The sequence below is a fragment of the Pseudofrankia sp. EUN1h genome (assembly GCF_001854645.1).
GTDB classification, from domain to species: domain Bacteria; phylum Actinomycetota; class Actinomycetes; order Frankiales; family Frankiaceae; genus Pseudofrankia; species Pseudofrankia saprophytica.
On sequence record NZ_MBLN01000056.1, the window covers coordinates 57541 to 115211 of the forward strand.

Genomic DNA, 57671 nt, shown 5'->3' on the forward strand with positions numbered 1-57671 from the left:
GCGGGTGGAGCGGTAGGTCACCGCTGTAGGACCACTCGTCCCGGGCCCCGTCAGCCGCGTAGGTAGCTCAGGACGGCGAGCACCCGGCGGTGGCCGTCCTCGCTGGGCAGGTCGAGCTTGGTGAAGATGTTGCCGATGTGCTTGGCGACCGCGGCCTCGCTGACCAGGAGGATGCGGGCGATCGACGGGTTGGAGTGGCCTTCGGCCATCCGGGCGAGGACMTCGCGCTCTCGCGGCGTCAGCCGGTCGAGCGGGTTGGTGGCGCGCTGCCGGTTCAGGAGATGGCGGACCACCTCGGGGTCGATGACGGTCTCGCCGGCGGCGACCCGTGCGACCGCGTCGGCGAAGTCGGCGACGGCGCCGACCCGGTCCTTGAGGAGGTAGCCGACGCCGGCCCGGCCGGTCGGTCCGAGCAGCTCCGCGGCGTAGGCGGTGGCGGCGTACTGGGAGAGCACCAGCACGGCCGCGCCGGGGTCGCGGGCGCGCAGGGCCACCGCGGCGCGCAGCCCCTCGTCGGTGAGCGTGGGAGGCATGCGCACGTCGGTGATGACCAGGTCGGGCCGGTGCTCACCAGCGACTCGCAGCAGCGCCTCGCCGTCGCCGACGGCATCCACCACCGTGTGGCCGAGGCCGTCCAGCAGGCTGACGAGGCCGGCGCGCATGAGTGTCGCGTCCTCGGCGAGCACTATCCGAAGTGACATGGCAGCTCGATCCGCACCGTGGTGGGTCCTCCGCCCGGGCTGGTGATCTCCAGCGTGCCATCCATGACGGCGACCCGGTCGGCCAGGCCGCGCAGGCCACTGCCCCGCGCCGGGTCGGCTCCGCCCCGCCCGTCGTCGGTGACCGCCAGCAGCAGGCGCTCACCGCCGGCGGCCGCGCCGACCTGGATGCGCGTCGCCTCGGCGTGCCGGACCACGTTCGTCAGCGCCTCCGAGATGACGAAGTAGGCCGTCGACTCGACCGGCGCCGGCGGGCGCCCCGGCAGCGCGACGTCGACCTCGACCGGGATCGGGCAGCGCTCCGCGAGCTCCCGCACCGCCTCGGCCAGCCCGAAGTCGGTGAGCACCCGCGGGTGGATGCCGCGGATCTGTTCGCGGATCGCGGCGAGCGCCTGCCGGGCCTGGTCCTGAGCCTCGCTGACCAGGTCTCCGGCCCGCCCGGCGGTGCCGGCGAGCTCCACCTCGGCCAGGCCCAGGTTCATGGTCAGCAGCGTCAGATGCTGCTGCGCACCGTCGTGCAGGTCACGCTCGATGCGGCGCCGTTCGGCCTCGAAGGCGTTCACCAGCCGGCTGCGCGACTCAACGAGGTCGTCCACCTGCCGGCTGCGTTCCCTGCCGGAGGGCGCCAGCAGCAGCTGCGCGAGTTCCTGCTGCGCGCCGGCGAGGACGCCGAGGCCGTAGAGCGCAAGCACCGTCAACGGCAGGCCGCCCACCACGGCGACCAGCAATGACTGCCCGACGGTCTCGACCGACCACGCCCCGACCTGGACCATGACCACGTCCGCGCCGGCCGTCGCGACGACCATCGGCAGGGCCAGCAGCAGGGCGCAGCCGAACAGCGCGAGCATCTCCCCCGCACCGGCGACGAGAAGCACGGACAGCAGGCAGGCGGCGTAGCCGAGCTCCCGCCACGTCGCGGCCTCGCCGAGCCGGCGCCGCACCCAGGCGAGTGTGCCCCCGGTGACGGGTGCGTGCGGGCTGCCGGGCGGCACCACGCCCATGAGGCGCAGCCGCTGGCGTTCGAGCGACCCGATCGGCAGCCCGGCCAGCGGGATCAGCGGGAAGACCAGCAACGACGGGAGCACCGCCGCCCAGGCCGCCAGGCTGACCGCCACGGTGCTGCCGACGTAGGCCAGGCTCCGCCACGGCCACCGGGACAGCAGGAAACGGTGCGGGCTGCCCGCCATCGCCCGCCACACGGAGGCGGCCACGTTCATGAACCTATACCGCAGTTCACGTCGCGGTTCGGCAAAGCGCCGTCCACCAGATACCGGTTCACCGTGGTGTCGACGCAGGAATTGCCGGCGGCGATGTATTCGGTATGCGCGAAGCCGCCGCGCAACGTCAGCAGGCGCGAGCCCTTCAGCGCCCTGTGCATCGCGAGCTGTCCGGGATACGGCGCGACCGGGTCGCCGTCCGCGCCGACCATCAGCGCCGGCACGTCGTTGTCGATGGTCGTCGGCTTTTCCGCCGGCGCCACCGGCCAGAAGGCGCAGGGCGTGATGTTGTGGGTCAGCGGCCCGAACAGCGGCTCGTCGCCGCGGTGCGCTTCGATGGCGCGCAGATACGTACCGGGGTCACGGTCCACGGCCCGGTCGGCGCACAGCACGGCGGTCCCGGCCCGGTCGGCGGCGTATCCGGCGCCGGTGAGCAGCCCGGCAAGGAACGTGTCCAGCGCGGGGGTAGGCGTCGCCGGCTCGTCGCGGGCGGCGGCGGCGAGGATCTTCACCTGCCCGGCGAGCTCTCCGTAGCTGTCGTCGCTGTCATCGTAAAGATGGACGAACAGGAAGTACGGCACGACATGCTCGTCCAGCGCGTAGCTGCCGACTCGCAGGGGATGGCGCTGGCTCGCCTGGTTGACGCGGTCGACGGTGGCCAACACCGCGCCGGTGGTGCTGCCAAGGCCGTACTCGCCGTCGTGGCCGGCCGCCCAGGCCGCCCAGTGCGCGAGCGCGGCCTGCGCCGCCGGCGCGTCACGGGAGATGAGGTCGGGGCCATAGACGTCGGGATCGGGAGCGCTGTCGAGCACCACCCGGTCGGCGTGCGCGCCGAACATCTGCAGGTAGACGGCGCCGAGATAGGAGCCATAGGAGTAGCCGAGATAGGAGATCTTCTGCTCACCCAGGTCGCGCCGGATCAGGTCCATGTCGCGGGCGGTGTTCCTGGTCGAAGCGTGCGGAAGCAGGTCGAGGTTTCCCTGCGTGCAGCCGGCGGCAAGGTCCTTCGCCAGGGCCACGCTTTCGCCGTAGGAGCCGCGGTCCGGGCCGGCGGACCGCAGGAACGTGTCGGTCTTCCACCGGCACGCGATCGGGCTGCTGCGACCTACGAACCGCGGGTCCATCCCGACGAGGTCGTAGCGCGCGGCGACATCCGGCATCTGCGCGCCGACGAGCGTCAGCTCCATGGCGCTGCCGCCCGGCCCGCCCGGGTCGAGCATCAGGACGCCGCGCCGGTGGGCCGGGTCGGTCGCCCTGACCCGGGCGAGCGCGACGCTGATCGTCCGGCCGTGCGGGCGGGCGTAGTCGACGGGGACGGTCACCTCGCCGCACCGGGCGCCCGCGGCGTCCAAGGCCTTGCCCAGGTCGTCGTCCGGTCCCGTGTGGCAGCCATGCCAATGGATGGCCTGAGGTCGGACGCTTTCCGGCGGCGAGCCGGTCGTCGCCGACACCGCCACAGCCGTCAGCACACCCGCCAGCGCGGTCGCGCCGATTCCATGAATTCCCATGTGTCGACCGTAGAAATCACCGGCTCGGCGCGCGATGGCGCAAGCGTGAGTTCCGTCGGTAGGGCGCACCGGACCGGCGGGGTATGCCTGGCTATACCGTCCAAGGGTACCTGTTCAGTCCAGCGGCCAGCCGAGCTACGAGGAGCTCGCGCGTCTGGTCGCGGACCAGGCCGCCGCGATCGCGGAGCGGGACGCGGTGATCGCGGCGCCGAGACGATTGACGGCGGCGGGCTCTGGCCCGGGTTCACCGGCGCCACTTCGGCACGCTTGCCCGCGGCGACACCGCCACCATTCCGACGACACCGCAAACCATAAGCCGAGCAATCGATGTGGTGATCGCCGGGCTGAGCGCACAATATTGTGAAGCGCGGTTACAGCGACACGGTCACGATTTCGTTCCTTGTTTGTCCGATTTGCTGGTCCAGCACCATCCCGATCAACAGCGCCAACGGGTCGTTCGTCAGCAGCTCGTCGGCCTCGTCGATCTGGCTCAGGTGAAGTCCCACGCCAGTCACGGTAGCCGACCGCCTCACAACCGCCGCACGACTGTCGATCAGGCCGCCGTGTAGTCGGTGTGATCCCGACAGCCTGCGTAGTCGTCGGCGTCCAGGTAGTGGCACCAGGGAAGCTGCGAGTCCGGGAAGCGGAGGCGACTGGTGCCCTTCCAGCTCGCGCCCTCCACGTGACGACCAAGATCCTTAACGGTCTCCAACGCCGGTACGAGGTCTGTGTCGCGGCTGAACAGGACGCCGACGTCGTAGGCGCCCTCGCAAGCCAGACGCACGAGGTCCACGGCGAGGGCGACGTCGATGCCCTTCTCCTGCGCGGGCTCGGCAGGCCATGCCTTCGGGTAGCGGAGCTGTCGGCGGACGACCGCGACGCGCGACGCGCGGATCGCGGGACCAGCGGTCAGCCTGCCGGTCGCTGGCCCCCGCGGCCGCCGGCTGATGATCAGGGCTCGGGCGCCCGCGGTAGACGCGGACGGCCGCAAGCTCACCCTCGAGTCGTCGCTCCCGGACGATCCGCTGCGCCACCCGCATGGGATCGACATGTCCATGTCGGCCAGGAGTGCCCGATGGCAAGAACGTGCTGCGAGCCGAGAGATGGACGTTTTGGTAGTCGATGAAGACGGTGACTCGTGGGGTCATGACGTAGCCGATCTAGAAAAAAAGCCCCGCCAGTGCCGGGCGATGGGGCGGGCGCTATGCGCACCGGACGCAGGTCCGCGCCGCCGGCCGGGCCTCCAGGCGGCCCGCCCCGACCGGCTGACCGCATACGGTGCACGTCCCGTAGGTACCGGCGGCCAAGCGAGCGAACGCCACGTCGATCTCCTCCGCCTCGCCCGCCGCCTGGCGCAGTGTCGCCCTCAGCTGCTCACGCTCGAACGGCATCGACGCCCCCTCGATGTCGTGCTCGTCGTCCGCGCCAACGTCGGCGGAGTCCTCGAGGAACCGGGCGAACTCGAGCCGGAGCGCCTTCAGCCGTTCCGCCACGCGAGCCCGCTCAACCACGAGCCGCTCGAACGCGGCAGATCCGGAGGTGGACGGCCCAGGCGTGGAGAGCCCGGACGACATGGCCCTATCGAACCACGTGTGCGCGAGCCGCGGGAGCGCCCGACGACCGCCGAGGGTCGGGCCAACCTGACGCTGTACCGCAAGTGGAGGCGACATCGCCGAGCATCGACAGCTCACCGCCGAGTCCGCGCCGCTCGACGGTCCTCCGCGCCACGCGCGCAGCGTCGCCGCCCTGGACCGGCGACGGGTCCAGCCGGGCGATGCCCACCTGCCGCTCGTAAGGGAAGTGTGGATAAGGAGCGGTGCGGCCGCTGGCCGCGTCCAGCCGTGCCCGCTGGGCCACGGTCAGGCCCGCCCGCCGCGCTCTCGCTCGCGGCGGCCGGCTGTGGGCCGCGGCGTCCAGGGACAGCCGCGGAACACGGCGTCGCATTTCTGCCAGCACTCGTTGGAATGACTGCTTTATGTTTGGAGAAAGACCTCGGACACGACAACGGAGACAAGGTTGCCAAGCATTGCGCTCATCACCGGAGGAAACCGCGGCCTGGGATTTTCGGCGGCCAAGGCCCTGGCTCGGTCCGGTGCCGTCGTCATTATCGGCGCACGCGGCGAAGCCGCCGCACGCAAAGCCATTGAGATACTGGAAGATGAGGGGCTCACCGCGGACTGGGTTGAGCTCGATGTTACCAGCCCAGAGAGTGTGCGAGCCGCCGCGAAGATCATCCGGGAACGTTACCGCCGACTCGACGTGCTGGTAAACAACGCGGGCATCCTACCCGAGGCGACGGATATCGTGGAGCACGAGTTCGCCGACACGAACATCTTCCGCCAAACGTTCGAGACCAATACGTTTGGGCCGGTCACCGTGACGGAGGTTTTTCTGCCGCTGCTACGCGAGAGCGTCGCTGGTCGGATCGTCAACGTCTCGTCGACCATGGGCTCGCTCACCGACCAGAACAACCCTCTTTCGCCGTACTACTCGATGCTCCTGCCGGCGTACCGAAGCTCGAAGGCCGCCCTGAACAGCATCGCCGTCGAGCTGGCGAAAAGCCTGAAGGGCACCCCGATCAAGGTCACGTCAGTGTGTCCCGGCTTCGTTCAGACGGATTTGACACCGATCAACAGACAGCAGGCGCCATTGACCGCCGACGAAGCGGCGCAGATCGTGGTCACGGCCGCGATGCTGCCCGCCGACGCGGAATCAGGAACCTTCATCGACGCCAACGGCCCGGTGACCTGGTAACCACGCCGGAGACCATGCCAGTCGCGGAGAGGCAGCGCCACCGCTCTGCCTTTCCGCGATGCGCCGCTTCAGCACCATCCCGATCAACAACGCCGTCACAGCGGCGCTCGCCATCACCGTAGCCGGACACGCCACGACCATCCCTACACCGGTCAGGTTCCGATGTGACAGGTGGCCGGACCCGCACGGCGTACCTAGCCTCGACCTTGCCGCCGGCGAGCCTGGCGACGGCGACGCCGATGGCCGTGCTCCGCGAGAGAGTCTGGGTCCGGGTGCCGGTTAGGGCGCCCCCTGGCCGTCGACCTGTGCCGAGGCTCGGTGCGCCGCGACCCAGGTCCTAGAGCAGCCGCAGCGCGCGACTGTGAAGTCGCCGAGGYCGTTCCTGGGCTAAGCTGGGGGCAGGGCGTGATCCACGCCTGACCTCGGAGGGTCGTCCCAGCGCGACCACGGTGAGAGGCAAAGGGGCTCAGGCCTCGGATCGTCGTCATAGGTCCGCTCGTCTCGAACGTCGACGGCCGCTGGGTGCTCGACGTCGGGACGCGGGAGAGCCGATGACGGCGAACAAGGCGTTCAAGCAGCGCGTGCGCGAACGAGCGCGCAGGACGGGCGAGTCCTACACGGCCGCGCTTCGGCACTTCCGCCAGCCCTCCGAGGGAACCACCATGCCGAACACCAATCCCTTCCGAATCTCGGTCGCCCAGCTCGACGCGCCGACGGATCCGCGTGATGCCGAAGCGTTTCAACGGGTGGGCCACGACGTACGTCGTCTGATGACCGAGGCCCGCGATCAAGGCGCTCGCCTCATTCATTTCTGCGAGGGAGCACTCTGCTCGCCAAATAAGCGGATCCTGTCCAGCGATCCGACCACCATGGCCGACGCCGACTGGAGCCGCTTCGACTGGGCGGCCCAGCGCGGCCAGCTTGAGGCGATCAGGAAACACGCCGCGGCATTGCGGCTGTGGACAGTCGTCGGAGCCGTGCACCGACTCACCGAGCCACATCGTCCACACAACAGCCTTTACGTGATCGACGACCACGGCCATATCATCACCCGCTACGACGAACGGATGCTGTCCAACACCAAGGTCAGCTATTTGTACACACCCGGCATCAGTCCGATCACCTTCGACGTCGACGAGGTGCGGTTCGGGTGCGCGCTCGGCATGGAAAGCGTGTATCCGGAGCTGTTCGCCGAGTACGAGCGAGCCGACGTTCACTGCGTGTTGCTTTCCACCATGGACAATGGCACCACCTTCGGCCTGCAGACACAGGCGCATGCCAGCACCAACAGCTACTGGATCAGCTATGCCACGGTCGCCGTCGACGCGGCCGCCGCGCCGTCCGGAATCGCTGGGCCTGACGGTCACTGGGCGACCCGATGCGGACCGCACGCCACCTCGGCCATCGCCACCGTCGATATCGACCGCGAACATGAAAGCCTCGCGCGCCCCTGGCGCCGAACGGCCCGCGCCGGCAGGTACGCAACCGCGGTCGTCGACGACGATCCTCGAGCACAACGAAGCTCGCTCTAACACGAAGGTCTCGACGGGCGTGCCCGAAGCGTTTCGCCCATCCCGGGTAGACGCTTCGGGCGGGCGGCGCCGCCGCGGTGCGTGCCCTGACGCACCGGCGGCATCCTCCGCGCAGCCAGACGAAAGGCGAGGTCGCAGAAGCCCGTCGGCGAGTCCGGCCGTACTCCGGGCGCCGCCACGTTTCATTGTCGCCGATGCACGGATCGGGAGACGAGGCCCCAGCCGTTCCTTGTTTGTCCGACTTGCCGGTCGAGAACCATGCCGATCAGCAGCGCGAGCGGGTCATTGGTCAGCAGTTCGTCCGCCGCGTCGTTCTGGCTCAGGTGAAGTCCCACGTGAGTACGGTAGCCGGCCCTTGCGCGGCGGTCGCCTCGCCGCTGGCCAGATCACGGTGTTGTCGGTCAGCCACGTCCGTGAAAGGGCCACAGCAGGCCGCGACGGTGTCCGTCATCCGCCTTTCCCGCCGAGGACGGCCGCGGGCTGACGTGTGGCTGCTACATTTGCGCATGGCCGCTACTGGCGCGGGTGGATGACCACCGGGGAACGGCCGGAAGACCGTCGACGCCGACCGCCTGGGCCCGCGACGCGCAGATGACTCCGCGCGACGTGAGGACGGCCGATGGACCTGCGGTATGGCATGAACCCCCACCAGCAGCCGGCGACGGCCAACCCGGTCGACGACGCCAGCCCGCCGGTGCGGGTCCTGCACGGCCAGCCTTCCTACATCAACATGCTGGACGCGTTGGAGGCCTGGCAACTCGTCAGGGAGGCGGCCGATGCCCTGGGCCGGCCCGCGGCCGCCTCCTTCAAACATCTCTCACCCGCCGGTGCCGCACTCGCCGGGCCGCTCGACGAGACGATGACCGAGACCTACGGGCTCGGCGCGTCGCCGGTGGGGATGTTGACGAGCGCCTACGTGCGGGCCCGCGACACTGACCCGAAAAGCTCCTACGGCGACTTCGCCGCGGTTTCCGCCCCGGTCGACGCGGAGCTGGCCGTACTGCTGCGCCGACTGGTCTGCGACGGAATCGTCGCGCCCGGTTATGAGCCCGGGACCGTGGCGACCCTGTCCGCGAAGAAGAACGGCACGTTCCTGGTCCTGGAAGCCGACCCTGCCCACCGGCCGCCCGCCCGAGAGATCCGTGAGGTGCACGGGATGCGCTTCACCCAGACCTGGGACGACGCCGTGCCCAACCGGCAGACGCTGGCTGATGTCCGCGTCGGCACGGTGCCCGACCACGCCCTCGACGACCTGCTCCTTGGCCTGATCGTGGCCCGTCACACGCAGTCGAACTCGGTCGCCTACGTCCGAGGCGGGATGACGCTTGGCGTCGGCGCGGGCCAACAATCCCGGGTGGACTGCGTCCGCCTCGCCGGAGCGAAATCCGACACCTGGTGGCTACGCCGCCACCCCCGCGTCCGAGCGCTGCACATCGGCCAGAACCCGAAGATCCAAGATAGCATCAACGACGAGATTCAGTACCTCGACACTGGCGCCGCCGGTTCCGGCCTCCCACCCAGGCCTGGAGGGGCCCCGCCGTTGACCGCCCTGGAGCGCGCCCAGTGGCTGAGCCGGCTCGACGAGGTCAGCCTAGCTTCCGATGGCGCTCTGCCCTTCCCGGAAAACATCGTTCACGCCCGCCGTCACGGGGTGCGCTACGTGGCCGAACCCGGCGGATCAATCCGCTCCGCGGAGGTCATCGCCGCCTGTCACGATCAGGAGGTCGCCCTCGTCCACACCGGACTGCGCCTGTTCCGACACTGACGTTCTTTCGGTTTCCTCCAGCACCGAGTTCATGTCCCGACGGGACCGGTGCGAGCGCCCCACAGTTCCGCGATCCGTCCGTCGGCGACACGGATGACTTCGATGAGTTCTCCAGTGTTGTCGGTCAGCCGGGAGCGGATCATGGCGCGGTCGTCCTCGGCGACCAGGTCAACGACCTCCGTGCGCAGATCCGGTGCGGCTGTGCGCATGGCGAGCCACCGTTCCTTGACCATGCCGGGTCCACGGGACTGGAGCGGGTGACTGTAGAAGTCAGCGGTGAAGATCTCGTCGACCGCCGGTAGGTCGAGCGCGTTGAACGCCGCGTGCATGCGATGCGCCAGGCCCCGACTTGTCTGGGCCTTCGTCGGCCCGGCGGGTGCGCGGCCGGTGTCGTCCACGAGCGCCCGCGCCAGCGGCTCCAGCCGGCCGAAGGCTCKGGCCAGGCCGATGTGGTCGGCATAGTCGCGGGATTCGACGATCTGCCCGTCACGGACACGGACCACGAACACGCACGGCAGGGCGAACTCGCCGCGGTCGGCCATCCCGGTGTAGGTGAACTCCACGACGACCACCTCCGGATCCGCCGTCCGATGCACGGCCATCTCCGTCGGTGCGAACGACCGAACACCGGCTACTCGCCCGGCTGACCCGRCGAAGTGCTGGCGCAGCTCGGCACGAGTACGCAGCGGTTGATCACCCAACGGCGCAAACGGGTGCCGGACGTCGGTCCGCTCCCCGTACAGGCCGGCGAGCGCGTCGAGCTGACGCTCCCGCTCGTCCGGTGCGAGATCACCAGAAACCAGCCGGCTCACGCCGGCGGTGACCATGCGAACGATGTCGGCCGGGGCAGGTGTCGGTACCATCGAGCCTCCAAACGAAGTCGCGACTCCGCCAACAGTAGCGGAGTCTGGACTTCGTTTACAAGGGCGGCAGGGCCGGACCGGAGGTAGGTGAGAGCCGTGCGGAAGAACGCCGTCGCCAACCGCGAGCGCATCCTGGCCGCCGCCGAAGCGGTGTTCGGCGAGCACGGCGCGGCCGGCTCCACCGAGGACGTCGCACGCCGCGCCGAGGTCGGCATCGCGACCGTGTTCCGCCATTTCCCCACGAAGGCCGCGCTGGTGGAGGCGGCCCTGGTCCGCCACTTCGATCTGCTCAACGAGCGGGCATCCACCCTGGCTGCCCAATCCGACCCCGGACAGGCCTTCCGAGACCTGCTGCGAACCATGGTCGAGGGCGGGTCGACGAAGTTGACGCTCGCGTCCCAGATGCCGGATGGACAGTTCCCACCGAGCGTCCGCCAAGGGGCGGACAAGCTGCGCGCGACCGTCGAGGACCTCTTGGACCGCGCGGCGCGGTCAGGGGCGATCCGCCGGGACGTCGGGGCCGACGAGGTCTATCTCCTGGTCCGTGGACTCGCCCAGGCATCCGCCACCACGCCGACCGCACCGCAAACCGTAAGCCGAGCCATCGAGGTGGTGATTGCTGGATTGAGCGCGTGAGGGGCCGTCMATCGTCAACGCCGCGCCGGCAACAGGCGCGGGAACTGGCTGCACCGCACCGTGGACTGGCCGGCCAACCACGCGACACCTCACGCCGTCGACCGGTCAGCTCGGTGATTGGTCGGTCAGAAGCCGGCACATGACCACGCCAGTGCGCAGCTACGACTTGACCGTCAGGTTTTTCCGCCCGACTCTGCACACCGGAGGCGGTGTCCATGCCCCGCGCAGAACGGTTGCGTCGGGTCCGTAGAGCCGCATCGTGACGCCCAGCGGGCCAGGTTGAGCCGGCAACCAGTTCGATTCCCGGTCGGATCCCGGACTGACATGCTGAAGTCCGCCTCTGTCATGGCGTTCACCGATTACCCACCCGCCGATCCTTGTTTACCGAATCCACTGGTCCAGCACCATCCCGACCAGGAGCGCCAGCGGGTCGTTCGTCAGCAGCTCATCCGCCGCGTCGATCCGGCTCAGATGCGGTCCCACGTCGCCACGCTAGCGCCACGTCGCATGCCCCGAAGATCAGATCTCACCGGAGGGCGGCGTCGAGGGCACGCCGGTGACCGGGATCCGGCTCGGGTGTCCTTCATGACGGCTGGCCACAGGCGCCGTGCTCGAGCGGGAGGAAGCCGTAGTCGGCGATCGCGTGTCGAGCCGCCGGGCTCGTGCACAGCCAGCTGTCCGGGTCCGCGAACAATCTGCCAAGCGCGGGTGGAAGAACGCCGGCCTGGTCGCGCAGCGCGACCACGTATTCGATGATCCGGAACGATTCGGGTATGCCCGGGACGCCGCGAACCTGGCCGAGGTTGATTTCGACCCGTCCGGCCGTCGGATTGAACAGCGTCGCCGGGATGCCGTTGATGGCGCCGAGGACCAGGTTGCCGTGCTCGTCACTGTGGCCGTACTCGGCCTGGCCGATGTATTTACCGACGGAGTACAGGACCAGTGCGTTGCGGTTGCCGACCAACACCGGGTCCGTGCCCTGGTCCTGCTGCACCGTTCGCACGCACGAGCCAATGGCGCTCGCCCCGCTCAACTGCCGCAGCAGGGCCGCCAGAGCCGGTCCGATCGCCGGCAGGAAGACCTGAATCGATTCGCTGCTGGCACCGCCGACCTGATCCCACCGGGTGGCGCGACATTCGATGATCGCATTCAGCTGGGCGACGGTGAGTCGAGCCGGAACGTTCGACGTCCTGTTGTGTGCGTAGGTGAGCGCGTCGCGGGCGATGGGCAGGAACACCGAGTTCTCCGGCGCGCCGGCGGTTCGGGGTGCCAACGAGCGCGCGAAGTCGATGCACGGCCGGCCGTCCGGAAGGACCTGGCGGGTCGCGAGCGCCGTAATTCCAGGCAACGAACCGTTGGGCCTTGCGATCGGTTCGCAGCCGGCTTTGGGGACGATCGTTGACGATCCTGTCGCCCGCCAGCTTCCCAGCGGCGCGGCTCGACCGTGGGCGAGGTTGTACGCGGCGGCGAGACGTTCGAACAGCGTCTCCGTGGTGTCGCTGCCGACACCGATGATCGCCTGACTGTCGGCGACGACCCGGGCCGACGGGTCCGGCGGAGGGTCGGACGCGGACGCGGCGCTGCTGGGCCGCACGGTCGCTACCAGGGTGACGAGGATCGTGGCGAGGACTGCGGCGGACGGGAGTAGACGTCGCATGCGCCTAGGTTTCCAAAGTAAATGTACGCTGTCAACATATGTGGTCGGTACGATCCGCCAGTGAGCGCCAAGGGCCAGTCACGCAACCCTCGCGGCGAGGGAGAGCGACTGCGTGAGGCGCTCCTCGCCGCCGCCGCCGGGTTGCTGACGGAGGACCCGGATCTTCAGCACCTGTCGGTACGCGCGGTCACCTCCCGCGCCGGGGTCACGCACACGGCGATGTACCTGCACTTCGCGGACAAGCAGGCGCTGATCGAGGCAGTGAAGGTGCGGTGCTTCGACGATCTGGCCGAGGTGCTGGCCGACGCGGTCCGGGAGGCTCCGGACGACCCCGCCGCCAGGCTGCGGAAGGTGGGCGAGGCTTACCTGCGCTTTGCCACGGCTCGGCCTGGTCACTACGCGGTGATGTTCCACGCCGGCCATCCGGCCCAGGTCACCCCTGCGCCCGAGCACGTTCGCGCCGCCGGGCTGCGGGCGTTCGACTCACTCGTCGCCCTGACCGCGGACGTGACCGGCGGGCGGGACGCTCGCGACGCCGCGGCCGCTCTCTGGCTCTCTCTGCACGGCTGGGCGAGCATCCGGCAAAGCATGCCCTGGTTCCCGCTGCCCGACGAGCTCAGCTATGTCGCAAGCCAGGTCCACGCGCTCGCGCGAGGCACGCAGGTCCCCGGAGCGTAGCCGGGACCCAGCGGCGACCACCCGTGTTACCTCGAAGCGGATTGCCAGAACCCGGAGAACGGCCGGGGTTCGCGCGCCGCGGCAACGGCGCGCGAACCCCGGCGCTGGGTCAGCTCCCGCTGTTGGTGGTTGTGAAGCTAATGCTCGACTGCACGCCCTCCTGGACGTAGTTGCCCCCGTCGCCGGCGGGAAAGAACGTGGCGGTCAGGAAGTACTGGTCGATGACAAGGCCGTTGGTGACGAACGTCAGTACCGGCAGGTTCGCGCTCGGGTTGAGGGCCGCGGCCGATGGGCACGGACTACCGCCCTGCGTATCGCAGGTCCAGACGACGGTTCCGGTCGGCGCGGGGGCGGCCGGGTTGGCGGCGTTGGCGAAGGACGCCGTAAAGGTCATGGTGCCGGGTGCGGAGATGTCGACGTTGTTGGGCGGGGGGTTGTTCGGGTCAGGGGTGATGACGATGGCGACCGGTGCCGGCTGGGACGTCGCGGTGGCCGAGGCGGTGTTGTTGGCCGACGCCGGGTCAGCCGTGGCCGAGGAGACCGTGGCGGTCACGGTCTGGGCGCCCAACGCGATATCCCCGGCGAGGGCGGAGACGGTGAGGGTGGCGTGGGCGCCCGGCGCCAGATCACCGATCGTCCAGACACCGGTCGACAAGGAGAACGTCCCCACCGACGGGCTCGCCGTCGGCGACACGAGCCCGGCCGGTATCGCGACCGTCGCGGTCACGCCCTGCGCCGTCGTCGAGGCACTCGTGTTCGTCACCGTCGTCGTGAAGCTCACGGTGCCGTAGTAGAACGGCGCATTGCCGCTCACCGCCTGCGCGACCGCGAGGTCGGCCCCAGCCGGAGCCACGCTCACGGTCAGTGTCGCCGTCGTGGCGATGCCCTTGTTTTTCACGGTGACGGTGTGCGCGCCCGGGGTGGTCGCCGTGCACGTCGCGCCGGTGYAGCTTCCGTTGGGGCTGATGCTGTACCTGGTGCCGGCCGGGTCGAGGGCGACCGGGTTTCCGAAGGCGTCGGATCCCTGCGCGGTGTATGCCTGGGTCGCGCCGGGAGCGATCGTCGAGTTGGCCGGGCTGATCGTCAGGCTGGCCAGCGGTGCGGCGTCGACGGTGAAGGTGTTCGCGTCCGCGAACGGAATCGCCGCCGCGCCGGCCGGGGTGAAGGTGGCCGGGAAGGCGAAGGTGCCCGGCGTGGTCGGCACGGTGACATTGCCGTAGGACAAGGTGGCGACCTGCCCGTCCGCGCAGTCCGTCGCGACGGTGATCACGTTCGATCCGTCGGGCTGGGCGGCGGTCCCGGCCACCTGGAACTGGGCGCAYGGCGAGGTGGCGCTGAGATAGYCCGGCGCCGACGGCGTGCCGGTCTGCGGCGCGGAGAAGCCGGCCGGCACGGTGATGGTGATCGTGGCGGGAGCCGTGGGCTTCTGGGCCCGGTAGGTCCAGCCGAGACCGACGCCCTGAGTTYCGGCGTCGGCCTTCTTGGTGAGGAGTTTCAGGCTCCCGGGATTGACCGTCGCGGCCTGGGCGGCGTCCGCCGCGACAAATGACGTCGCCAGCGTGATGGCGGCCACAGCGGCCCCCAGTCCCGCCCGGCCGGGTCTCCCCGGCCAGGGAAACGCAGTACGTACACCCATCATCTACCCCCCGTGTTGGTCCGAAATAAAATCTGGATTTGAGACCGTACCCGAAATTCAGCGGATCCGGGCGCCTGCGGCACGAATTCAGTGTGCGAAACCCGTTAGCACACCAACGCTAGGCGCGGAATGTTCGGCGGTAGACGTTCAGCGAGACCGCTATCGCGTCACGCAGGTGTTGGCGTAGTTAGGCGGCCGTTCCCAGCCCCGAACGCTCGGCGAGGCGGCCGATCGGTGGCTCGGTGGCTCGGTGGCTCGGTGGCTCGGTGGCTCGGTGGCTCGGTGGGTCGGTGGGTCGGTGGGTTCCAGCCTCGGATTCCTCGGGAGCTCCCGCTGGTCCCTCGGCTGGGACGTGTCCGGCGCGGTCGCTCCGGACGCTCCGCCCTGGCGGCATCCCCGTGTCACTTATGCTCCCGAACAGGCGGCCATGCCAGAGGACGCCGCGAAACTCGGCGTCCAGCACCGACTGATGTTGGTCCAGGCCGACCAAGACGGGATGCTCGCGGTAGCCGACCTGGCAGGGACCAGTCAGCGGCGACCCGACGGAGAGGAACTAGGTGTGGTCAGCCTGCCACCCGCATTGAGGGACCTGATCGAGTCCGGCCMCATGGCTCACCTGAGCACGATCAACCCCGACGGAAGCCCGCAGGTGACAGTCATCTGGATCGGCCTGGACGGCGACGATCTGCTCAGCGGCCACATGTCGTGGCACACGAAGCTACGCAACATCGAGCAGGATCCGCGGGTCGTGTTGTCCTTCGACGCGCCACGGACCCCCGGCGTCCTCATGAACCAGTACGCCGTGTTGCATGCGCGGGCCACCATTCAGCCGAGCGACGACGCCTGGAACTTGCTCAACCGCCTGACGAAGGTCTACCTCGCCCCCGACGCCGAGTTCCCGGCGCCAAAGGGACCCGGTTTCATCGTGCGCTACTCCGTCCAGCGCATCGGCGGCGTCGGCCCCTGGGCATCGGCCTCGCGGTAGGCCAGCGGGCGATCACCTCGGTGGTGGCGGCGGGCCGTCCGGGCACGGATGGCGGGGTTCACCAACGCCACCGCAGACGCGGAGCCACGGCGGCTGATCCGTCAGGTGGGCCTACGGTCCGCCACTTGCGCAGAAACCCGTTGAGCCGGCGGTGACGAACCAACCAGGATGGGCCCGCGAGGTGATGCAGGGTGCCAGTGCTGACCCACGACCAGGTCCAGCGGTTCATAGCCGACGGCTTCGTCCACCTGCCTGGGGCGTTCCCGCGGCCGGTGGCGGACGAGGGCCGTGAAACCCTCTGGCGGATGACCGGTCTCGATCGCACCGACCCGGCGACCTGGACCCGACCTGTCGTGCGTATCCAGGGTTCCGCGGCGGAACCGTTCCGGCAGGCCGTCAGCACCGCCCGGCTGCGCGGCGCGTGGGACCAGCTTGTCGGTCCCGGACGGTGGCTGCCCCGCGACGGACTGGGCACCTTCCCGATCCGATTCCCCCACTCAGACGACCCCGGCGACGCGGGGTGGCACATGGATGGCAGCTACCTGCCCGACGGCGAGTCCTCGTTCTGGCTGAACCTGCGGTMACGCGATCGGGCGTTGCTGATGCTGTTCCTGTTTTCCGATGTCGGTCCTGACGACGCGCCCACCCGGATCAAGGTTGGTTCGCACCTCGACGTGCCGCCGTTCCTGGAGCCGGCCGGGGACGCCGGCCGCAACGTCTTTGAGCTGTGTGAAGAGCTGGGCGCCGCCGGGAAGCTCGACCCATCGGACCGGCCGCTGGCCCTGGCCACCGGCGAGGCCGGCGACGTCTACCTGTGCCACCCGTTCCTCATCCACGCGGCCCAGCCCCACCGCGGCACGGTTCCACGTTTCCTCGCCCAACCGCCGCTGCCCCCGGCCGGGCTCCTCGAGCTTGACCGCCCCGACGGGGCCCACTCCGCGGTCGAGATCGCGGTCCGCCGAGCGCTGGGGCGATCCGACCCGTGACGACGACCACGGACCTCATGACCGAACGCCTGGTACTGCGTCTCTGGAGCGCCGAGGAGAGGACGGCCGTGCTCGCGGTCGCCGCCGCTGACGACGACGATGACCATGACGATGACGACGGTGTCCCCGCGGGCCGGCCAGCGCACTGGGCCGACGACTTCCCGGATGAGGGCGACCGGATCATTGCCGACGGGCTCGGGCGGTACCCCGACTGGATGGGCCCCTTCGGTCACCGTCAGGTCATCGAACAGGACAGCGGCCTGGTCATCGGCGGAATCGGGCTCTTCTGGCCGCCGACCGACGGCCGGGTCGAGATCGGCTACGGCATCGTGCCGTCCCGCCAAGGCCGTGGTTACGCCACCGAGGCGGTCATCGCGCTGACGGAATTCGCCTTCACACTTCCCAGCGTGCGGACCGTGTTCGCCAACGTAGAACGGCCAAACCCCGCCTCGATCCGCGTCCTGGTCAAGTCCGGCTTCCGTCACCACCACACCGAGGGCGACACGGTCCGCTTCCACCGCGGCCGCCCGTAAAGCCGCCGGGCTCGACACGCCCGTCAGTCGGCCGTCCTCGCCGAACCGGCCGACAGACGGATGGGAGAGCGCCGCTCAGTCCGAGAGCAGTTCCCGGCGGGCGGCGAGCTCGTCGAACAGTGCGGCGTCCTTGTCCGGCAGTGCGGCGTCCGCGTCCGGCGCGGCGGAGCCGAGCCCAAGGCACATGTTGGCTTCTTCGGTGATGACGAGGTACTCACGGACAGCCCAGACGCGGCCGGCGTCGTGCCGAGCACAGTCGATCCGGGCACCTGAACGGCGGGCGACCGCGGTCTCCTCGATCCGGAAGTCCACGAAGCCGGCGCCGGTCAACGACTCCCGGATCGACTCCGCGGGCTCCAGCGCGGAGCGCCGCCGGAAGACTGGGTTGCGGAAGACAATCACGGTATGCCGGCGGTCGCCCGGCTCCGCGAAGCGCGCCGGCTCCCATGGGCTGTTCTTCAGGTTCGGCGGCCGTTCCTCCCAGCTTTCGGGAATCGACAGGAAATAGCCGAACTCGGGCTTGACGACCTGACGCCACCCGATCTCGGGGCTCGCTGGTCCCTCGGGAATGACTGACTCGGACATCACCGCCGTCGACAGCCCGAGACCCACACCCGTGGACTCGTCCGTGTCACCCGCCTAGGCGCTGACCACGAATGGCCGTCCCGCGTGGTCTGGACCGTGGCATGCGGGCGTGCCCATGGGCACTCCCATCCGACACGCTTCCGTTGTCCTCTGGGGATCTGTGTCATTTGGGCGTGCCTATGGAGGGGTTCATCTGCCACGATTCGCAGTTGCCGGAGCTGTCCGGCGGGAGGGCACCGCTGTGCGGGCCGCGTCGGGGGTAGCCCGGGACACCGGCGGCCGGATGCAGCGCCGCCAGGGCCGACTCAGCCGCACACGCCCGACTACTGTCGGCTACCACGCTCGGTGCGGCGCTCGCGTGGTGCCTGGGGATCGCGGTGCTGGTGTGGATGTCTGCCGAAGCCTGGCACCAGGTGGGCAGGCTCGGCGTTGCTGCTTCCGGGTGCCGCTGCGGCGTCGTTCGCTCAGGTGACCGCCGAGCACGTGTCGCCGTCGTCGCAGATTCGGCCCTATCACGGCATCGGCGACACGTTGGCGACGATCAAGGCTGGTCCACGGCCGGGGCGAACGACTGCGGACACGGCACGAGCCGCCCCGCGAAGACTTGCGGGCCTTCGTGCGGACCAGCCGGCAAAGGTCATGGGGCCGTGTAGTCGGTGTCGTCGCGACAGGCCTCGTAGTCCTCGGCGCTAAGATAGTGACACCAGGGCAGCTGCGAGTCCGGAAAGCGCAGTCGGCTGGAGCCCTTCCAGGTTGCCACTTCAACATGCGTCTTGCCGGCCTCAAGGTCGCGAACGGCCTCCAACGCGGGAATCAAGTCGCTGTCTCGGCTGAAGAGGATCCCTACGTCGTAGTCGTCGGTGCATGCCAACCGCACGAAATCCACGGCCAGCGCGACGTCGATTCCTTTCTCCTGCGCAGGGTCTACCGGCCATCCCTTCGGGTACCGAAGCTGTCGGCGAATGACGGTCACCCGCGGATCACGACCCCAGTGACTCGCCTGACGGTCACCGGCTCGTGCTGCGCCGGGCTGGTGATCGGGGCTTGGACGGCCTCGGTACACCCGGATGGCCGTAAGATCGCCCTTGAACTTCCGTCTGGCGGCTATTCGCTCAGCGAGCCGTACCGGATCGACATGACCGTGCCAAGGCACTACGTCCGCAGCCAGGAAGACTTTTCGCGCGGAAGAATGCACGTTCTGGTAGTCGATGAAGATCGCAATACGTGGGGTCATGACGCCTCGATAGAGAACGGCGTCGGAACGGAGCCAGCCCGGAACCTGCCGGTTCGAGTTGATCAGATTGGGTTCTTAGAACCGTAGCCGATGGGAAACAATGCGTCAAACCCGAATATACGGAAGTCTCTCCAAAGAAAAAAGCCCCGCCAGTCCCGTAGGACGGCGGKGAGGAAGTGATTTTCACGATAGGCCCCCTCGGGGTACCTGTCAAACAGGGGTGCCACGTGCTTGGTCTCGAGAGGTGGGCTCCCGGGGCGGGGCAGCCGGTGACCGCGTGCGGCCGCCATCAAGATATGGCGAGGATGCCGGGCCAGGGCCAGGGACGAGGACGCGTGCGGTGAGGTAGGCGGAGGCGGCCGCGATGAGGGCGGCGTCCAGGTAGTGGCAGGCCATGGCACCGAGGTAACTGGGGCCACCCCAGGCGTTGGCGGTGAAGTTCGGGTCGAGACCCCCGAGGACCTGGATGCCGGCGCGGAACAGGCTGTAGGCCAGCGGAATCGCCACGACCCCAGCCGTGACCAGCCGGGCGAGGCCACCCGGCGAGCGCCGTGCGCCCCGCAGCGTCCGCCGGATCCGCCGGCCGGCCGGCTTGCCGAGCGGAGCCAGCAGGAGTAGCTCGACGGGCTGGTCCCGAACATCCGACGGCGCCCCGCCGGCCACACGGACCCGGTGCCGGTATCGACGGTGCTGACGACGTCGTAGCCGGATCCGCGCCATCGCCAGCAGTGCGATGGCCACGAGGAACAGCGCGAGATGCGGCCACCACGCGGCGGTGCCGGGCTGCTGGACATCCCGGACCGGCGATCGCCGCAGGTAGATCATGCCACCCGCGGCGACCCCGGCCGCGAACAGAAGCGCGAACACCAAGGTCAGCGGTGGCGAAAGCTCGGCGGCGACCCTGCTCAGGCGGCGAACAGGCTGGGGAAAGACGATCTTACGTCGAGGCATGTGACCAACCTCGTCCGACGGTCACCGGATGTCGTCAGACCTGCGGCCCCGACTTCGGTGGCACCGTGGCGGGACCCGCCGCCGGGGCTCCCCCTCGGGTAGGAGCGCGGCCATCCTCCCAAGGATGGACGGCAGGGCCCGGTCGGACGACCACACTTGAGGACATGCCGACGTCAGCGGCCAGCGCGCAACCACCAGCCCTCGCGACGCCACCATCGCTACAGGCGCTACAGGCGCTACAGGCGCCGACGAGGACGACGCCGCCGTGGTTCGACCGCGTCTGGCTCGGGCTCGGGCGTCGTTGGCCGTCCGCGGGCACCCGGCCAAGATGGGCCCTCGTCGCCGACCTCGCCGTCGCCGCCGGTTCGTTCGCTGCGTTCACCCTGCCGGAACTGGTGACCGCCTGGGTATCGGCCGATGGCCGCGGCGCCGGATACGGATCGCCGGCGGCGGTTGCCCTATGCGGAGCACTGGCCGTCGTACCGCTCATGGCACGACGGCGCTGGCCGATCGCGGCCTTGGCGGGCGTCGCCGCGGTGCTGTGCGCCACGTCGCTCGTCGGGGTCCGTTTCACGCCGTTCGTCAGCAATGCCGGGCCCGCGCTCGCCATCGCCGTCGTGGCCGTCGCGAGCCGTCGTTCCCGCCGGACGTCCCTGGCCGGTTGCGCCGCGGCCGCCGTCGCGACCAGCGTCGCCGGGCTTGTGGGACTGTGGCTGCATCCGGAGCAGGACCAGGACGCGGTGCAGCTCGCGCTCGTCGCGGTTGGCTGGCTGGTCGGTGACGCGCTGCGTACCCGCCGCGAGTACCGCCAGGGGCTCGACCTCGCGCTCCTGCGGCAGCGGGCGGAGCAGGAGCAGCGGGTGCGGGCGGAGGAGCGGCTCCGCCTGTCCCGCGACGTGCACGACATCGTCTCGCACACCCTTAGCATGATCACGATTCGAGCCGGCGTGGCGCGGCTCCTACTGCCCGAAGGGCCGGACCAGACCGCGCGGGCGACCGAGGCACGGGAGGCGCTCGCGGTGATCGAGACGGCCAGTCGGTCGGCGCTCGACGAACTGCGGCGAATCCTGCGACAGACCCGGACCGCCAGGTCGGACGAGACGGTGGCCGCGCCGACGCTGGCGGACCTGGGGACGCTCGTCGAGACGGCCCGTGGCCAGGGCCTGCACGTGACCTTCCATGTCCTCGATCCGGAGCGTACGGCGGGCACGGCGGACGCGAAAGGCGCGGAAGGCGCCGGCGCGAAAGGCGCGGGCGTGAAAGGCGCGGGCGTGAAAGGCGCGGGCGTGAAAGGCGCGGGCGTGAAAGGCGCGGGCGTGAAAGGCGCGGGCGTGAAAGGCGCGGGCGCGGAGACCGGCGAGGAGCCGGGACGGGCGAGATACCCGCTGGTCCTCGAGACCTCCGCCTACCGCATCGTCCAGGAGGCGCTGACGAACGTGGCGCGGCACGCGGCGGCGGAACACGCCCAGGTCGAGATAGATCATCGCCGCGGCGAACTGGTCGTCAGCGTCGTCGACGATGGCCGTGGGTACCACCCCGGCGCCGCACCCGGCATCGGCCTCGCCGGAATGCGCGAACGGGCCGAGCTCTTTGGCGGCACACTCGACGCCGGCCCGCGCCCTGGCGGTGGATTCGCCGTCGTCGTTCGCTTTCCGGTGGCCTCTCGTGAGCAGTGACCGCGTACCGGCCGGCCGGCCCATCCGGGTGCTGATCGCGGATGACGAGGCGCTGGTCCGGGCCGGGTTCCGCCTGCTCGTCGACGCGACGCCTGACCTGACCGTCGTCGCGGAGGCGGGCGACGGCGTCGCGGCGGTTCGCGCGTGTCGCCGGCTGCGGCCGGACGTGGTGCTGATGGACATCCGGATGCCGGTCATGGATGGCCTGGAGGCAACCCGGGTGATCGCCGCCGACACGGCAACCGCCGCGGCTCCCTCGCGCAGCGTCGCGGTTCCGGCCGGGACCACGACGCAGGACACGGGAGCCGTCGAGCAGGTAGACAGGCCTCGGATCCTCATCGTGACGACGTTCGATGACGACGAGTATGTCTTCGGCGCGCTAAGAGCAGGCGCCGCCGGATTCATCTTGAAGGACACCCAACCCGAGAATCTGGTGGCCGCGATCAGGACGGTCGCGGCCGGGGACTCGCTCCTCGCGCCCGGCATCACTCGGCGGCTGATCGCCGAGTTCGTCCGCCGACCCGGACCGACGGCGGGGCGTGACCCCGACCCCGCCGGGCTGCTGCCGACGCTGACCGAACGGGAGCGTGCGGTGCTCTTCCACGTCGCGAGCGGATACTCCAACGCGGAGATCGCCCAGGCGCTCTACGTCGGCACGTCCACGGTGAAGACCCACATCGGCCACCTGCTGACGAAGCTCGCCGTCCGCGACCGGGTCCAGCTTGTCATCGCCGCCTATGAGTCCGGCCTCATCACGCCGGGCAAGCCGATCGGGTGAACGCCGACCACCGGGTGACGGCCGCCCATCGTGCCGGTCAGGACGCCCAGGCGTGGGTGCGCAGCGGGACGACCCGAGGGTGACGCTCCTCGATGCAGTAGCCGTACTCGACCCGGCGGCGCCAGACCGTGAGCCGGCAGCTGCCGCCCTCGACCGTCCAGGTACGCCGGCCGGCGCGGTCCTCGATCTGCACCGGCTGCGGAGTCAGTGGCTCGGTCGAGCGTCGGTGAGCCCAGACGTGCGCGGCCTCCCAGTCCGGGAAACTGCCGACCAGTTCGCCGTCTCCGTCGAACACCAGGTAAGGGCGGGTCATCGTCGTCACGCCTTTCGGGATGGCGGTGCTGGCCTGAGGTGTCACCCGGGCGCGGCCACCGTCGCTGGAGCCCGCGAACCCCGACGAGCAGGGGGAACCCGAGAACTCCAGGTACGGACAGCCGTCGACCGCCACGTTGCGGTCAGCGCCCGGACGCAAGGACCAGCACCGGAAATGGACACGGCCGGCGGCGCCCGCCGGCCGTACGTCAGAGCCAGGTGATGTCAGGTCAGTGGTACGCCGGTCGGGGTGAGAAATGACAGCGGCGCGACCAGGTAGTCCGGCAGTTGGTGCTCGGCCGCATACGCCGCCGCCTGCAGCGGAGTGTCGAACGCGAGGACCACCCGACGCGCCTGCCACGGCCCGCCCTCGAAGACGATCACTCCGAATCGGTCGGACGAGTCCTGGCCCGTCACCGCCTCCATCGGGAGCTGCTGGTCGCTGGGCGCGGTGGCGGACCGCCCGATGGGCCTGGGGCGGATCCGACGGGTGAAGGTGCCACAGGTCCTGGCACGAAGCCGCGAGGTCATCGGTACTCCAGGAGACGTAGGACGCCGCCGCGTTGGCGGCTACGCGCCGCGCACGCCGGCGCGGGCCTCGGTGGCGCGCAGCGCCTTCTCGGCGGACGGGCTGGCGGCGTTCCTCGGCGTGGTACGCGACGCCGCCGACCTGGCCGGCTAGCCGCCTCGCGGTTGCGTTCACCGCCACGCTCCCCCCACGCATCCATCCGCCGCCAACTTCTCACGCTGAGGCGCTTTCTTGCCACTCAAAGTGAGGACAGACCGGAAGCATGGCGCCCGCCAGACGCATATGCAAGAGCTTCTGTAAGGGTTTTGCTACGGGATGCTCAGAAGCGCTCGAGGACGGTGGCGGAGCGGTGGCCAGACGCAGCGATGAGTCAGGACTGATCGACCMAGTACAGACGAACCCGGGACCTGCGCCGGGACAGCAGCCGACGACGGCGGGCCCCGGCCGGGCGAGGCCGTCGCCCCGGCCGACGACACCCGGACCGCCCGGCGGCCCGGCCGCCACCGGAGAGCCAGAGACCACGAGTGGACCTGGCCCGACCGGCGAGCCGGCGGCAACAGAATGGGTACAGGCAGCCACGATGCCGCCAAAGCCGAATCGACCGGCGAAACTGGGCCGGTCAAGCGCGACCGGCGCGTCGTCCGTCGCCTCGAAGACGACGACGCCGCCACGGGCCACGGCGCCAGGAACTGGGGCGCCGGCTACACCGGGACCGGCCGCGCCGGGACCGGCCGCGCCCACGAGGGCGGCCACCGGGTCAGCCACGCCGCCGGTGGTTCCAGGCTCCGCCGCGACCGAGCCCGACGAGGGCGCGCACGGGACGGTACCGACCGGAGGGAAGAGCACGATGGCGACAAGCGGCGGTCCGACGGTACGGCGCAGGCGTCTGGGCGCCGAGCTGCGGCGGCTGCGCGAGGCGGCCGGCGTCTCCGTCGAGGAGGTCTGCGACCTGCTGCGATGCTCGGTCTCGAAGGTCAGCCGGCTGGAGAACGGGCGGGTTCCCGTCCGAACCCGCGACGTGCAGGACCTGCTGACCCTGTATGGGATACACGACGACAAGCACCGCGAAGCCCTGCTGGCACTGGCCAGGGAGTCCCGGCGACACGGCTGGTGGCACGACTACCACGACGTGGTGCCAGCCTGGTTCGAGATCTACATCGGCCTGGAGGGCGACGCCGCCTCGATCAGTGTCTACGAGTCGCAACTGGTGCACGGGCTCCTGCAGACGGCGGACTACGCCAGGCACGTCATCCGCGCGGAGGCGCCGGAAAGCCCGGACGGCGAGGTCGACCGCATGGTCTCGCTGCGCCTGGACCGGCAGCGCCGGCTGACCGGCGACAACCCGCCACGACTGTGGGTCATCCTCGACGAGGCCGTGCTGCGCCGCACGATCGGCGGCCCGGCAGTCATGCGCGGCCAGCTGCAATGGCTGCGCAAACAGTCCGAACTTCCCAATGTCACGGTCCAGGCGCTTCYGTTCTCAGTCGGCGCACATGCCGGACTAGGTAGCACATTCTCTATCTTGGGGTTTCCGAACTCTAGCGACCACGATGTGGTCTATATAGAAGAGGCGGCCGGAAGCCTCTACCTCGAACGTCCTTCGGAAATTCGGCGCTATAGAGTGAAGCTCGACTACCTGATGGCCTCTGCACTGAGTCCGGAGGAGTCGATGCAGATGATTTCATCCATAGCGGAGGATATGAAGTGACCAAATACGCGAAGCCGTCGCTCACCGACGTCGACGTGGCCGAACTCAGCTGGCGCACCAGCAGCTACAGCAACGGCGCCGGCGGGATGTGCGTCGAGGTGGCCCCGCTCGCGGGCGGCATGGTGGTGCGGGACTCGAAGAACCCGGCCGGCCCGGTGCTGGCGTTCTCCGCCGCCGAGTGGGACGCATTCCTCGCGGGCGCGCGCGACGGCGAGTTCAACCTGCGCCTGTCAGCCCGCTGAGGCGACGCTGCCCGACCTCGGCCGAGAGGCGAGGAAGGGCAGGCAGGGGAGGGACATCGCCGTGCCCGTCATGGCCAACGGATGTACACACGCCCCAGCAACCGACCGATGCGGCTGGGTGGGTCCGACTGCCGGGCCCGCCCAGCCGCACGGTCGTCGAGCGAACCTGGCGTGAGCACGCCGGGCTGCCGCACCGCCGGCCAACGGGATGCATTCGCCGGATGCACCGTCAGATGCCAGGCCGGATGCACACCTCGAACCAGGGTGCGAGACTCTTAGCTGGCTCCGTTGCCTGAACCGCGGACGCCGGCCCGCAAGCGCCGCTCGCGAGGCCGCGCGGCGGCGGCCGGCCGGGCAGGGAAGACCCGTTGTCGGAACGGCGTGGTAGGGCCGGGAACGAAGTCGCGGCGCCGAACGTCCCAACACGGCCGTTTTGGCTCTTGCATGCATGCCAACCGTCGCGCACTCTTGTAGAGGTTCGGTCGGGCTGCGTTGATATGGCGTTCGCCTGAGTTGTGTCGAACCGTGTGATAACACGGCGGCGACACGGCCCGCGCCGCCGTCTGACATCTCGTCCGGGCGGCCCGCTCGACCAGACCCAGGTGAGCGGGCATACCGCCGGTAGGCAGGACAGACAGGAGCGCAGCCGTGATCGCGAAGAGCTGGACCCGCGCGACGAACGCGCCGCGGACAGCTCTGGCATGCGGTCACGGCCTCCTCACGTCGCTGGCCACCTTGGCCAACTCGGCCAACCGGGCTCTGGCCGCGCCGACCAACCGGCAGGCGCCCACCCGCGCCCGCGTATCCGCGGCGTTGGGCCAGGMACGGTGTGCCGCACCGATCATCGGTCCGCTGGCCGCGCCCCCCTCATAACGGCGCCCACGGACCAGGACAAGGCACAGCACACCCCCTCAGCGGCGACATCGCCACCCCGTCCCCCGCAGCGTCGCGGCGGCACCTTCACCGCATCTCAGCTCCTCCGTTGCTCCCTCGCTCCTTCATCTGTTCCCCGGTACCGGGAGGTGATCGCCGTGGCCATCGCCACGACAAACCTGCTCAACACCCCGCTCGAGGATCCACGGGCCGAGCGTGTCCGGCGGGCCGCGCTGGCGGCCTACGTCGACGGGAAGATCACCTTCGCGCAGGCCAACTCTCGCGTCCGCAAGGCCATCGAGCGCTTCCACGTGGGCTGACCGGACCGACGGCCCACGTCGTCGGCGGCCATCGCGGCTCTCGACGTCGACACTTCCACCCAGCGAGAGCAGGCCCGGATCACATCCGGGCCTGCTCTCCCCATCTGCCTCAGCTCTCCACCTCAGCGGGACTGGCGCGCCCACGCGCCGGTCCCGCTTTCGTGGTGTCTTAGCCGTATCGCGGGCCGAGTCCCGCCTCGCGGGGCCAAGTCCGCCCGGCCGCGGGGCCGAGTTCCGCCCCGGCCGGCTCCCAGAGTCGCACTGGAGCCCGCGGATCGGCGGGAAATCGGACGTGAGAGATGTGGACGGCCGGGCGCCCGGGCGATCGGGGGGTGAACCCGGGCGGCCGGCCTGTCCTACTAATAACAGCCAGCGCACGAGCGGTCACGCTTCGCCCGCCGGCTTGCCACCTGCGCAACCGGCATCCCCCTGGCACGGCAAACGTGCGGGAATGTCCGCGCGGCCGGATTCGCTCGCCTCCACGGCGGCGGCGCGGTCGCGCGCGAGGCCCGCGATACCGGCGGCGATGAGCAGCAGCGCGAGAACGAACGCGACGAAGTGCGCATCCGCGGGCGCCGGCTCGTCGAACATCGTCAGACCGAGCACCACCGGCAGGAAGGCGGAGACCCCGCTGGTCACGGGGAAGGCGACCACGGCCGCCTGGCCCTGCAGGCCGCGTTGCTCGAGGCTCACCGCGAGCACCGAGAAGACGATCAACAGATAGGGCGCCGGCGTCCGCAGCAGCTCGAACAGGTAGGCACCGAGAAAGCCGCCGGCACGGCGCTCGTCGAGCGCGAGCCCGAACTGTCGGGTCGCGAGCGTGGCGATCGCGTAGGCCGTCCCGGCGGCGGCGCCGAACCCGAGGGCGGCGGGGGCGACCCGCCGCCTGGCCGCCGCCCGGTTCGCTCCGAGGGCGGCGAGCAACGAGAACACCAGTCCGAAGGACAGGAACAGCAGCAGCACCCGGTCGCTGGCCAGCGAGCCGACCTCGCCGTGTTGCTCGAACGCGTAGGCGAGCAAGCCGACGCCGGCGACCATCATGCAGATCGCCCCCACGCCGAGGCGGCTGAGGTGCTCGCGCAGCGCCCTCCCGGCGAGCAGCGTGAAAACGATCATGTCAAGCGCCATCACCGGGCCGATCATGGCGACCGGGGCGACGGACAGCGCGTACACCTCGAGCAGGAAGGCGACCGTCTCGACGGCGAGACCGAGCAGCCACAGCGGCCGGCGCACGAGCCGAGCGAGCAGCCCCAGCCCAAGCCCACTGCCCGCCTGCTCACGGCGCGCCGCGACCGCCTGCAGGAGCGGTGCCACCCCATACAGCGCCGCCGAGCCGACCGCCGCCGGCAGCCCGTAGGCGAGGGCCGTGCTCACCGGCCAGGAGCGAGGCCGACCTGGGCCAGGGCGACGCCGAAGGAACGTTCCCAGTCCTCCGGGCCACGCGCGATCCGTCGCGTCGGCGGCTTGACGCGGTCGAGGGCAGCCAGCGCCGAGCGGGCAAGCGAGCGCGGGTCGCGCCCGGCGATCTCGGCGCCGCCCTTCTCCAGCTCGCCCTGCAGGTTGTCACGGCCATGGCCAGGCACGACGTCGAGCAGCAACAGGTCCCGGCCGATCACGCGGGCCTCGCTGCAGGTGTCGCCCGACGAGGTCACCACCAGGTCGGCGGCGGCCATGAGGGCCGGGATCCGGTCGGTGAAGCCGAACGGGATGACCCGGTGCTCGCGTTCCGCCAGCGCCGCGAGCTTGCGCGCCAGCTTCGCGTTGTGGCCGGCGACCGCGAACACCCAGACGCCGGCGGTCGCCAGCGCCTCCGCGGCCTCGACCAGCGGGCCGAGTCCCCACGATCCGGACATCAACAGCACGCATCGGCTTTCCAGCGGGATACCGAAGGCCAGCCGGGCGTCCCGCTGGGTCGGGGCCTCGTAGAAGGGCGCGCGGACCGGAGCGGGCACGACGGCGACCTCGGCGGACGGGTGGAACCGGCGCACGTAGCGCACCGCCGTCTCCGAGGTGACCAGGTAGAGGTCGGTGTTCCGGTGCACCCACAGCCGGTGCGGGCAGACGTCGGTGCAGAACACGACCGTGACGAGGCCGGGGAAGTCGGGCTTGATCCGACTCGTCGCCGCGGCGCCAGTGGCGAAGATGGAGATGACGAGGCTTACCGGCTCGGTGGTCAGCTCGTCGCGCATTCGCGGCACGAGGAAACGGCTGGACACGGCGTCGATGGCACCGGCCACCCGCCCGCCGGTGCGCAGCTGGTTGAAGTGGAACGCGTCGTACAGGCCGGGAACACCGACCATCCCACGGAACACTGCCTCGCCGATCCGGCCGCCCGGGCCGCCGAGCATCCGCAGGCTGTCCAGCGTGCGTACCCGCATCTGGCGGGCTTCCAGCGAGGCGGCGCACGCCTGTGCCATGACGTGGTGGCCCATCCCGAGTGAGCCGGTGAGCAGCAGCGCTCCGCCGCTCGGCCGGGGCCGGGCCGTCGGGACCGGAAGGCCGCCTGCTCCGGTCCGGGGTCCGGTACCACGCGCGGCCCGGACCTCGCGGTCGGGCGCCGTGGGCACGTCCTGAGGACGAAACGGCACGGTCGGGATCTGGGCCGGGTCGCCGGGACCGCGAGCGAGGCCCGCCCGTCGCCCGGGTTCGGTGGTCATCACCGCTCTCCCGAGGTCGCGGGAACGTTGGTCGTCCGCGCGGGTGGCGCAGCCTCCCCACCGCCCTGCCTGGCCGCGGGCTTGCCGCTCGCCGCGGCGGGGACGACCGCCGGAGTCCGCGGGCGACTGGCCGAGAGCTGGTTCACGGAAGCCGATTGGCCGCCATCCTCACGGTTGGCCAGGTACCACTCGATGTACTGGCGAACGCCGTCCCGGAACGTGGTGGTCGGCCGCCAGTCGAGCAGTCGCGCGGCCAGCTCGGCCGACACCTCCCTGCCTCGGTAGTCGCCGGGTCTCGCGGGAACATGCTCGATCTCGATGCCGGGGAAGTGCGCGCGGACGGCTTCGGCCATGTCGAGCACGCTGACCCGCTCGGCGCCCTCAAGCGCGATCGTCGCGTTCTCGGCCGCTGGGGTCGTCAACGCCCGGACATGCGCGTCGGCGAGGTCGCGGACGTAGACATACCGGCGGAACTGCCGGCCGTCACCCGCGACCGTCAGCGGTTCTCCGGCCAGCGCGCGGGCGACGAATCGAGCAAGAACCAGCTCGTCACGCATCCCGGGTCCGTAAGGGATGCCATAACGCAGGATCGTGAACGGTAGGCCGTATGTCTCCCGATAGCTGTGTAGGAGCAGCTCCGCCGCGAGCTTGGTGGACGTGTAGACGTGCCCGGCCCGGTCCAGCTCGATGAGCGCGTCCTCTGTCAGCCCATCGCCGTGTCGTCCCCGGCCGCGGCTGTCACCGTCGCCGACGTCGGCGCTGGCGCTGGCGCTGGCGCTGGCGTGGCTGTCCGGCCGGGCACCGGGCGTCTCGGTCTCGGGAACAGCGCCGTAGACCCAGACCGTGCTGGCGAACAGCACCCGGCGCAGGCCGCGGCGGCGGGCCGCCTCGCAGACGTTGCCGGTGCCTTCGACGTTGAGCCGCACGGTGCCCACCGGGTCGGCGAAGGCGATGTCGACGTTCGACATGCCGGCGATGTGGAAAACCGCCTCGCAGCCGTCGAGGGCGGCGGTCACCGCATCGAGGTCGAGGACGTCGACCGCCTGACCATCGGCGCGCGGGTCGGCGTTGCTCACGTCGAGGTCGAGCGCACGGACTTCGTGGCCCGCGTCGAGCAGTCGGTCGACGACGTGTGCGCCGATGAATCCGGAACCGCCAGTAACCGCAACTCGCATGTCTGTGCTCCAAAGAGGAGGGCTGCCGCCGCGCCGAGGAGAACGGCCGGGCCCACGCCGCCCGCGGGCCAGCGAGCAGCGGCTCGTCAGCCTGCCAGGGTCAGGGTCCGCAGGGCCGCGGACAGAGCTGTCAGAACGTGGTCCGCCTCCTGGTCGGTCATGTCCGAATGAACAGGCAGGCAGATGTGCCGCGCACAGAGGTCCTCGGCGACGGGCAGCGTCCMGCCGGCGTGCTCCTCGAAGACCGGCTGCTGGTGCAGCGGCGCCTCGTAGACCTCACCGGCCAGTCCGACGCCGTGCCTTTCCTTGAGCTCCTTACGGAGAGAGGAACGGTCGACACCGGGGCCGGGAAGCACGATGTACTTGTAGTAGTTGGTGATGTCTCCCGGCGGCACCTGAACCCGCCGCACACCGGGGAGATCGTCGATCGCCGCGTCATACCGGGCGGCGATCCGTGCACGGTTCGCCAGGAATTCCGGCAACCGGCGAAGATGCACGAGACCGGTGACGGCGTGCAGCTCGCTCATCCGCCACGCGTACCCCTCCCGGATGTGCACGTTGCCGAGAAAACCGGCTTTCCCCTGATCTCGGTAGAGGAGCGCCTCGTCCCGTACCCGTTCGTCGGCGGTGAGGATCATTCCACCCTCACCGCTGGTGATGACCTTCGTCGGGTAGAACGAGAACGCCGCGGCGGCGCCGAACGACCCGGCGTGCCGGCCGGCCCGGGTCGACCCGTGAGCGTGGGCGGCGTCCTCGACGAGGACCAGGCCGCGCTTGGCGCACAGCGCCTCGACCTCGCCGATGTCCGCCGGGATGAGGCCCCCGATGTGCACGATCACGACGACCCTGGTGTCCTTCGTCAGCGCCGCCTCGACGGTGGCCGCCGAAAGCGCGAGCGTGTGCGGGTTGACGTCCGCGAACACCGGGCGCCCGCCGGCGCGCAGCACGGCAAAGGCGGTGGCCGCGAAGGTGTTGGTCGGCAGCACGACGTCGGCGCCGGCGACGCCGACGGCCCGGAGAATGATTTCCAACGCGGCCGTCCCGCTGTTGACCGCGACGGCGAAGGGCGCGCCGTGCGCGCGCGCGAAGGCTTCCTCGAACTCCCGGGTGTATGCCCCGAGCGTGAGCTGCCCACTGGTGAGGATCTCCGTCGTCGCCGCCGTGATCTGCGCCCGGTCGGCCTCGGAGAAGACGATTCTCGCCGCTGGAACCCGCACCCGTTCCCCCGTCCTCCCGATGGCGTCACCCGAAGCTCGGATGCTCATGGTCTTCCAGGTCTTTCCCGGCAGGCACCCAAGGCGACCGGGCACGCCGCTCCCGCGGCACGGTGCCATCGGCCCGCGAGACGTGACAAAGGCCCACGGCCGAAAGGGCTACCGGTCGAGGCCGGGCGGCGGGGCGCCGTCGGCCGAAACCGCTCGGCGGCCATGCCCGCGAACACCGGACCGGAAGCACCCGAACAGTCGGGTCAGTGACCGCCGTCGTCCGCCCCCTGATGTCGTCGGCACCACCACCGTCAGCAGACGTTAACCGCTCTCGGCCAATCCGGCCCGCCGTATCCGGAGAACGAGATCCGAATACCTCCCGCACCGCCACCCATCACCACCGGCTGTTCCGCCTTCTCCCCATACGGCCGCCGCCATCCCCACCCAGCTCGTCCCACCACGGGCGAGCACTACCCGATTCCGCCCACCCCGGTTGCGGCCCCAGAAGTCCGGTGAACCGCGTCTCCAGCGAGTTTGGTCTCGATAGTCAGTATTAGGGGCGCAGAACGAGGCGAAGGCCGCTGAGGGACGCGAGCCCGGCCGGGTGCCGTCCGGCGGGACGTACGGAACGTTGCCCGCCGCAAAGGGGCGTCCGAGAGGCCTCGCCTCTACAGGTGACGCATCCAGCGGATTAGCCGGCCCGGGCCGTGCGCGGGCACCATCGATGCCAGAAAGATCTCTGAACGGCGCGGACGGCACGGAAGCGGACGGCTCGGAGGAGGAAATCCTGACGCGGCGCGAAGCCCGCCCCGAAGGGGCGACGAAGAGCACGACCTGGGCGGGTGTCCAGGGGAAAAGTAGACACCCCGACGATCACTACTCCTGACGTACGGGGGGAACGCAGGAGGTGTGACCCGCCGGGGTGTGACATCAGCCTACGTCCCCCGCTTGTTCGCGGGCGAGGGACCAAAGTCCCAGCTTTGGCCTCTAGCCGCCGCACGCCGTCTACGCTCTGAACATTTAATGTGACTCTCAGGCGTCGCTCATTCCAAAACCCCAGCTCACCGTCTAGTACTGGCCACCGGAACCGCACGAGCCCCGACAAGACTGGGTCTGCTTGTGTCGGATCTGTTGCACGGTGGAAACGACTGGATGCTTCACTGTGGCCGTGCCGCTGCGAGACGTACACGACGCGCACCGCCATCTCGGCGTCCTACCCGCCTTTGGCTTCTATGGGGGACCGCCGGTAACGCCTGACCTCGGCGCCCGGGCGACCATCGCCGAGCTCAGGGCGGACCTGGACCGGGAGGGTACCGCCAGAACCCTCGTGATCCCGAACTACGGCGTTCCCGACGTCGCCGTCACGTTCGGCTTCAACGAGCTGTGTATCGAGGCCGCGCAGGCCGACGACCGGATCCGGGCGGGCCTGTGGGTCTCACCGCGGCCGGCCGACGCGGCCATGACCGAGAAGGCGCTGTCGCTCGCCGGAGAGCCGGGCGTCGTCGCCCTGAAGCTGAGCTTTCTCCTCGGCGGACGGGCGGACGCCGAGGAGTGCCGGCCCCATCTCGACGCCATCTTCGCGACGGCCGCCGCCCACGACCTGGTGGTGCACGTCCACACGTCGCCGGGTGCGGCGTCCGACATCGACCTGGTCGGACTCCTGGTCGACCGGTACGCCGACGACGTCCGCATTCACCTCGTCCACCTCGGTGGTGGAGTGAGCGGGCACATCAAGCTGATCGGCGGCCGGTTCTTCGACTGGATCTCGGCCGGCAAGCGGGTCTACACCGACACCAGCTGGGCGGTGGGTTTCGCGCCCCGCTGGCTTGCCGCCGAGATCGAGCGCCGAGGCATCGGCCATGACCGGCTCCTGTTCGCCAGTGACGAGCCGTGGGGTGACCACCCCGGTGAGCTCGCGCGACTCGCGGCGACGGTCGGCGACGGCGAGCTGGCCCGCCACGTCTTCGTGGAGAACTTCGCATCCCTGTACGGATCGGGCGCGTCCTGACCGGCGACTCACCGCCACCGCGCGGGCCTGGCCCGGTCGTGCCCGATGGAGCCCTGACCGGCCAGCCCGCCAGTGCCGCAGCGGAAATCTCCCAACGATCCGAACGGCGGGCCTACAGCAGGACCACAGACCAACAGTCTCCACCGGCCCACAGTGGAACCGTGCCAGCCGGACCAGACCGGCCCAGACCACCGAGAAACCCACCACGCCGCAACCACTCGTCCGGGGATCCCGCCGGATCGGCGAAGCCGTGACCTGCACCAGAAGTACCCCGAAGCCAGGCAACGCGCGGATGCGCAGAGAGGAATCGCCGCCCAGATGGAGCTGACCGAGCAGGAGCAGCACAGCCTGAACGAGGTCCCCCACCCATCGCTGCCGCCCGGCAGCAACCTCTACGGCTCGACGAAGATCTTCCCGGACTATCAGGCCGAGAACGGCGAGAGCTACCTGACCCTGATCCACGGCATCGCGCACGAGTCGTCGGTCAGCTTCGTGGCGATCCTGCAAGCCACCCGCGCACTGCGGAAGGGCTTCGAGTCGGTCATCTACTTCTACGGCCCCGGCGCGATGAACGCGATGGCCACCCGCGGCTTCCCGCACACCGGCGACTCGGCCTTCGCCGGCGAGCACAACATCAACAACCAGCTGGAGACCTTCATCAAGGAGGGCGGGAAGGTCTACGTCTGCCGGTTCGGCCTCTCGCTGCACGGTCTGCGCGAGGAGGACCTGATCGAGGGCGCGATCCCGGCGCACCCGCTGGACATCCAGGACTGCGTGATCCACTACGCGCGCAAGGGCGCGATCATCAACTCGACCTACATGTTCTGATGGCGCCCCCGCCCGCCCCCGCTCCGGCCGAGGGCCCGCGCCTCGACCTGAGCCAGCAGGCCGCGAGGCCCGGCGCCAGCCTGGAGACGAGGATCGGCCTGGCCGTGCACGGCGTCCGGCTCACCGCGCCGGTGCGCCGCACCGCCGGCGCCGGGCCGAGCGACGACGGCCACGTGGTGCTGGCAGGCCGGGGCGCGGCGCTGCCGATCGTCGCGACCAGCCGGTACGAGGTGAACGCCGGCCGCTTGCTCTACGACGGCACGGACCTCGGCGTGCCCGTCGAACCGGTGCGCCGCCCGCGGTTCTACGACCTGGTCACCGCGGACGGTGTCCCGTACGAGCAGATCGCCCGGCTGCACGGCGCCGACGTGCTCGCCACCACCGTGCTGCAGACCTGCGTGCGTTACCAGGAGCCGGACCGGTGCCGGTTCTGCGCCATCGAGGAGTCCCTGCGGGCCGGGGCGACGACCCGGCGCAAGACCCCGGCGCAGCTGGCCGAGGTCGCCGAGGCCGCGGTCCGGCTCGACGGGGTGCGCCAACTGGTGATGACGACGGGCAGCACCGCCGCGCCCGACCGCGGCGCCCGGCTGCTCGCCGAGGCGACCAGGGCCGTGCTGGCGGCGGTACCCGGCCTGCCCATCCAGGTCCAGTGCGAGCCGCCGGGCGATCTCGCCGTGATCACCGAGCTGCGTTCCGCCGGAGCGAGCGCGATCGGGATCCACATCGAGTCGCTCGACGACGACGTCCGGGCCCGGTGGACGCCGGGCAAGGCGACCGTCCCGCTGGCCGCCTACGAGGCGGCCTGGGCCGAGGCCGTCCGCGTCTTCGGGCGCAACCGGGTGTCGACGTACCTGCTCATCGGCCTCGGCGAGGACCCGGACGAGCTGGTCGCCGGCGCCGAACGGCTGATCGGCATGGGCGTCTACCCGTTCGTCGTCCCGTTCCGCCCGCTGGGCGGAACGCTGGCCGCCCGTGACGGCGCTCGCGCTCCGGAGGCGGGCGCCGTGGCCGAGGTGACGCGCCGGGTCGCGGCGGCGCTGCGCGCCGCCGGGATGCGCGGCGCCGACCAGGGTGCCGGCTGCGCGGCCTGCGGTGCCTGTTCGGCGCTGCCGGAGGCAGGAGGCTGATGCATGGCGCATGACGCGACGATCGAGTGCGGCTGTGGCTGCGGGGCGTTCATGACCACCGTGGACGAGCGACGCGGGCCGGGGCCCGGGCCCGGGCCCCTGCTGCTGACGATTGGCCAGGCGAACGGCGCCCGCGGCCGGGCCGCGGCGCCCATGGCCTCCGGGGTCGCCGCCGCCGAGCTGTCGGTAGCCACGGGTGCCGGGCCGGGTGCCGCCGGGCCAAACAGCGTTGCCGCGCGTGTCACTGTCCCGGGCACCGCTGGGCCGGGTGGCGCTGTCCGGAGTGGCGCCGGTGCCGGGCCAGATGCTGTCCGGGGCGGTGCTGGGCCGGGCGGCGCTGGGCCGGCGCTGCTCACCGCGGACCCGTACCCGGTCCACCCGCCGCGTCCGGTGGACACGCTCGCGGTGTGGGGTGATCCAGGCACGCTGCTGCGCCGCCCCCGTTACCTGATCGAACAGGCCCGGGACGCGGCCACGATCGCCGCGTACCGGCGGCTGCGCCGGGCGGTCTTCGTCGACGAGCAGGGTCTGTTCGGCGACGGGCCGGTGGGGGACCTCGACGAGGCCGACGAGGACCCGCGCACCGTCGTGCTGGTAGCCCGCGGCCTGGACGGCCCGGGCGACGGCGAGGTGATCGGCGGGGTGCGGCTCGGCCCGACACCCGCCTGGAGCGGCGACGACATCGGCTGGTGGCAGGGCGGCCGGCTGGCCGTGGCCGCCCACGCCCGTGAGCACTACGCCGGTGTCGGCGGCGCACTGGTCCGGGCGGCGTGCGCGCATGCCGAGGCCGCCGGCGCGCTGCGCTTCGACGCGACGATCCAACCTGCCCGGGAACGGTTCTTCGGCCGGCTCGGGTGGATGACGGTCGGCCCGACCACGGTGCGCGGCACGCCGCATGTGCTGATGCGCTGGCCGATCGACCGGGTCGCCATGCTCGCCGCCACCACGAAGGCGCCACTGGGTGCGCTGCTCGGCGCCATCCGCCCCGGCGGGGCCGGCTTCGTCGGCGACGACGGCGCGCCCGTGCCCGGGACCGGCCTGGTCGCGGCCTGCGACGCGATCGTGCCGACGATGGTCGACAGGGACCCGTTCTGGGCCGGCTGGTGCGGCGTGCTGGTCAACCTCAACGACCTCGCGGCAATGGGAGCCCGACCGCTCGGCGTGCTGGACGCGGTGGCCGGACCGACGGTGTCGCGGGTGAGCCGGGTACTCGCAGGCCTGCGCGCCGCCGCCGACAGGTTCGGCGTGCCGATCCTCGGCGGCCACACCCAGCTCGGGATGCCCTCGGCGCTCGCGGTCACCGCGATAGGGCAGGCCGACGCGCCGATCCGCTCGGGCGCCGGCCTGCCCGGCCACGCCATCACCGTGACCGCCGACCTCTCCGGGCGCTGGCGGCCGGGCTACACCGGCCGGCAGTGGGACTCCACCTCGGGCCGGCGCACGGCCGAGCTGCGCGCGATGCTCTCGCTGACGGGCCGCCACCGGCCGGTGGCCGCCAAGGACGTGAGCATGGCCGGCGTCGTCGGCACGCTGGGCATGCTCGCCGAGTCCAGCGGCTGCGCGGCCGAGCTGGAGGTGGGCGCGGTACCGCGGCCGGCAGGAGTGTCGGCCGGAGACTGGCTGACCTGCTTCCCGGGCTTCGGGATGGTGACGGCGGATGTCGATGACCGTCGGATGCCCACGAGCTCGCCGGCGGTCTCGGCCCGCTGCGGCCGGCTGCTCTCCGGCAGCGGCGTCTCACTGCTGTGGCCGGACGGGCTGCGCACTCCGGTCCTCAGCGGCCACGTGACCGGTATGGGCCCGGCATGAGCAAACTGAATATCGGGGGATAGTCATGACCGTCACCACCATCGCCGTCGTGTCGGACTCCTTCGGGCGGGACCTGAACGAGTGCATGGGCACGGTCGCCCGGCACATCGAGACCGCCAGGGCCCGCGGCGCCCAGCTGCTCGCGCTGCCCGAGGCGGCCCTCGGCGGCTATCTGCAGGCGCTCTCGGCGGACGACGACCCGGGGCCGGTCGGCGACGCTCCGTTACTCGACCCGGACGGGCCGCAGATCGCCCGGCTCGTCGAGCTGGCCGGCGACATGGTCGTCTGCGTCGGCTACTCCGAGCGAGCCGGCTACCGCCGCTACAACAGCGCGGTCTGCGTCGGCGGCGGCAAGGTGCTCGGCCGGCACCGCAAGGTGCACCTGCCGCTGGCCGAGGTGGAGTCCTACGACGCCGGCGACCGGTTCCGCGCCTTCGACACCCCGATCGGCCGGATCGGGATGCTGGTCTGCTACGACAAGGCGTTTCCCGAGTCGGCGCGCAGCCTCGCGATCGCCGGCGCGGAGATCATCGTGTGCCTGTCGGCCTGGCCGATGTCGCGCACGCACCCGTCCGACGACCTTGCCCTGGACCGCTGGCGGTACCGCTTCGACGTCTACGACGAGGTGCGCGCGCTGGAGAACCAGGTCGTCTGGGTGTCGGCGAACCAGGTCGGGCAGTTCGGATCGTTGACCTTCGTCGGAAACTCCAAGATCGTGCATGCGAACGGTACCGTGCTCGCGGCGACCGGCGACGACCCAGGGATGGCCATGGCTCACGTGGACGTCGCGGAAGCGCTGCACGTCGCCCGCCGAAGCATGAACCACCTGCGCGACCGACGCCCCGACGCCTACGACACGCAGTGCCTGCTCGCCGGCGAACCGGTGCTGCGCCAGCCTTACGCGCGCGTCCCGCCGGCCCGCGCCGGCTGACCTCGCGGCGGGGCAGGCTGGCCCCGACTCACAGACAGCCCACAGCCCACAGCCCACGGCCACGGCCACGGCCGCCACGGCTACCAAGGAGCGAGGACCGCCATGCCCCGAGCGGCCGCCGAGCGCGTCGTCATCGCCGGCGCCGGCGCCGCCGGTCTGCTGGCCGCCATACTCCTCGCCCGGGCCGGCCGCCCGGTGCTGATCGTCGACCGGGACCCCGCCGCGGCCGGCTGGCCAGGCCTGTCCGCGCCGGGCGTCGGCACCGCCGAAATCCGGGCCGACCCACGGGCCGCGCTGCCCCGGGCCGGCGTGCCGCAGGCGCGGCACTCGCACGCGTTCCTCGCCCGGTTCCGCGCGCTGCTCGCGACCCGGGCTCCCGACCTGCTCGACGCGCTGCTCGCCGTCGGCGCACGCGAGATCCGGGTCGCCGAGACGGCGCCGCCGGAGATCCGCGCCGCGCTCGCCGCCGGCTGGCTCACGGGAGACCTCGACGACCTGGTCGTCCTCGGCTGCCGGCGGGCGCTGCTCGACGCGACGCTACGGGCCGCCGCGCTGGCCGAACCAGGCGTGACGATCCACGCCGGCCAGCGCGTCACCGGACTGCTGACCTCGCCMGCCGGCCCGTCCACGCCCGGTGGCCACGGCGGTGTGCCATGGGTACGCGGAATCCGGCTCGAAGACGGCGCCACCATCGAGGCCGACCTGGTGGTCGACGCGGGCGGGCGGCTCTCACCGGTGCACGACCTGCTCACGGCCGCCGGCGCGCCCCAGCCGCCCGAGCTCGCCGTCCCCTGCGGGATCACCTACTACTCCCGCTTCTACGCCCGCGGCGGCGACCACTCGTTCGCCACCGAGCTCAACCGGGGCCATACCGTCGGCGCCTCCTTCGACCGCTACTCCTGCCTGGTCTTCCCTGCCGACAACGACACGTTCTCGGTGACCTTCGGCGTCCTGCCCGAGGACGCCGAGATGCGGGTGCTGCGCGACGGCGCCGCCTTTGACGCCGCCGTCCGGGCGATCGACCTGGTCGCGCCTTGGCTGGATGGCAAGCCGGCCGCCGCCGGCAGCGGCAGCGGCAGCGGCAGCGGCAGCGGCGCAGGGTACTCGGGCCGCGCCGGTCGCGACCCGGACCGGGCCGCCGCGGGCACGGTGGTGCCGCTGGGACCGGTCGCCGCGATGGCGGGGCTGCGCAACCGGTTCCGGCCGTGGGTCGCCGACGGCCGGCCGGTGGCGCTCGGCGTGCTGCCCATCGGAGACGCCGCGCTGATCACGAATCCGGCGCACACCCGCGGGACGACGCTCGCCGCGCTCACCGCCTGCTGGCTGGTGGACGCCGTCACCGCGACGCGTGACCCGGGCGAGCGCGCGCTGCGGCTGGACGCCGCGCTGCGCGCGGAAGGCCTGCCCTGGTACCACGACTCCTGCGCGCAGGACGCCGCCCGGCTGGCCCGCTGGCGACCGCCCCCGCCCTCGCAGCCGCCCCTACCGCCGGCTGCTCGGTCAGCACCGCCGGTTCGGTCAGCACCGCCGGCTCGGCCGACACCGGCTGCTCGGCCGGCACCGCCGACGCAGCGGCGTCCAGACGAGTCGGACGCCGTGACGAACGGTGAGGCGTTCCTCGCCGCCGGGCGCGACCCCGTCGTCTGGCACGCGTTCACCCGCCTGCAGAACCTGCTCGCGATGCCGGCGGACCTGCTCACCGACCCGGACTTCGTCGCCCGGGTACGCGCCGTCCAGGCCTCCGGCTGGCGCCCACCGCAGGTGACGGGACCGAGCCACGACGAGCTGGTGGCGATCGCGCGGGCGGCGCTGATCCAGCCGGGCACCGACGGCGGTAGCCAGGCCTCCCGAATCGCCGACCTCGTCGCCGATCCGGGAGAGAGCCTTGGGCCGACGCCGTGAGTGGCGCCAGCCGGCAGCGCTCGCCGCGGATCGCGCTGTTGACGTACTCGACCAAGGCACGCGGCGGAGTGGTCGCGACGCTGTGCCTCGCGGAGGCGCTCGCCCGCGCCGGCCACCGGGTGGACGTGTGGACACTCGCCCGCGGCGGCGACGCGGGCTTCTTCCGCCCCGTCGACCCCGCAGTCCAGGTACGCGCGGTGCCGTTCCCCGATCGGGCGGCCGAGACCGTCGGGGAGCGGGTGCTGCGTTCGATCGACGTCCTCGGCGCGGCCTTCCGGGCCCACGCCCGCGGTGCCCCCGGTGCGGGTTCGGAAGGCCACGCGAGCGCCGGCGGGTACGACATCGTGCACGCACAGGACTGCATCAGCGCGAACGTCGTCCCAGACTGCGTTCGCACCGTCCATCACCTGGACAGCTTCACCACACCCGAGCTGGTCGCCTGCCATGAGCGGGCGCTGCGCCGGCCGTACGCCCACGTCTGCGTGTCCGCGGCGGTCGCGGCGGAGCTGGCCGAGGGCTGGGGCCTCACCGCGACGGTGATCCCGAACGGTGTCGAGGCTGATCGGTTCGCGGCCGCCGCGGCGGAGAGCCCGACCGCGCGGGCGGCCCGCGCCGCGTGGCGCGACCGGCTCGGTCGTTACGTCCTCGCGGTCGGCGGGATAGAACCGCGCAAAGGCACCCTCGACCTCGTCGAGGCGATGGCGCTGCTGCGCACGGCCACCGCACCGGCTCTGGTGATCGCGGGCGGGGAGACGCTGTTCGACTACCGCGACTACCGGGCCCAGGTGCTGGCGCGGGCGGTGGAGCTGGGCGTGGAGCCAGTGCTGCTCGGCCCCGTGCCGCACGACGAGCTGCCCGCGCTGGTCGCCGCCGCCGACGTGTTCGCCTTCCCGTCCGTCAAGGAGGGCTTCGGCCTCGCGGCGATGGAGGCGCTCGCCGCCGGGGTGCCTGTCGTGACCAGGGACCTTCCGGTGCTGCGCGAGGTGTTCACCGGCGCCGTCCGCTTCGCCGCGACCCCGGCGGACCTGGCCGCCGAGCTCGCCGCCGCCCTCGCGGGGCCGGATCAGGCCCGCCGCGCCGCCGGCGAGGCGCTCGCCGCCCGGCACAGCTGGGACCAGGCCGCCACCGCCCATGTGGATCTCTACCGCGGGCTGCTGGCCCAGGGGATCCCGCGCCGCGCCCCCGGCCAAACAGGACCGGTCCGCGCGAATGGGGCCATTGGTCACCCAGGCCCGGCCGTCCAGCCCGCGGAGCATGCGGAATAGAAGAGCGGCAGTCCCGATCAGCTTTTCGGCCAGGTTGACCATGCCTTGTCGGCGTTACGCTGGCCAGGCAGGATAGGTCGGTCCGACTACACCAGGACCACGGGCCACAAGCCACGCGGGCAGCCGACGAGCCGAATGGCGGACAGCGGGAGATGGACGAGGAAGCACCGTTCTGGTTCGACCATGCGCTGGACGACCGGCCGGAGTACTTCGAGGTCGAGGTCGAGGGCGCGCGGATCAGCTACCGGGGCTGGGGCGCGCCGGACCTGCCGGCGATCGTGCTCGTACACGGCGGTGCCGCGCACGCCGGCTGGTGGGACCACATCGCTCCGCTGATCCCGGACGAGTACCGCGTGGTCGCGCTGGACCTTTCCGGGCACGGCGACAGCGATCGCCGCGACGACTACACACTGTCCACCTGGGCCGCCGAGGTGGTCGGCGTGATCGACGACGCCGGCATCGCCTCGCCGCCGATCGTCATCGGGCACAGCATGGGCGGCTGGATCTCGATCACGACGGCCGCCGAGCACCCCGACCGGGTCGCCGGCATCGTGCTGATCGACTCTCCCGTCAGCGAGTACACCCCGGAGGAGCGGGCGGCCCGTGACCGGACCGCGTTCGGCCCGTTGCGGGTCTACGCGACCGTGTCGGAGGCGCTGGCCCGGTTCCGTACCGTGCCGCAGCAGACGCACACCCTGCCGTACGTGATCGAGCACATCGCCCGGAACTCCATCGGCTCGGTCGAGGGCGGCTGGACCTGGAAGTTCGACCCGAACGTGTTCGGCAACCRGACGCCCGCGCCCGAGGTGCTGCACAAGGTGCACTGCCGGGTCGCCCTGTTCCGGGCCGAGAACGGCCTGGTCACGCACGACATCGGCGGGGAGATGTACAACCTGCTGGGCCGGGTCGCGCCGGTGATCGAGATCCCGCTCGCCGGCCACCACGTGATGCTCGACCAGCCGCTGCTGCTGGTCACCGGCATCCGCACGATCCTCGCCGACTGGGAGCACTCCTCCCCCCAGGAGCGCACCGACTAAGCCCCGATTCGAGCCGGGCAGCCGGGCAGCCGGGCAGCCGGATCCCCGTCAGCCCAGGGTTTTGCCTCGCGCCCCGGGCTCTTCCTGTCACCCCAGGGTTTCGGCCGCCCACTGGCGGAGGGTGGGGGCCAGCAGGGGCCAGCGGACGAAGAGRCCTCCGGCCGTCGCCATCTCGGCCTGGCGCTCGAGGTACTCGCGGTCGCCCCACGGTGGCTCGACGAGGCGCGCGCCCGGTAGCAGGTCGGCCACCGCCTCGGAGGTGGCACGCGGGTGGAACGGGTCGCTCACGCCACCGCGGAAGACCAGCGCCGGGACCTTGATCGAGCGGGCGGCGTCGTCGGGCAGGCCGGGAATCCGCTCGTCGGGCCGCGGGCAGTATGCCGACATCCAGCGCTGCAGGGTGGCGACGAACTCGTCGCGGTCCGCGTCGAGGATCCGCTGACGGTTGTCCGGGGTGGCGGCGATGGTCCCGGCCCAGTCGGGCAGGTCGGCAACGGCGGCCATGTCCCGCGTCCAGGCGGTGGTGATGCTGGCGGTGTAGTAGACGTTGCCGAGGATCATCAGGCCCATCGGGCCGCCGCTGATCCACCAGAGCGCAAGGCCGGCGGCCACCTCCGGGTGCCGAGCCGCGGTGAGTAGCGAGACGCGGGTGCCGACCGTCGCCCCGGTGAGCACCGCCGGGCCCAGGTCGAGGTGCGTGAGCAGCGCGGCCAGGGTGTCGGCGTGCAGCTCCGGCTCGCTCGGCCCCTCGAAGCAGACGTCCGACTCGCCGCAGTTGGGCCGGTCCCAGCTGAGCACCCGGTCGCCCTGGGCCGCCAGCGCCTGGGCGAGCTCGCGCACCCCCGGGGTCTCCTTGGTGAAGCGCCCGCCGGTGGTGATCACCCATAGCCGACCCTCGCCGACGCCGACGCCGACGCCGCCACTGCCGCCGACGAGCTCGTAGGCGATCCGCAGCCCGTTGACCCGCGCGTATGCCACTGCCACCTCTTCGAGAACGGTTCGCCGGTCCGAGGCCGTCGCCGGGCCCGAGAGCCGGGTCGGGCGACGGGAACGGCGTCAGATCGCTGTTCGGTCGTCCAGCCGCCGTCCGGCGGCGATGCCGCGGGCCGTGGCATCGACCGAGAACGACGCGACCAGCGCGCCGTCCTCGGTGTACACCCGGCACTCCGAGTGAGTCATGCCGTCACCGGCGAACGTCGAGTGGTGGTGGTACCGCAGCCACCGGTCCGCCCGGATGTCGGCGTGCAGCGAGAGGGAGATCGCGTTGATGCCCATGGAAAGGGTGCGATGGGCCTGGTCCTGGCCGATCCCGGCATGCGGGCGTAGCGCGGCGGCGATCGAGATGTGCCCGGTGAACTGCGCCAGCAGGCCGGCGTGCAGCGCCGGGTCTGCCGGCACGTCACGGAAGCGGAGCCAGGTGTCGATGACGGGCGGTCCGACCGGCGCGGCCGAGTCGTTGTTGTACGCCGCGTCGACCATGCGCAGGTCCCGCCCGGTGACGGACATGTCGTAGGGCTCGCTGTCGTACGGGCCGGCGGCGGGCGGCGGCGGCGCCTCATGCCGGACGACGTCGGGAGCGGTGACGTCGAGGAACAGGGTGCCGCTGGCCCGGCGCTTCCCGGCCTGGTTCACCTGTACGCCGAGGGTGCTGAACGTCCGTCCCGAGCTGAGCTCCTCGAGCTCGAACTCCAGCGGGAGGTTGGCATCGGCGACCCGGTAGACGACCAGATGCGCCGACACGACGCGCCGCCCGCCGGCGTGCCGCATCGCGGCGACCACCGCCTGGCCGAGGATCTGGCTGGCCTCGACGACGGCACGCCCGGGGTTAGGCCGAATGACGCTGACATAGCGGCCTTCGCCGGCGGCCCGTAGGTCCATGATGTCGATCAGGTCGGCGGCATCACCCCAGGTGGGGAACCGCTTGATGGTGGCGTCGCGGGGGTCCTCGCCGGCCACAGTGTCGACCAGTTCGACGCGCACCCGGTCATGGTCGAATGCCGCCAGATCGGCCAGCCAGTCGAGGCCAGGAGCCGGCTCGGTGAAGGTCCATAGCGCGTCACGGCCGTCGACCAGGCCGTCGTCCGCGTCTTCCTCTGGAGCGTGCCATTCGGCGACGGGTGCCGCGGCCTTGCCGTCGAGGGTCCACAGCTCGCCGGAGCCCTTGACCGGGCAGGTCACTCGGCGGCCCTCGTCCTGCAACATGTCGAACCGCACATCCGCGCGCGGGAAGTACAGGGTCGGCGCCTGTCCCGGCTCGCGAACCCGCACCGCCGCCACCGATTCGGCGACCAGCCGGTCCCCCCACCACGCCCTGGCCCGATAGGAACACGGAGAGTGTTCGACGACCGACTCCACACCTGGTTCGGCCGCGCTTGTGACTGGCTGCACGATCCGGAGCGTAATACTCCATTGCGGTACACGCCCGTTCTCGCAAGACCGCGGAGCCACCGCACGCCCGAGCACCCTCCGTAGTTATCTGCGTACGGCTGTACGGGCCGCTGAGACCCGGAAAACACCCTCCCGATATGGAGGCAAGGGTCCGTCGCGCCAGCCGACGGGCGAACTGTGGCATCTAACAAAGCCAATAGACACACCCATCTGCCACACTCCCGACCCCTGCGGCCGAAGTGTGGTGGCTCCGCGTGTCCATAGGCTTGGCCAGATGCCACGCATCGACGTCTGGCGGTCAGGCGGAGTCGCGGGTGACCAGGGCGGTGGGGAGGATGACCTCGGTCGGCTCGGCGAACGGGTCCGTGACCCGCTCCAGCAGCAGCCGGACCATCTCCTGGCCCATCAGCTCGACCGGCTGGCGGACGGTGGTCAGCGGCGGGTCGGCGTACGCGGCGAACGCGGCGTCGTCGAAGCCGACCACGGCGATGTCGTCGGGGACACGCCGGCCGGCCTCCCGCAGCGTGCGCAGCGCGCCCATGGCCATCAGGTCGGAGGCCGCGAACAGGGCGTCGATGTCCGGGTGGTCGGCGAGCAGCCGGGCGGCGGCCCGCCGCCCGCTCTCCTCGGTGAAGTCACCGACGGCGACCCGCCCAGCGGACAGCTCGTCGCCGGCCTGGCGGACCGCCTCGGTGTAGCCGCGCAGCCGGTCGATGCCCACGCTCATGTCCGACGGGCCGGCGATCGTCGCGAGCCTGCGCCGCCCGGCGCCGAGCAGGTAGCGCGCCGCGTCGCGGGCGCCGCCGACGTTGTCCGCGTCGACGTAGTCGACGGGGTTGCCGGCGAGCAGCCGGCCGGCCATCACCAGCGGTACCCCGGCCGCGGTGATGGCGTTCGGCATGATGTCGTCCGCGTGCAGGGAGATCAGCAGCACACCGTCGACGTGGCCGTTGCCGACGTAGCGCAGCGCCCGGTCGCGCTGCGCCTCGCCCTGGGCCTGCAGTAACACGAGCTGGAAGTCGGTAGGGCTGAGCGCCTGGTTGACGCCGCGCAGCACACTGGCGAAGAAGGGGTCGGCGAACACCGTGTCCGGGCGCTCGTGCACGATCAGCACAAGCGTGTCCGTCCGGCGCGTGACCAGGCTGCGGGCAGCGCGGTTGGGCACATAGCCCAGCTGGGCGATCGCCGCGGTGACGGCTGACTGCGCCTCCGCCGACACCCGCGAGGACCCGTTCACCACCCGGGAGACGGTCGCTCGGGAGACCCCGGCCAGCTCGGCGACCTCCTCGAGGGTGGGCGCGCGCCGCGGCGCCACCACCCCTGCCGAGTTCGCTCCCGGATCGGCGGAGTCCTGGGCTTCTCGGGAATCGGTGCCGCCGATCCGGGGGTCTGGCCGGGAGGTCTGGGCCACGGCGGTGGCTGGGGTCGTTCCCCGCTCGGCTCCGCCGATCGGGGAGGTCCGCCAGGAGGTGCCGGGTTGGGCGTCGGCAGCAGTCACAGGGTTCCGTTCGCGGCGCGGTGCTCTCGGATGAGGCGGGAGTACCAGAGCGCGCTGGTCTTCGGGGTGCGGACGAGGGTATCGAAGTCGACGTGGATGACGCCGAACCTCATCTTGTACCCCTCGGCCCATTCGTAGTTGTCCAACAGCGACCACACGAAGTATCCCCGCATGTCAACTCCGTCCTGGATAACCTCGCGCACCACGTCGAGGTGCAGCGCGACGTACCGAAGCCGCTCCGGGTCGGGCACGCTGCCGTCGGAGGCGGGTTCGTCCAGGTAGGCGGCGCCGTTCTCGTGCATGTACCAGGGGGTGCCCGGGTAGTCCGCGGCAAGCCGGCGAAGCAGGGCGGCGAAGCTGCGCGGGCGGATCGGCCAGTCCAGTGCGGTCACGTCCTGCGTCGACTTGACCCGGGTCAGGTTGTCGGCGGCGACGAAGGGAATCGGCGTCGGATCCGGGTCGGGACCGGAGACGACGATGTGCGGGGAGTAGTAGTTGACCCCGACCCAGTCGATGGGCGCCGCGATCCGCGCCAGGTCGCCGTCCGCGATCGGCAGCTCGGCGCCCACCTTGGCGAAGTCGGCGATGACGTCGGGCGGGTACGAGCCGCGCAGCAGCGGGTCGAGCCAGAGCCGGATCGACTGGCCGTCGACGAGACGGACCGCGTCGCGCGCCGCCGGCGAGTCCTCCGGGGACTCCGCCGGGATGAGGTTGAGCGTGATCCCGACGTCGGCGACGCCGCGGGCGCGCAGCGCCTCGACCCCGAGCGCGTGCCCGAGCAGCAGGTGGTGCACGGAGCGGACGGCCGCATGGGCGCTCTGCACCCCGGGCGCGTGCCGGCCGGTGAGATGGCCCTCGAACGCCGAGCACCACGGCTCGTTGAGCGTCGACCAGTGCTTCACCCGATCGCCGAGGGCGGTGGCGACATGGTCGGCGTACTCGGCGAACCGGTAGGCCGTCTCCCTGTTGGCCCAGCCGCCCAGGTCCTGCAGCGGCTGCGGCAGGTCCCAGTGGTACAGGGTCAGCCAGGGGTCGATCCCGGCGCCGAGCAGCTCGTCGACGAGCCGGTCGTAGAAGGCGAGCCCCGCCGGGTTCACCGGGCCGGATCCGGTCGGAACGACGCGCGGCCAGGCGACCGAGAACCGGTAGGCGCCGAGACCAAGCTCGGCCATCAGCGCCACGTCCTCGCGGTACCGGTGGTAGTGGTCGACGGCGGGATCACCGCTCTCCCCGCCGCGGGTCTTGCCGCGGGTGCGGGCGAACGTGTCCCAGATGCAGGGGCCGCGGCCGTCCTCGCCCGTCGCGCCCTCGATCTGGTAGGACGAGGTGGCCGCGCCCCAGACGAAATCCCTGGGCAGGCCGCCGGCGATCCGCGCCGCCAGTTCGTCGGTCTCGGGCAGACCGGTCGCGCCGGTGGCCGAGGCGGTGCTGATAGTCATCCCTTGACCGCGCCTTCCATGATTCCACTGATGATCTGACGACCGAATACTGCGAAGATCAAAAGAACGGGCAGGGTGCCGAGCGCCGTGCCGCCCAGGACGAGGGTGTTGTCGCGGTAGTAGCCGGCGGACAGCGTGCTGAGTGCGACCTGCACGGTGGGGTTCTGCGGCGACAGGACGATGAGCGGCCACATGAAGTCGTTCCACGCCTGCATGAAGGTCAGCAGGCCGAGCACCGCCATCGCGGGACGCAGCCCGGGCAGGACMACGTGCCAGTACAGGCCGAACGTGGAGCAGCCGTCCATGCGGCCCGCCTCGAGCAGCTCGTCGGGGATGGCCTGCTCGGTGTACTGGCGCATGAACACGACACCGAACGCGGTCACCGCCGTCGGCGCGATCACCGCGATCAGATGGTTCGCCCAGCCGAACTTCTGCATCTCGATGTAGAGCGGGATGATCCCGAGCTGGACAGGCACCATCATCGTGGCGATCACGATGGCGAGCAGCGCGCCCCGCCCGCGGAACCGCAGCTTGGCGAACGCGAACCCGGCGAGCGAGCAGAAGAACAGCGTGCACAGCGTGATCGAGCCGGCGACGACCAGCGAGTTGACCAGCGCCTTCTCGAACTCCACGGTGTCGAAGACCCGGCGGGCGTTCTCGATGAAATGGCCGCCGGGGAGGAACGGTGGCGGCATCTGTCCGACCACGTCGTTCGTCCGCGACGGGATCATGAAGGTCCAGTAGACCGGGAACGCCGAGAGCAGGACGACGACGATGAGGAACGGGTAGCGCCACAGCCCGCGGCGCTCGTCCTCGGCGGTGGGCGGCGGCGTCGACCGCCCCAGCCGGCGCCGACCGCCGGCGTGACCCGCCGCCTCGGCGGAGTCCGGGCCGGCGCCGCCGGCCTTGTCGATCGTGACGCTCATCGGAGCCCTCCCGGCGTGCTGTCGTCGTCCGCCGTGGTCGGGGTCGGGGTTGGAGCCGGAGCGACCGCCGGGACCGGGGGCGAGGCCGAGGCCGAGGCCAATGTCGCGGAGGCGGCCGGCGCGGCAGCGCCAGCGGCGGGCTTGCGGGACGCGAGACGCCGTCCGCCGCCGCGCCCGGGGTGGCGAGCGGCGCCGATCCGGGCGCCCCCGCGGGTGAGGAAGTACGCGAACGCCGCGAGGATCACCGTCAGGAGGAACATCAGCCAGGCGACGGCCGAGCCGTAGCCGAAGTGCCGCAGCCGGAAGCCCTCCTCGTAGAGGAACAGCGCGAGCGTCTGGAACTGGCGGTCGGTGCCGCCGCTGACGCTTCCCGGCGAGATGTCGAACAGCAGCGGCTCGGTGAACAGTTGGATCTGCCCGATGAGTGACACGAGCGCTGTGAAGGCGATCGTCGGGCGCAGCGCCGGCAACGTCACGTGCCAGAGCTGCCGCCAGGTGCCGGCGCCGTCGATCGCCGCGGCCTCGAACTGTTCCTTCGGGATGGCCTGCATGGCGGCCAGGTAGATCAGCGCGTTGTAGCCCGTCCACCGCCAGACCACCATCATCGCGATGGCGATCTTCGAGGACCACTCGCCGGCCTGCCAGTCGACGTTGTCGACGCCGACCAGGCCAAGCAGCCAGTTGAACAGGCCGAAGTCGCGGCTGAAGAGCTGGCCGAAAACGATCGTCACCGCGACGATCGACGTGATGTTGGGCAGCAGGACGCCCATCCGGAACAGCATCCGGCCGCGCAGCCGGGCGTTGAGGATGTGCGCCATGATCAACGCGAGCGCCAGCTGCGGCACGGTGCACAGCAGCATCAGCTCGAACGTGTTCTTGACGGCGTTCCAGAAGAACTCGTCGTGCAGCAGGTCGGTGTAGTTGCGCAGCCCGATCATCTTCGCGTCGTGGGGCCGCAGCAGGTCACGGTCTGTCAGCGACACCCAGAACGTGTAGGCCATCGGGAAGAGCCCGAACACGAGAAAGATCATGAAGAACGGCGCGACGAACCCATAGGGCGCCGTCACTCCGGTCACCCGGCGGATCGCGGACCGGGCCGCGCCCGACCGGCGCGTCGGCCGTGGCGACGGAGCGTCCACCTCGGACGCCGGGGGTGCTGTGATGGTCACCGGGTCTCCTCCCGCCCGATCGCACGGCTGGTCGATGGCTGGTCGATGGCTAGGGCTGGTCGGTGGTCACGGGCTCACGGGCTGGGCCGGACGGCGAGCTTCGCGCGCCCGGAGCCCGAACCCGGCCAGGGTCAGGGCCAGGGCCAGGGGGACGGGATACTGGCGTGGCCCGGGCCCCACGGAGACCCGGGCCACGCGCCGGACTTCGCCGATGGCGGCGAACTTTCCGGTCTTGAGCAGCAGCTCCGTGGGAAGCGGCTGCCCGGGGCCCGATGGACGGGAAGCCCATTCGGGGGGCCGCGGCCCCGGGCAGCCGGTCTGGGGGTCGGGCCACGCCGCCGACGGTGGCGCGGCCCGACCTTCCAGGAGATCGTCGATCATTAGCAGGGGCGGAACAGCGCCGGAGCCGGGATCGGGATCGGTGCCGGGACCGGGGCCGGGGTCAGCGGGCTGCCCGTTGCGCCTCGGCCAGGGCGTCCTTCCAGGCCGTGTCCGGATCGGCCTTGCCCTGTTCGACGAGCTGGATGCCGTGTTCCTCGATCGCCTGCCGGATCGCGCCGTGCTTCGGGCCCTGGTACTGGGGAACCAGCTTGAGGGCCGACTCGCCGAAGATCTTGCCGGTCGGCGCGTTGTTGAAGAACGGGTCGGTGAAGCCCTGCACCGTCGGGTCGTTGACGGCTCCGATGGTGGACGGCATGTTGCCGACCGTCTTGAAGACCTTCACCTGGTTCTCGGGCTTGGTCAGGAAGTCCATCAGCTCGTAGGCGAGCTTCTGGTTCTTGCTCTGCGCCGGGATCACCAGCCAGGAGCCGCCCCAGTTGCCGCTGCCGCCGGGAACCGTGGCGACGTTCCACAGGCCCTTGGTCTCCGGCGCGTTGGTCTTGATGTAGCCCGCCATCCAGGCCGGGCAGGTCAGGGTGGCGAACTTGCCCTGCTTCATGGCCGTCGTCCAGTCGTCCGCGAACGGGACCAGCTTGGCGGACTCGCCGTCACCGATGGCCTTCATCACGTTGTCCCAGGCCGTCTTGATGGCCGGGTTGGTGTCGACCACGAGGTCTTCCGTGCCCGGCTTGTAGTAGGCCGTGCTCTGCTGGAACATCTGCGCGTTGTAGAGGTTCTGGCCGGCGTCGAAGAAGGAGGCGCCGGTGTTGGCGTCGCGGAACTTCGTGCCGGTCGCGAAGAACTGGTCCCAGGTCGGCCACAGCGCGCTCACCGCGGCCGGGTCGGTCGGGAGGCCGGCCTTCTGGAACAGGTCGGTGCGGTAGCACATCGCCAGGCCGCCGACGTCCGTGCCGAGGCCGAGCTGCTTGGTGCCGTCAGGCGACAGGAAGGCGTTCCACTTGGCCTCCGGGTAGTCGGCCTTCCGGCTGGTCGCGCCCAGGTCGAGCAGGTTCGCGAACAGCTCGGGCTCGGCCTTGAACTGGGCGACGAAGCCCTCGTCGACGCCCTCGATGTCCGCCGCGCCGGAGCCCGCCGCGAGGTGGTTGACCAGGGCATTGTGGTGGTCGTTGTACTCCGAGACGGACTCGACGATCTTGACGCCTGGATGGCTGGCCTCGAAGGCCGCGTACAGGCCGGCCTCCTTGTAGCCGAAAACGCCGAACGTGTTGATGTGGAGCGTGGTCGTACCGTTGMCGCCCCCACCTCCCTTGTCGTCACTCCCACCACACGCTGCCGCCGTTAACGCGGTGGCCAGGGCCACCGCCCCGGCCACAGCCGCGAAGCGGCCACGATGTGCCCTCATGAAGCCCTCCCTCTGGCTTCCACGCCCACCGCACTGATCGCGTGTGAGCGCTCTCATGGCTTCGAAACTGTGAACGGCCGTTGCGTTGCTGTCAAGAGTCAGTTGCTCCGAGGTTTCGGAATACCCAGCGAGCATCACTCGCTACAACCGGTGATTTCCGGTGGTCAGCGAGGCGGCCGCGCACCGGAGGCCGACGGGGGCTGGACGTGACCGGGCGCACCATGCAACCCTGAATCCCGCGACGCCCCGCCATGGAAGTCCGGGGACTCCCTCCCCCGCGCGTCCCGCCGAGGCGGCCATCCATATCTGCCGACCTTCGGGCGGCTCTCCGGTAGCCCGTCGGGCCGCCGGGAGACGGCCGTGGTCCGCCACACCCGCATGGTGGAAGGGAAGAGGGAGCCCATGTCCACGATCGAGCTCCGTGACGTCACGCTGACCTACGATGTCCGCCCGGTTCTCGACCACATCAGCCTGACCGTCGAGGACGGCGAGTTTCTCGTCCTCGTCGGACCATCCGGCAGCGGAAAGACGACCGCGCTGCGCATCGTCGCCGGGCTGCTCCAGCCCACCTCGGGCCAGGTGCTCGTCGGTGGCCGAGACGTCACGAGGGTCCCGCCAGCGGACCGCGACCTGGCAATGGTCTTCCAGAGTTACGCTTTGTATCCGCACATGACGGTGCGCAACAACATGGCGTTCGGGCTCCGGCTCGCCGGCGTCCACCGCAAGGAGCGCAACGACCGGGTGGAGCGCGCGGCCGAGATCCTGGGCATCACCGAGCTGCTCGACCGGCGGCCGAAGGCCCTGTCCGGCGGCCAGCGCCAGCGGGTCGCGATGGGGCGGGCGATCGTTCGCGAGCCGCGGGCCTTCCTCATGGACGAGCCACTGTCGAATCTGGACGCGAAGCTGCGCACCCAGGTCCGCGCCCAGATCGCGCGCATCCAGCGCACGCTCGGGGTCACGACCCTCTACGTCACGCATGACCAGATCGAGGCCATGACCATGGCCGACCGCATCGCGGTCCTGCACGACGGCCGGCTCCAACAGCTCGGCACCCCCGAGGACCTGTTCTCCCGCCCGGCCAACGTCTTCGTCGCGGCGTTCATCGGCAGCCCGCCGACGAACCTCATCCCCGGCACGCTCACGACCGAGGACGGCGAGACCGCGCTGCGCGTCAGCGGTCAGACGCTGGTTCTGCCCGCGGGCATCGCCGCGGCCGTCACCGCGTCCAGCACTCCGGACATCCTGGTCGGGGTACGGCCGCACGACGTCGAGATCAAGCCGCCGGACGGTCCGGCGCTCGCCCTCGAGGTAGACATCGACCTCGTCGAGCGGCTCGGTACCGAAACCCTCGCGCACGGGGAGATGGTCACGGGCTCGGTCAGCGGCGCCGCCGCCCAGGCCGCGCACGCGATGGTCACCGCCGACGACGAGTTGCCCATCGACCCGGAGAAGCATCGGTTCACCGCGGCGCTGGACCCGCGCACCCTGGTCACCTCCGGTGGCCGGATGCCGTTCTACGTCGCGGCCGAGCGTCTGCATCTGTTCGACGCCGAGACCGGCGTGACACTGCGGGCCGCCGCCGCGCCGCTGGTCACCGCGGCCGCCACGGCCGCCGCGCCCGCGGCCTGAGGGAGCGGGCGTTCACGGTTCCGCCTGCCCCGCGGCGCAGGCGGAACCGTCGTTCCGCTCCCACGGCCCACCTGACTTGCCTGGCTATCTACGACCTGGCCGCCTACGAGAAGCTACGAGGGTCGTCGCGTCCGCGACTCGCTCGTCTTCCGGGAGACCGCCCTGGCGGCGGCCGCGGGCGGAAGATCTGGTCGCCAGTAACGGCGCGTGCTGTCCGCGGCGACCCGCAGCTCCGTCTCCTGACGGCCGGCGTGCCGTACCAGCCGAGCGCCGACGGCGGCCATCACGACGGACGCGCCCGCCAGGCCGATCTCCTGGCCGTGACCGCCCGTATTGATCTTGTGGATCTTGTGGGTGGTACCGCGCCCGGCCTTGGTGCGCCGGCGCGACGCAGGCTCTCGTCCGGTTGCCGTGTCCTGCCCGCTCGGGCGGGACCGGGCCGTCGAGGCGGGTTCGCTCATGCCCGCGGGTCCAGGTTCCCCTGGCCCGGCGATCTCCCCGGTTCCGTGGGCGCCAGCCCTTGCACCTGCGGTAGCGGAACGAACCGGTCGAGATGTGGCACCGCTGGTCTCGCCGGTATGAAGCGTCCGCTCCGGCGATGCCGACGAGTACAGCCCCTCCCCGGCATAGGCGTATGAGCTGCGTTCTGACCGTGAGCTGTGCTCTGGCTGGTCGGCCGGGTAACCGACGTGGCCGACGTGGCCGACGTCGCCGGCGGGTCCTGCCGGGTAGGGCTCGAAGTCCGGCGCTCCCGTCGTAGTCGCGGTCGTCCAACCATCGCTCGCGGCCCGACGTCGCTCGGGCTTGTCGGCGCCCTGATGGCGCCGGAAGAAACGGCCGCGGTGCTTTGCCTCGTCGGCTTCCCGATGGCGCCGGGCCTCTCGGGGCTCCCGCTTGCCGCGGCTGTCGGCGTCGGCGAGTCGGGCGCCCGCCGCGCCCGCCTCCCCGTTGCCGGTGTGGCCTTCGCCGAGGTGGCCGCTGCCGCGCAAGGTCAGCCGTTGGCGGATCCCGCCGGCACCGACGCCCGCTCTCGCCCGCATGGATGCGGCCGCGTCCCGCGCGTCGTGGACCTTGCGGCCGGCGACCCGGCCTGGGCTGTACCGGTCGGTCAGCTCGTCGATCTCGGCGCTGATCCGGTCCCGAGTCTCTTCGATCTCAGACCTTATTTCCTCAGGCCGCTCGCCCACCGCACGTCCTCCTTCAGCGTCTCAACGGTCTGAGTCGGCGCGGGATGCACCTTCTTGACCGTTCGCTTGGCAACGAGACCGAGCACGGCCGCCGAGAGCACCAGGATGGCGGCGACGATCAGCGCCGCCCAACCGAGCGCCATCACCTCCGACAGGCCGAACATCGCCGCCAGCAGCAGGAACAGCACCGCGAAGACGGCGGCTCCGCCTGCTCCGGCGAACATTCCGGCGCCTTTGCCCGCTCGGTTCGCCGACTGACGGACTTCCGCCTTGGCGAGTTCCACTTCCTTACGGATTAGCGTCGACATGTCGGCCGCGACGCCGGAGACAAGCTGTCCAGCCGATGGACGAGATCTCTTGCCCCCGGTTATCTGTCCGTCCGCCGCCGCTTCGGCCTCCGTCGGGATAGCAGCCGTCCGTACAGCGACCCTCGGCGCAGCCGCCGTTGAACGGGTCATCGCGGGTGAGGCAGYCGTCGCCGTGGCCGGGGTGGTCGTCGCGGCCGGAGTAACCGTCGCGACCCCGGAGCTTCTGGCCGACGCCCGGATGCTCTCCGGCATCTGGCCGACCGGCGTGATGATCGGCTCGCCGGCTGGCGGGCCGCCGGCACTGGCTCCGGTCACCGCGGACGCCTGGGAAACGGACCGGGCGGATACGTCGGACACTTCTGGATATGTGTCGGGGAACGGCGCACGGTAGGTGGTCCCGCCCCGGTGCGCGTCGCCCGCCAGATCCGAGTCCATTGGGTAGGGCTTGTCGACGAACCCCGTTCGATCCGTGGCGCGGTGGCGCGTCGTGGCCGCGTGCCCGGAGAGGTCCATCGGACTGCGTCCTCGCGTTCGTCGCGACGAGCCGGCAGGGTCGAATTCCCCGGTCGACGCGGACCTGCCTATCTTTTCCGACGCATCCGTTCCTTCCGATACGCCCATTCTTTCCGATGCGCCCGTTCTCTCCGACGCGTCGGTCCCGATCCCCAGATCCTCGCTGTACGGGCGCTCCTCGAGATCTGGAGGCACCGTCCCAGTCGACTTCGACCGTTGCGACCTCGTCATGCTGCCTCCCTGCGTCTGAATAGCTCGAGGGGACGGGCGCGTGGTCGATGCCCGGCAGACGAGGAGTTAAGCCTCCTTCGAGTCGCGCCTTCCCCGTGACGCGGGAACCCCGGTCTGGGTCGGCGGCGGCGGGACGGTGGCGGGGAGCCGGTGCGCTCGGCGCAGGTCGTCGGCCTGGCGGTCGTGTCCGAGCCGCCGCTCCTCACGCAGAAGCGAGGCCTCGGCYGTGTCCGTGTCCATCGACGTGGCCAACCGCAGTTCCTCCCGAGCGAGCGCATACTCCTCGTAACGGGCGGCCATGTGCTCGGCCACCTCGTCAGCCCGGCCGCGACGGGCCTTCGCATTGCGGTTCAGCTGGAAGGCGTCGACGAACTCGTTGGTCTCGCCTTCCCAGAGAGCGGCGCGTTCCGCCCGGGAATACGAAGTCCGGTCGAGGCTGCGCTTGAACAACAGCGGGGCAAGGTCAATGCCGAGAATCAGCAGACTGAGCAGCACACGCCAGGCTTTGACCGAATTGTCGTCGGCCGTCAGCCGCCAGAAGCCCTTCTCCCGCATGAGCAGGTCGTTCGAGCCTCGGATCTGCGCCCACTGGGTGTCGGCGTACTGGGCACGGCGCTGGTCGCGGCTCGTCCGAAAGGAGTCCAGCCTGGCCTGGGCGGCGTCACGCTCCGCACGAAGCTTCGGCACCTGGGCCGTCGCTGCCTGGAGCTCGCCAAGCTTCACCTGATAGACCGGCCCACGCCCACCGAGGCACCCGTCGCCACCGGTGAGCTGGCAGTTCACCTCGCCGGTCTTGGTCGTCACCAGGTTCTCCGCCGCGGTCAGCTGCGCGCGCCGGTCGGCCAGATCCGTGGCGAGTCTCGCCTCGGTCGTGTGCTGGCTCCCGTCCCAGGCGGCGAGCACTCCGGACAGCTCCTCCTGACGCAGCTCGGCCACCCGAGGCTGGATCGACGAGTCGAAGAACCGCAGCAACAACGACTCACCGACCAGGATCGCGCCGCAGACCGCGATGAATATGCGTATGGCCCCGGTCGGCAGCCAACGGCGCGGCCGGATTTCCTCCTTCTTCCCCTTTCCCTTGACCCGCAGCGGCCGGACGGTGAGCAGCACCGAACGGTCGATGAAGAAGATGAACGCCGCGTAGAACAGCCCGTACGGCAGCGCCGCCAGCGTCGAGGTGCCAAACCCGAACGCGGCGACGGAGGCGCCCGCGTAGGCGGCCAGCGCCGCGGTCAGCAGCATCAACGCGCCGGCGCTGGTGAACCGGGACCGGTCTCGCTCAGCGACCGCCCGGTGGTCGGCACCGGTACAGCCGATCAGCAGGTTCGCGGCCACCCGCCGGGCGCTCGCCCGCGGGCGCCGCGGCACACCCCGGCCAAGGGCCGGACCGGCCGCTGGACCAGCGGCTGGACCAGCCGCCGCATCGGCCGCCACATCAGCCGCCGCATCGAGCGCTTCATGGCGCTCGTCAGTCTCGTAACGGTCGGTTGCGAAGGAATCAGCTTCGTCGTAGTAATTCCCGTAAGGCCTGGTATCACCGCCAGATCCACCCGGCTCATACGTCTCATACGTCTCATACGTCCCACGCGCATCGTCACCATCGTCCGGGTACGCCTGATCCGCGTGGTCCTGATCTGCCTGGGCGGGGTTGGCCTCGCCGTCGCGGCCCGACGGTAGGCGCGAACCGGAGGAGCCATCGACGAGCTCACCACCGCGCAGCCGTTCGCCGCCGGAGTCCATGCCGGCACCATAGCCGCCACCATCACTCTCCGCATTCAATCATTGACACTGTGGTAGCGGTTGGGGCCGGGGGTGCCTGCCGGCCGCGCGGCGCCCCGAGCGGCTCGTTAACGTCTGCGAGAGGAGCGGGGTCCGCCGCGGTGCGCACCCACGGCCAGCGGCATCGGGACCCCGCGCCATCCAGCGCCGGGCTGAACGGAGGACGGGTCGATGGGGCAGATCAACGTCGTGGCGGAGCGTTCTCTCGACGCCGCGCCCGACCGGRTGCTCGAGCTGGT

Annotated in this window: 51 protein-coding genes, 4 pseudogenes and 1 riboswitch (1 of these 56 running past the window's edge); of the genes and pseudogenes, 24 read left to right on the top strand and 31 right to left on the bottom strand. The window is 70.9% G+C overall.

What is annotated here, in order from left to right; translation table 11 throughout:
• Nucleotides 1-50: 50 nt before the first annotated feature.
• From BCD49_RS19825 to BCD49_RS46425, 7 genes and pseudogenes are all read right to left on the bottom strand, one after another.
• Nucleotides 51-701 (bottom strand): response regulator transcription factor, encoded by a 651-nt coding sequence (locus BCD49_RS19825; protein WP_083401569.1) that lies wholly within the window; start codon nucleotides 699-701, stop codon nucleotides 51-53.
• Complete coding sequence (locus BCD49_RS19830) at nucleotides 686-1936, bottom strand: sensor histidine kinase (RefSeq protein WP_007513124.1); 1251 nt, start codon at nucleotides 1934-1936, stop codon at nucleotides 686-688. The genes BCD49_RS19825 and BCD49_RS19830 overlap by 16 nt, the downstream gene beginning before the upstream one ends.
• A complete protein-coding gene (locus tag BCD49_RS19835; protein WP_007513122.1) occupies nucleotides 1933-3444 on the bottom strand; it encodes an alpha/beta hydrolase in 1512 nt (503 codons plus the stop codon). Before BCD49_RS19835 ends, BCD49_RS19830 begins: the two co-directional genes overlap by 4 nt.
• 371 nt (nucleotides 3445-3815) lie before the next feature.
• Nucleotides 3816-3950 (bottom strand): hypothetical protein, encoded by a 135-nt coding sequence (locus BCD49_RS45135; RefSeq protein WP_275451421.1) that lies wholly within the window; start codon nucleotides 3948-3950, stop codon nucleotides 3816-3818.
• Between the two features lie 47 nt (nucleotides 3951-3997).
• Nucleotides 3998-4441 carry an NYN domain-containing protein gene (locus BCD49_RS19840; protein ID WP_232793924.1) on the bottom strand — a complete coding sequence of 148 codons (444 nt, stop codon included), beginning with the start codon at nucleotides 4439-4441 and terminating at the stop codon, nucleotides 3998-4000.
• A gap of 205 nt (nucleotides 4442-4646) precedes the next feature.
• Nucleotides 4647-4937 (bottom strand): TraR/DksA family transcriptional regulator, encoded by a 291-nt coding sequence (locus BCD49_RS19845; RefSeq protein ID WP_007513116.1) that lies wholly within the window; start codon nucleotides 4935-4937, stop codon nucleotides 4647-4649.
• 256 nt (nucleotides 4938-5193) lie between these two features.
• Nucleotides 5194-5307 (bottom strand): annotated as a pseudogene (locus BCD49_RS46425) (aldo/keto reductase); the annotation flags it as partial.
• Between the two features lie 153 nt (nucleotides 5308-5460).
• On the opposite strand from BCD49_RS46425, the gene BCD49_RS19850 reads away from it, so the two are divergent.
• Complete coding sequence (locus BCD49_RS19850; RefSeq protein WP_007513114.1) at nucleotides 5461-6198, top strand: SDR family oxidoreductase; 738 nt, start codon at nucleotides 5461-5463, stop codon at nucleotides 6196-6198.
• A 551-nt stretch (nucleotides 6199-6749) separates the two neighbouring features.
• Nucleotides 6750-7730: a carbon-nitrogen hydrolase family protein gene (locus tag BCD49_RS19855; RefSeq protein WP_007513111.1), complete on the top strand. Its 981-nt coding sequence runs from the start codon at nucleotides 6750-6752 to the stop codon at nucleotides 7728-7730.
• Between the two features lie 239 nt (nucleotides 7731-7969).
• Here the strand turns inward: BCD49_RS19855 and BCD49_RS45140 are convergent.
• A pseudogene (locus BCD49_RS45140) lies at nucleotides 7970-8065 on the bottom strand (HhH-GPD-type base excision DNA repair protein); the annotation flags it as partial.
• Nucleotides 8066-8232: 167 nt separating this feature from the next.
• Nucleotides 8233-8315, top strand: a riboswitch (ZMP/ZTP riboswitch).
• A 34-nt stretch (nucleotides 8316-8349) separates the two neighbouring features.
• Here BCD49_RS45140 and BCD49_RS19860 point away from each other — a divergent pair.
• Nucleotides 8350-9495, top strand: a complete 1146-nt coding sequence (locus BCD49_RS19860) for a phosphoribosylaminoimidazolecarboxamide formyltransferase (RefSeq protein ID WP_007513110.1) — start codon at nucleotides 8350-8352, stop codon at nucleotides 9493-9495.
• A 29-nt stretch (nucleotides 9496-9524) separates the two neighbouring features.
• Here the strand turns inward: BCD49_RS19860 and BCD49_RS19865 are convergent, their stop codons facing one another.
• Nucleotides 9525-10358, bottom strand: coding sequence for a nuclear transport factor 2 family protein (locus BCD49_RS19865; protein WP_071041766.1), 834 nt, complete (start codon nucleotides 10356-10358; stop codon nucleotides 9525-9527).
• A 96-nt stretch (nucleotides 10359-10454) separates the two neighbouring features.
• On the opposite strand from BCD49_RS19865, the gene BCD49_RS19870 reads away from it, so the two are divergent.
• Nucleotides 10455-10994: a TetR/AcrR family transcriptional regulator gene (locus BCD49_RS19870; protein ID WP_007513106.1), complete on the top strand. Its 540-nt coding sequence runs from the start codon at nucleotides 10455-10457 to the stop codon at nucleotides 10992-10994.
• Nucleotides 10995-11381: 387 nt separating this feature from the next.
• Here BCD49_RS19870 and BCD49_RS45145 read toward each other — a convergent pair.
• Nucleotides 11382-11477 (bottom strand): annotated as a pseudogene (locus BCD49_RS45145) (HhH-GPD-type base excision DNA repair protein); the annotation flags it as partial.
• A 100-nt stretch (nucleotides 11478-11577) separates the two neighbouring features.
• Nucleotides 11578-12231 (bottom strand): hypothetical protein, encoded by a 654-nt coding sequence (locus tag BCD49_RS46155; protein WP_335341700.1) that lies wholly within the window; start codon nucleotides 12229-12231, stop codon nucleotides 11578-11580.
• Between the two features lie 480 nt (nucleotides 12232-12711).
• On the opposite strand from BCD49_RS46155, the gene BCD49_RS19880 reads away from it, so the two are divergent.
• Entirely contained in the window at nucleotides 12712-13329 is a 618-nt protein-coding gene (locus BCD49_RS19880; RefSeq protein WP_051466140.1) for a TetR/AcrR family transcriptional regulator, read from the top strand.
• Nucleotides 13330-13438: 109 nt separating this feature from the next.
• Here the strand turns inward: BCD49_RS19880 and BCD49_RS19885 are convergent, their stop codons facing one another.
• On the bottom strand, nucleotides 13439-14902 hold the full coding sequence (locus tag BCD49_RS19885) for a DUF11 domain-containing protein (RefSeq protein WP_241832361.1): 1464 nt from the start codon (nucleotides 14900-14902) through the stop codon (nucleotides 13439-13441).
• 490 nt (nucleotides 14903-15392) lie between these two features.
• On the opposite strand from BCD49_RS19885, the gene BCD49_RS19890 reads away from it, so the two are divergent.
• From BCD49_RS19890 to BCD49_RS19900, 3 genes are all read left to right on the top strand, one after another.
• Nucleotides 15393-15950 carry a PPOX class F420-dependent oxidoreductase gene (locus BCD49_RS19890; RefSeq protein ID WP_241832362.1) on the top strand — a complete coding sequence of 186 codons (558 nt, stop codon included), beginning with the start codon at nucleotides 15393-15395 and terminating at the stop codon, nucleotides 15948-15950.
• Nucleotides 15951-16141: 191 nt separating this feature from the next.
• Nucleotides 16142-16936, top strand: a complete 795-nt coding sequence (locus BCD49_RS19895) for a phytanoyl-CoA dioxygenase family protein (protein WP_083401572.1) — start codon at nucleotides 16142-16144, stop codon at nucleotides 16934-16936.
• Entirely contained in the window at nucleotides 16933-17469 is a 537-nt protein-coding gene (locus tag BCD49_RS19900) for a GNAT family N-acetyltransferase (RefSeq protein WP_007513095.1), read from the top strand. The genes BCD49_RS19895 and BCD49_RS19900 overlap by 4 nt, the downstream gene beginning before the upstream one ends.
• 75 nt (nucleotides 17470-17544) lie before the next feature.
• Here the strand turns inward: BCD49_RS19900 and BCD49_RS19905 are convergent, their stop codons facing one another.
• From BCD49_RS19905 to BCD49_RS19915, 3 genes are all read right to left on the bottom strand, one after another.
• Nucleotides 17545-18054, bottom strand: coding sequence for a hypothetical protein (locus BCD49_RS19905; RefSeq protein ID WP_051466627.1), 510 nt, complete (start codon nucleotides 18052-18054; stop codon nucleotides 17545-17547).
• Nucleotides 18055-18691: 637 nt separating this feature from the next.
• Entirely contained in the window at nucleotides 18692-19288 is a 597-nt protein-coding gene (locus BCD49_RS40835; protein WP_007513091.1) for an NYN domain-containing protein, read from the bottom strand.
• Nucleotides 19289-19498: 210 nt separating this feature from the next.
• Nucleotides 19499-20239: a hypothetical protein gene (locus BCD49_RS19915; protein WP_007513087.1), complete on the bottom strand. Its 741-nt coding sequence runs from the start codon at nucleotides 20237-20239 to the stop codon at nucleotides 19499-19501.
• 164 nt (nucleotides 20240-20403) lie between these two features.
• On the opposite strand from BCD49_RS19915, the gene BCD49_RS19920 reads away from it, so the two are divergent.
• Both BCD49_RS19920 and BCD49_RS19925 read left to right on the top strand, forming a co-directional pair.
• Nucleotides 20404-21915 (top strand): sensor histidine kinase, encoded by a 1512-nt coding sequence (locus BCD49_RS19920; protein ID WP_007513086.1) that lies wholly within the window; start codon nucleotides 20404-20406, stop codon nucleotides 21913-21915.
• Complete coding sequence (locus BCD49_RS19925; RefSeq protein ID WP_007513083.1) at nucleotides 21905-22693, top strand: response regulator; 789 nt, start codon at nucleotides 21905-21907, stop codon at nucleotides 22691-22693. Before BCD49_RS19920 ends, BCD49_RS19925 begins: the two co-directional genes overlap by 11 nt.
• Before the next feature lie 37 nt (nucleotides 22694-22730).
• Here the strand turns inward: BCD49_RS19925 and BCD49_RS19930 are convergent, their stop codons facing one another.
• Together BCD49_RS19930 and BCD49_RS19935 are read right to left on the bottom strand one after the other, a co-directional pair.
• Nucleotides 22731-23141, bottom strand: a complete 411-nt coding sequence (locus BCD49_RS19930; RefSeq protein ID WP_007513081.1) for a hypothetical protein — start codon at nucleotides 23139-23141, stop codon at nucleotides 22731-22733.
• An 89-nt stretch (nucleotides 23142-23230) separates the two neighbouring features.
• Entirely contained in the window at nucleotides 23231-23431 is a 201-nt protein-coding gene (locus BCD49_RS19935) for a hypothetical protein (protein WP_051466143.1), read from the bottom strand.
• A 64-nt stretch (nucleotides 23432-23495) separates the two neighbouring features.
• Here BCD49_RS19935 and BCD49_RS42345 point away from each other — a divergent pair, with 64 nt between their 5' ends.
• From BCD49_RS42345 to BCD49_RS44175, 4 genes are all read left to right on the top strand, one after another.
• On the top strand, nucleotides 23496-23687 hold the full coding sequence (locus BCD49_RS42345; RefSeq protein ID WP_131803515.1) for a hypothetical protein: 192 nt from the start codon (nucleotides 23496-23498) through the stop codon (nucleotides 23685-23687).
• A gap of 694 nt (nucleotides 23688-24381) precedes the next feature.
• A complete protein-coding gene (locus tag BCD49_RS19945; protein ID WP_071041781.1) occupies nucleotides 24382-25242 on the top strand; it encodes a helix-turn-helix domain-containing protein in 861 nt (286 codons plus the stop codon).
• Nucleotides 25239-25484: a DUF397 domain-containing protein gene (locus tag BCD49_RS19950; protein ID WP_007513075.1), complete on the top strand. Its 246-nt coding sequence runs from the start codon at nucleotides 25239-25241 to the stop codon at nucleotides 25482-25484. The genes BCD49_RS19945 and BCD49_RS19950 overlap by 4 nt, the downstream gene beginning before the upstream one ends.
• 1031 nt (nucleotides 25485-26515) lie before the next feature.
• Nucleotides 26516-26677: a hypothetical protein gene (locus BCD49_RS44175; protein ID WP_007513072.1), complete on the top strand. Its 162-nt coding sequence runs from the start codon at nucleotides 26516-26518 to the stop codon at nucleotides 26675-26677.
• Nucleotides 26678-27061: 384 nt separating this feature from the next.
• Here the strand turns inward: BCD49_RS44175 and BCD49_RS19955 are convergent, their stop codons facing one another.
• The 4 genes from BCD49_RS19955 to BCD49_RS19970 form a co-directional block, all read right to left on the bottom strand.
• Nucleotides 27062-28051 (bottom strand): hypothetical protein, encoded by a 990-nt coding sequence (locus BCD49_RS19955; protein WP_007513070.1) that lies wholly within the window; start codon nucleotides 28049-28051, stop codon nucleotides 27062-27064.
• Nucleotides 28048-29334: an MGDG synthase family glycosyltransferase gene (locus BCD49_RS19960; protein WP_007513069.1), complete on the bottom strand. Its 1287-nt coding sequence runs from the start codon at nucleotides 29332-29334 to the stop codon at nucleotides 28048-28050. Before BCD49_RS19960 ends, BCD49_RS19955 begins: the two co-directional genes overlap by 4 nt.
• Complete coding sequence (locus tag BCD49_RS19965; protein ID WP_007513067.1) at nucleotides 29334-30509, bottom strand: NAD-dependent epimerase/dehydratase family protein; 1176 nt, start codon at nucleotides 30507-30509, stop codon at nucleotides 29334-29336. Before BCD49_RS19965 ends, BCD49_RS19960 begins: the two co-directional genes overlap by 1 nt.
• Nucleotides 30510-30595: 86 nt before the next feature.
• Nucleotides 30596-31726: a DegT/DnrJ/EryC1/StrS family aminotransferase gene (locus BCD49_RS19970; protein WP_071041768.1), complete on the bottom strand. Its 1131-nt coding sequence runs from the start codon at nucleotides 31724-31726 to the stop codon at nucleotides 30596-30598.
• Between the two features lie 1150 nt (nucleotides 31727-32876).
• Here BCD49_RS19970 and BCD49_RS19975 point away from each other — a divergent pair.
• From BCD49_RS19975 to BCD49_RS20010, 8 genes are all read left to right on the top strand, one after another.
• The gene (locus BCD49_RS19975; protein ID WP_007513062.1) at nucleotides 32877-33722 is read left to right on the top strand and encodes an amidohydrolase family protein; all 846 of its coding nucleotides are present in this window, start codon (nucleotides 32877-32879) and stop codon (nucleotides 33720-33722) included.
• Nucleotides 33723-34040: 318 nt separating this feature from the next.
• Nucleotides 34041-34550, top strand: a complete 510-nt coding sequence (locus BCD49_RS19980; protein WP_007513059.1) for an MSMEG_0572/Sll0783 family nitrogen starvation response protein — start codon at nucleotides 34041-34043, stop codon at nucleotides 34548-34550.
• A complete protein-coding gene (locus tag BCD49_RS19985) occupies nucleotides 34550-35677 on the top strand; it encodes an MSMEG_0568 family radical SAM protein (protein ID WP_007513057.1) in 1128 nt (375 codons plus the stop codon). The genes BCD49_RS19980 and BCD49_RS19985 overlap by 1 nt, the downstream gene beginning before the upstream one ends.
• Before the next feature lie 3 nt (nucleotides 35678-35680).
• The gene (locus BCD49_RS19990; RefSeq protein WP_007513055.1) at nucleotides 35681-37486 is read left to right on the top strand and encodes an MSMEG_0567/sll0787 family protein; all 1806 of its coding nucleotides are present in this window, start codon (nucleotides 35681-35683) and stop codon (nucleotides 37484-37486) included.
• Between the two features lie 25 nt (nucleotides 37487-37511).
• Nucleotides 37512-38417 carry a carbon-nitrogen hydrolase family protein gene (locus BCD49_RS19995; RefSeq protein ID WP_007513054.1) on the top strand — a complete coding sequence of 302 codons (906 nt, stop codon included), beginning with the start codon at nucleotides 37512-37514 and terminating at the stop codon, nucleotides 38415-38417.
• A 102-nt stretch (nucleotides 38418-38519) separates the two neighbouring features.
• Nucleotides 38520-40319 (top strand): NAD(P)/FAD-dependent oxidoreductase, encoded by a 1800-nt coding sequence (locus BCD49_RS20000; protein WP_007513052.1) that lies wholly within the window; start codon nucleotides 38520-38522, stop codon nucleotides 40317-40319.
• Nucleotides 40316-41584: an MSMEG_0565 family glycosyltransferase gene (locus tag BCD49_RS20005; RefSeq protein ID WP_007513050.1), complete on the top strand. Its 1269-nt coding sequence runs from the start codon at nucleotides 40316-40318 to the stop codon at nucleotides 41582-41584. Before BCD49_RS20000 ends, BCD49_RS20005 begins: the two co-directional genes overlap by 4 nt.
• A 152-nt stretch (nucleotides 41585-41736) precedes the next feature.
• Nucleotides 41737-42621, top strand: a complete 885-nt coding sequence (locus BCD49_RS20010; RefSeq protein WP_071041769.1) for an alpha/beta fold hydrolase — start codon at nucleotides 41737-41739, stop codon at nucleotides 42619-42621.
• Between the two features lie 87 nt (nucleotides 42622-42708).
• On the opposite strand, the gene BCD49_RS20015 is transcribed toward BCD49_RS20010, so the two are convergent.
• From BCD49_RS20015 to BCD49_RS20045, 7 genes and pseudogenes are all read right to left on the bottom strand, one after another.
• The gene (locus tag BCD49_RS20015) at nucleotides 42709-43599 is read right to left on the bottom strand and encodes an alpha/beta fold hydrolase (protein ID WP_007513046.1); all 891 of its coding nucleotides are present in this window, start codon (nucleotides 43597-43599) and stop codon (nucleotides 42709-42711) included.
• Between the two features lie 78 nt (nucleotides 43600-43677).
• A complete protein-coding gene (locus BCD49_RS20020) occupies nucleotides 43678-45069 on the bottom strand; it encodes a DUF427 domain-containing protein (RefSeq protein ID WP_442960511.1) in 1392 nt (463 codons plus the stop codon).
• A gap of 238 nt (nucleotides 45070-45307) precedes the next feature.
• Nucleotides 45308-46324, bottom strand: coding sequence for a LacI family DNA-binding transcriptional regulator (locus tag BCD49_RS20025; RefSeq protein ID WP_106410379.1), 1017 nt, complete (start codon nucleotides 46322-46324; stop codon nucleotides 45308-45310).
• A gap of 179 nt (nucleotides 46325-46503) precedes the next feature.
• Nucleotides 46504-47946: a GH1 family beta-glucosidase gene (locus BCD49_RS20030; protein WP_007513040.1), complete on the bottom strand. Its 1443-nt coding sequence runs from the start codon at nucleotides 47944-47946 to the stop codon at nucleotides 46504-46506.
• The gene (locus BCD49_RS20035; RefSeq protein ID WP_007513038.1) at nucleotides 47943-48872 is read right to left on the bottom strand and encodes a carbohydrate ABC transporter permease; all 930 of its coding nucleotides are present in this window, start codon (nucleotides 48870-48872) and stop codon (nucleotides 47943-47945) included. The genes BCD49_RS20030 and BCD49_RS20035 overlap by 4 nt, the downstream gene beginning before the upstream one ends.
• Nucleotides 48873-49066: 194 nt before the next feature.
• Nucleotides 49067-50041: pseudogene (locus tag BCD49_RS20040) on the bottom strand (carbohydrate ABC transporter permease); the annotation flags it as partial.
• Between the two features lie 442 nt (nucleotides 50042-50483).
• Complete coding sequence (locus BCD49_RS20045; protein WP_198939450.1) at nucleotides 50484-51785, bottom strand: extracellular solute-binding protein; 1302 nt, start codon at nucleotides 51783-51785, stop codon at nucleotides 50484-50486.
• Between the two features lie 402 nt (nucleotides 51786-52187).
• On the opposite strand from BCD49_RS20045, the gene BCD49_RS20050 reads away from it, so the two are divergent.
• Nucleotides 52188-53414 (top strand): ABC transporter ATP-binding protein, encoded by a 1227-nt coding sequence (locus BCD49_RS20050; protein ID WP_035924341.1) that lies wholly within the window; start codon nucleotides 52188-52190, stop codon nucleotides 53412-53414.
• A gap of 113 nt (nucleotides 53415-53527) precedes the next feature.
• Here the strand turns inward: BCD49_RS20050 and BCD49_RS44180 are convergent, their stop codons facing one another.
• The 3 genes from BCD49_RS44180 to BCD49_RS20070 form a co-directional block, all read right to left on the bottom strand.
• Nucleotides 53528-54601 carry a DUF3618 domain-containing protein gene (locus BCD49_RS44180; RefSeq protein ID WP_007513029.1) on the bottom strand — a complete coding sequence of 358 codons (1074 nt, stop codon included), beginning with the start codon at nucleotides 54599-54601 and terminating at the stop codon, nucleotides 53528-53530.
• Nucleotides 54577-55422, bottom strand: a complete 846-nt coding sequence (locus BCD49_RS45150; RefSeq protein WP_241832364.1) for a phage holin family protein — start codon at nucleotides 55420-55422, stop codon at nucleotides 54577-54579. Before BCD49_RS45150 ends, BCD49_RS44180 begins: the two co-directional genes overlap by 25 nt.
• A 297-nt stretch (nucleotides 55423-55719) precedes the next feature.
• Nucleotides 55720-56988: a DUF4407 domain-containing protein gene (locus BCD49_RS20070; RefSeq protein ID WP_007513025.1), complete on the bottom strand. Its 1269-nt coding sequence runs from the start codon at nucleotides 56986-56988 to the stop codon at nucleotides 55720-55722.
• A gap of 615 nt (nucleotides 56989-57603) precedes the next feature.
• Here BCD49_RS20070 and BCD49_RS20075 point away from each other — a divergent pair.
• Nucleotides 57604-57671, top strand: the 5' portion of a protein-coding gene (locus tag BCD49_RS20075) for an SRPBCC family protein (RefSeq protein WP_071041771.1). 367 nt of this gene lie beyond the right edge of the window; 68 of the gene's 435 nt are visible here — the first part of the coding sequence; its start codon is at nucleotides 57604-57606; its stop codon lies off the right edge, out of view.

What these genes read in the sequence shown, in the direction of transcription:
- BCD49_RS19860 (WP_007513110.1), top strand. Translation starts at nt 8,350, where the DNA reads ATGGACCTGCGGTATGGCATGAACCCCCACCAGCAGCCGGCGACGGCC.
- BCD49_RS19920 (WP_007513086.1), top strand. Translation starts at nt 20,404, where the DNA reads ATGCCGACGTCAGCGGCCAGCGCGCAACCACCAGCCCTCGCGACGCCA.
- BCD49_RS19985 (WP_007513057.1), top strand. Translation starts at nt 34,550, where the DNA reads ATGGCGCCCCCGCCCGCCCCCGCTCCGGCCGAGGGCCCGCGCCTCGAC.
- BCD49_RS19835 (WP_007513122.1), bottom strand. Translation starts at nt 3,444, where the DNA reads ATGGGAATTCATGGAATCGGCGCGACCGCGCTGGCGGGTGTGCTGACG.
- BCD49_RS19980 (WP_007513059.1), top strand. Translation starts at nt 34,041, where the DNA reads ATGGAGCTGACCGAGCAGGAGCAGCACAGCCTGAACGAGGTCCCCCAC.
- BCD49_RS19905 (WP_051466627.1), bottom strand. Translation starts at nt 18,054, where the DNA reads ATGTCCGAGTCAGTCATTCCCGAGGGACCAGCGAGCCCCGAGATCGGG.
- BCD49_RS19935 (WP_051466143.1), bottom strand. Translation starts at nt 23,431, where the DNA reads ATGGAGGCGGTGACGGGCCAGGACTCGTCCGACCGATTCGGAGTGATC.
- BCD49_RS19830 (WP_007513124.1), bottom strand. Translation starts at nt 1,936, where the DNA reads ATGAACGTGGCCGCCTCCGTGTGGCGGGCGATGGCGGGCAGCCCGCAC.
- BCD49_RS19965 (WP_007513067.1), bottom strand. Translation starts at nt 30,509, where the DNA reads ATGCGAGTTGCGGTTACTGGCGGTTCCGGATTCATCGGCGCACACGTC.
- BCD49_RS20030 (WP_007513040.1), bottom strand. Translation starts at nt 47,946, where the DNA reads ATGACTATCAGCACCGCCTCGGCCACCGGCGCGACCGGTCTGCCCGAG.
- BCD49_RS19915 (WP_007513087.1), bottom strand. Translation starts at nt 20,239, where the DNA reads ATGCCTCGACGTAAGATCGTCTTTCCCCAGCCTGTTCGCCGCCTGAGC.
- BCD49_RS19960 (WP_007513069.1), bottom strand. Translation starts at nt 29,334, where the DNA reads ATGACCACCGAACCCGGGCGACGGGCGGGCCTCGCTCGCGGTCCCGGC.
- BCD49_RS20050 (WP_035924341.1), top strand. Translation starts at nt 52,188, where the DNA reads ATGTCCACGATCGAGCTCCGTGACGTCACGCTGACCTACGATGTCCGC.
- BCD49_RS40835 (WP_007513091.1), bottom strand. Translation starts at nt 19,288, where the DNA reads ATGACCCCACGTATTGCGATCTTCATCGACTACCAGAACGTGCATTCT.
- BCD49_RS19855 (WP_007513111.1), top strand. Translation starts at nt 6,750, where the DNA reads ATGACGGCGAACAAGGCGTTCAAGCAGCGCGTGCGCGAACGAGCGCGC.
- BCD49_RS19995 (WP_007513054.1), top strand. Translation starts at nt 37,512, where the DNA reads ATGACCGTCACCACCATCGCCGTCGTGTCGGACTCCTTCGGGCGGGAC.
- BCD49_RS19990 (WP_007513055.1), top strand. Translation starts at nt 35,681, where the DNA reads ATGGCGCATGACGCGACGATCGAGTGCGGCTGTGGCTGCGGGGCGTTC.